Here is a 57671-nt window from a genome sequence, read left to right as displayed (position 1 = left end):
GGTCGGCCGCGGCCATGATGGGGCCGGTGCGCATGCCGAACGTGCCGGCGGCAAGGCCCGGCATGTTGTGCATGCCGTAGACCTGGGTGATGCCGAACCGTTCCAGCAGGCCGTCCTTCACCATCTCGTTCGCGCCGCCGCCGCCCTCCTCGGCCGGCTGGAAGATCACCGCGACGCTTCCGGCAAAGCGCCGTGTGGCGGCGAGGTATTTCGCGGCACCGAGCAGCATCGCCGTGTGCCCGTCATGGCCGCAGGCATGCATCAGGCCGGCGGTCTGCGAGGCATAGCTGCAGCCGGTCTCCTCCATGATCGGCAGCGCGTCCATGTCGGCCCGAAGGCCGATCACGGGTCCGCCGGCGCCGGCCGAGCCATGGATGAGACCGACGACACCCGTGCGTCCGATGCCGCTCACCACCTGGTCGCAGCCGAATTCGGCCAGCTTCTCGGCGACGATACCGGCCGTGCGGTGCACCTCGAACTGCAATTCCGGATGCTTATGGAAATCATGCCGCCACGCCACGATTTCCTCGAGCATCGGGGCGATGTCCTTGTTGAGCGGCATGGGCATAATCTCCGGATTTTTGGCTTGGGATCAGAAGCTGATCGTCTTGTGCTCGATGTAGTGGTTGATGCCCTCGGCGCCGAACTCGCGGCCGATGCCGCTCTGCTTGAAGCCGCCGAAGGGCGCCATCAGGTCGGCGGCCGCGCCATTGATCGACAGGCCGCCGGTGCGCACCTTGCGGGCGATGTCGAGCGCCGCCGGCACGTCGCGGGTCCAGACGGAACCGGCGAGGCCGTATTCGGAATCGCCGGCGATCTCCACCGCCTCGTCGATATCCCGGTAGCGGATGACGCTGACGACCGGGCCGAAGATTTCCTCGCGCGCGATCCGCATGGTGTTCCTCACGCCGGTAAAGACGGTCGGCCGGATGAAGGCGCCGTGGTTGATGCCGTCAGGCATGCCATGGCCGCCGATCGCAACCGAAGCGCCCTCCTCCATGCCGAGCGCGATATAGTCGTCCACCCGCTTGCGCTGGCGCTCGGAGACGAGCGGGCCGATGAAGGTCTCCTCCTCCGACGGATTGCCGACGACCATCTTGGACACCTCGTCCACCAAAGCATCGACGAAGCTGTCATGCTGACCTTCGGACACAAGGATGCGCGTCTGGGCGACGCAGACCTGGCCATTGTTGGGGAAGGAGCGGTAGCGCAGCGCGCTGATGGTGCTTTCGATATCGGCATCCGGCAGCACGATCGCCGCCGACTTGCCGCCGAGCTCCAGGCTGAAACGGGCGAGCCGGTCGCTGGCGATATGCGCGATGCGCTTGCCGACGGCGCTCGACCCGGTAAAGCCGATCTTGTCGACGCCCGGATGGCTGACGAGATGTTCGCTGACTTCGCGGTCCGCCACGAGGATGCTGACCACGCCCTCCGGCACGCCGGCTTCGGCAAAGAGTTCGCCGAGGAACTGGCCGCTGAGCGCGGTTTCCGGCGCGAGCTTCAGGATGACCGTGCAGCCGGCGAGCAGCGCCGGATAGAGCTTGACGAGCGCCACCTGGTGCGGCGCGTTCCACGGAATGACGGCAGCAACGACGCCGACCGGCGCGCGCATCCAGAGGGTCTTCGCTTCGGGAAAGCCATCCCGCGTCGCCTCCCAGGGATATTCTTCCGCCGCCTTGAAATAGGCGAGGCTCTGGTCGCGGATCAGCGTCTGGATGGCCCGCGTATACCAGAGCGGTGCGCCCATCTCGCGTGAGACGAACTGCGCGAATTCCTCCGCTTTCGCCTCGTAGAGATCGAAGAAGCGGCGCAGCACCGCGATGCGCTCGGCCGGCGTCAGGCGGGGCCAGGCACCCTTGTCGAAGGCGTCGCGCGCCGTGGCCACCGCAAGGTCCACATCCGCCCGCGAGGCCAGCGGCGCCGAGCCGACGAGCGCGCCGTCATAGGGCGAGCGGACCTCGATGCGCTCCGCGCCCAGTGGTTCCTGTCGACGGCCGCCAATGAAGTTTCCAGTGAAATGTACCATGTCGCGCTCAGCCTGTTCGAAGTTATAGGAAGGGTGTCTCGCCCACGCGCAGGCGCGGGCAAGGTGGAGAATTTCGATGTCCGGACCGGTGGCCGGACTGTGGTGGGGTCAGATTGTCAGGGTTCTATAAGGTCTGAGGCCCTCTCACCGATCATGATCGATGTGGCATTGGTGTTGCCCGCGATGTGGCGCGGGAAGATCGAGGCATCGGCGACCCAGAGGTTGTCGGCGCCGCGGACCTTGAGGTCCGGCGTCAGCACCGCGCGCGCGTCGATGCCCATGCGGCAGGTGCCCACCGGATGCAGGAAGGGCACGGTCGATTTGCGGATATAGGCCTCGTCGGCCGCCGCACCCGCGCGCGGGTCCGGCACGTCGATCAGGTTCGTCACCTGCGAACCGAAGGGCGCCGTCGAGGCGATCTTGCGCACCCAGGCAAGGCCGCGCTTCACGCCGTCGAAATCGTCCGGGTGGTCGAGCAGGCGCGGATAGATGGCGACCGGGGCCAGCGGGTCCTTCGAGCGAAGCTCCAGATGGCCCATGCTCTTGGGGTGGTTGATGTTGACCAGGATGGTGGTGAGCTTGCGGTTCGGAACCGTGTAGCGGCCCTTCTTCTTCACCCAGCCGAAGGGGAAGAGGTGGAATTGCAGGTCCGGCTCCTCGAAGGACGGATCGGATTTCAGGAAGGCGAGCACCTGCGCCGTCGGCACGCTCATGAAGCCCTTGCGCCGGAAAACCCATTCGGCGAGCGTCTTCACGCCGTTGATCGGCGTCGCGAGACTGTTGGCCGTCGTCACGTTCATCTCGGCCAGCACATAGAGGCCGGGATGTTCCATGAGGTTGCGCCCGACATCCGGGCTCTCGACGATCGGCTCGATGCCGTGCCGCTTCAGCTGCGCCGGATCGCCGATGCCGGACAGCATCAGGATCTGCGGCGAGTTGATGGAGCCGGCCGACAGCACGACGCCCTTGCGCGCCTTGAAGGTGACGCGCGTTCCGTCCTTGATCGCCCTTATACCGACGGCGCGACGGCCTTCGAAGAGGATGGTCTCGACGATCGTGCCGTCGATGAAGGTGAGGTCCGGGTTGCCGAGCTTCGGCTTGATGAAGGCCTCCCAGGCCGAGTGCCGCTTGCCCTCGCGCGTCGAGCCCTGGTTCCAGGCGACGCCCTCATGGGAGGCGCCGTTGAGGTCTAGGTTGAGCGGCACGCCGGCATTGACGAAACTGTCGAGGAAGGCTTCGGAGACCGGGTGTTTCCAGCGCAGGGCCGAGACGCGCTGGGGGCCGAGGCCGCCGCGCAGTGCATTGTCCTTGTCGTTGTCGGCGGTCTCCATCTTGCGGAAATAGGGCAGCACCGAATTCCAGCCCCAGCCCTTGTTGCCCATGGCTTCCCAGGCGTCGTAGTCCTTCGCCGCGCCGCGAATGAAGATCATGCCGTTGATGGCCGACGAGCCGCCGGGCACGCGGCCGCGCGGCCACTTCTCCACGAGGTTGTCGCGGGTCGGGTCCGGCTCGGTCTGGAAATCCCAGTCGTAGCGCTTGTTGCCGATCGTGTGCACGAGCGCTGCGGGAATATGGGTGAGGTTCAGCCGTTCCTTCTTGCCGGCCTCCACCAGCAGCACGGAATTTTTCTTTTCGAGAAGCCGGGCGGTCAGAGGGCAACCGGCGCTGCCCGATCCCACCACGATATAATCAAATTCTTTCAAGGCACTCATTTGCTGTAGACCTCTGGCGCTGTAGACCTCTGGATTTTCCGTCACGCCGCTTCGACGATTTTCGCCAGGTGACAGGCGGCGAAGGCTTCCCCGGCCCGCGGTGTCAGCACCGGATCGATGGTTGCGCATTTCTCGATCGCGAAGGGACAGCGCGTCCGGAAACTGCATCCCGGCGGGATGTTGATCGGGTTCGGCGGCTCGCCTTCGAGAAGGTATTTTTCCGGGTCGTAGGGACGCGCCTCGATCGACGGCACGGCGCTGAGGAGCGCCCGCGTATAGGGATGGCCGGGATTGAAGAAGGTCGTCTGGTTGTCGGAAAGCTCGACGACGCGGCCGAGATACATCACCGCGACGCGATTGCAGACCCGCCGCACCATGCCGAGATCGTGCGAAATGTAGAGGAGCGTGATGCCGCGCTCGCGCTGCAATTTCTCGAAGAGCGCCAGAAGCTTCGTCTGCTCCACCTGGTCGAGCGCCGACAGCGTCTCGTCGAGGATCAGCAGTTCCGGATCGAGCACCATGGCGCGCGCGATGTTCACGCGCTGGCGCTGGCCGGCGCTGAGCCCCACCGGCAGCTTGTCGTGAAGATCGAGCGACAGGCCGATTTCCTGCATGACCTGCTCGACCTTCGGGCGGATCGCGCTGCCCGCCATGCCGTGGATCCTCAGCGGCTCGGCGATCGTGCGGCCGATGGTGAAATGCGGCGGGATGGCGTTGAACGGGTCCTGCAGCAGAAGCTGGAACCGCTTGCGCAGGTCGAGCTGGCCCTTGGCATTGAGGCGGGCGATATCCTTGCCCTTGAACAGGATCTGCCCGGTATTGGGCAATTCGAGCAGGCTGAGCAGCCGCGAGAGCGAGGACTTGCCGCAGCCGGATTCGCCGACGATGCCGAGGCTGTCGCCCTTGTGCACATCGAAGGACACGCCGCGCACGGCATGCACATGCTGCTTGCCGAAGAGTTTCGTCGGGTCCTTGGTGCTGTAGACGCGGCTGATGTCGCGCACGGACAGCACCACCTCGCTGTCGGAAATCTTGTCGGCTATCGAGGCGCCGGTGTTGCGCGTGTCGGCCTCCCAGATTTTCGGCAGGTCCGAGATGAGGTTCGCCGTATAGGGATGTTTTGGCGCGCTGAGCAGGTCCTCGAAAGGCTGGTGCTCGACCACCTGGCCGGCGGACAGGACCAGCACCTCGTCGGCGATGTCGTGCAGGGTGCCGAGCGAGGACGAGACGAAGAGGATCGCCGTGTTGAAATCGCGCTGGAGATCCTTCAGCAGGCGCAGGATCTGCGCCGCCACCGTCACGTCGAGCGGCTGGGTGATGTTGTCGGCCACCAGTAGGTCCGGCTGGGTGACGAGCGCATCGACGATCATCACGCGCTGCATCATGCCGCCCGAGAACTGGAACGGGAATTCCTGGAAGCGCTGCGCCGCCGAGGGGATCCGCACCGCATCGAGCGTGCGCACGACCCGGCGCGCGGCGTCGGCCGTGCTGATGCCGGGCTCGACGGCTTTCAGCTTCTCCACGATCTGGTGGCCGATCGGGATGGTCGGGTCGAGCGCGCTGCCGGGATCGGAGCCGATATAGGCGATCTTGCGGCCGCGCAGCGCCTGCATCTGCCGCTGCGGCAGCGTGACGAGATCTTCGCCGCGATAGAGGATCTTGCCGCCGGTGATCTCCAGCGGCCTGGCGACCCAGTTGATCAGCGCGCGCGACAGCACGGTCTTGCCGGAGCCGCTTTCGCCGATGATGCCGAGCACGCGGTTTTCCTCGATGCTGAGGGAAACGTCCCGGAGCACCGGCCGCCTTGCGCCGGAGCCCAGAAGCAGATCGACGGAAAGGCCCTGGACATCCAGGATTTTCGAGGACGTGTTCATTCGACCCCCTGCAGAATCTTGTTGCGCGAACGTTCCAGTGCACCACCCATGAAGTTGATGCCGCACAGCGAGAGGGCCAGCAGCAGGCCGGGCACGGTGGTGATCCACCAGGCGTTCATGAGGTATTTCGTGCCGTCGGCGATGATAGTGCCGAAGGTGGGCGTCGGCGGCTGCACACCGATGCCGATGAAGCCGAGCGCCGCCTCGAAGATCATCATCTTCGCCACATCCAGCACGGCGACGAAGGCGATCGGCGGCAGGATGTTCGGCGCGATGTGCACGAGCAGGATCCGGAGGTCCGATGCCCCGAGGATCTTGGCCGCCCGCACATATTCCCGCCGCCGCTCGGACAGCGTGACGCTGCGGGCGACACGGGCATAGGCCGGCCAGCCGGCGAGGATGAAGACGAGGATGATCGTCAGCGGCGTCGGCCGCGTGACGCCGAGGATGGTGATCGCCAGGATGACCACGGGGATGGACATCTGCGCATCGGTAAGCCGCATCAGCACCAGCCCGACCCATCCGCCGACATAACCGGCGATCATGCCGATCGCCGAGCCGACGATGAACATGCCGATGACGCTGACGACGCCGATGAACAGTGCGTTGCGCAAGCCGATCAGCGAGCGCGAGAACAGGTCGCGCCCGAGCTGGTCCGTGCCGAAGAGGTAGGGCATGTTCGCGCTGTCGAGAAGCCCGGGTTCGAGGAACTTCTTGCTGACGTTGAACTGCGTCGGCGACAGGTTGAGGAGATAGGGGCCGATCACCGACAGGATGAGCAGCCCGAGCACGATGGCGAAGCCGATCTTGAAATCGGCGGTGCGCCATGCCTTTGCGAAGAGGCTGGTGCCGGGGCCGTGCTTTCTTGCGACAGCCGTTCCGGCGGGATCGATATCCGTTCCGATAGCCATCAGTACTGCAGCCTTCTGTCAATGGTGGTGGCGGCGAAGTCGACGAGGATGTTGACGACGACGAGAACCACGCAGGCGAGGATGGAGATCGCCTGGATGATCGGGAAATCGCGCTGGAACACCGCGTTGATCATCAGGAGGCCCACGCCGGGGAAGTTGAACACGTATTCGATGAGGAACAGGCTGCCGAGCAGCACGCCGACGGCCTGGATGCCGAGCGTGTTGAGAAGCGGGATCAGCGAATTGCGGAAGACGTGGAAGACGATCATGCGCGATCGTGACAACCCGCGGATCTGCCCGACCGAGACATAGGCCTCCATCAGGTTGCCGCTGACCGACACCGCGATCGAGCGGATGAAGACCGGCGCCAGTTCGACCGCCAGCACGATCGCCGGCAATATGGCGTAGCTGAAACCCTTGTAGCCGATCGCCGGCAGCCAGCCTGCCTTCGCCGAGACGAGGAAGATCAGCACCAACGCCAGCCAGATATTGGGCAGCGAGACGAAGATCGAACTCAGGTAGAGCGCGAAGCGATCCGGCCACTTGCCCGACCGCAGCCCCGCATAGATGCCGATCGGCACCGCCAGCGCCAGCGCGAAGACGAAGGCGAGGCCGGCGAGCAGCAGGCTGTAGGGCACTGCCGTCGCGATGAGCCCGATGACCGACGCGCGGTTGGCGGCATTGAACGTATCGGCGGCGCGGGTGCCGCCGGTGCTGGCGCCCTGGGCGCTGCGCACGAACGAACGCCCGAAATCGCCCTGGGCGATCTGCCCGACATAGCGGCCGAACTGCACGAGCACCGGGTCGCGCAGCCCCATTTCCTTGGCCGTCTGTTCTGCGACCGATGGCGACACCATCGGCCCCAGCATGATGCGCACGGGGTCTCCCGGCACCACCCTCAACAAGGTGAAGATGAGCAGTGCCACGAGGAGAACGATGATGAGACCCTGCGCTATTCTTCGCATGAAGAAATCGAGAGCAAAGAGCATGTAGGGTACCCCGCGATGCCGTTACAGTCTGCCGGCGGACCTTTTGTTTCTGCCGCATTATCCGACGCCGAAGCGATGCCGCTTCGGCTGGAAATGCTTTAGACTAGGTCCGCCTTGCTGAGATCGATCGGACCGTTCGGGAAGTAGTAGGCACCCTGAAGGCCCTTTGCCGCGCCGTGGAAGTTGACGGCGGAAAACAGCGAGAAGCTCGGCGATTTCTGCGCCATCAGCGGGAAGACCTTTTCCTGAAGGATCTTGAGGCGCTCTTCCGGCGTCGCGGCACCCCGCTCCTCGTCGAGCACGGCGTCGATTTCCGGATCGTTGACGCCGGTGATGAGCGCCGCCTTCGAATGCCAGTTCGGGCGCAGCACCAGGTCAGGCTCCGGCGAGCCGGTCATCCAGCCCACGTCGCACATATGGCCCTGGCCCTGGCCATCGGCGGCGCGGTAGATCGCCTGTTCCCAGGCGGCGGGTTCCAGCACGGTCAGCTGCACGTTGAAGCCCTGCTCGGCCATCATCGCGGTGATGATCTCGCCATATTCCTTGGTCTTCGGGTAGAAGCCGATCGAGGTAATGTATTCGAGCGGCGGCAGGCCCTCGCCGTTCGGGAAGCCGGCTTCCGCCAAAAGGCGCTGGCATTCTTCCGGGTCGTATTTCGGATAGGTCTCGATATCCTTGAAGCCGAACTTCATCGGCGAGACGAAGCAGCTCGTCGCCGATGCGGCGTCGCCCATCAGCATGAGGATCTGCTCGCGGTCGATCGCATGGCAGGCGGCAAGCCGGATGCGCGGATCGTCGAACGGCGCCTTGTTGCAGCGGAAATGCAGGTACTTGTTCTCGGTGGAGAGGCCGCGATGCCCGACGACAGTGGCGTTGCCGGCGAGCGAGGCATATTGCTCCGGCTCCAGGCGCTCGGCGATCTGATATTCGCCGTTCATCAGGCCGAGCAGGCGGGTATTGGCATCCGGCACATAGGCATAGACGATCTCGTCGATCTTCGGTCGGCCGCCGTAATAGGCGTCATTGGCCGACAGCGTGCTGCGATCGCCGACCGTCTCGACATATTTGAAGGCATTGGTGCCGTTCGGACGCTTCTGCAGGGTCGCGGGATCGGCAACGTCCTTGGCCGACAGGATAGGCAGGAAGCTGGAGATGAACCAGAAGGCGGACGCGGGATAGCCATGTTTGGCGGTGCTGAGGCGCACGGTCAGGCGGTCCACGACCTCGACGTCGACACGGCCCGGATAGAAGGAGGCGGCCGGCCGTTCCGGGTTGGAGGCATATTCCATCGTCGCCTTGACGTCCTCGGCGCCGAAATCCTTGCCGTCATGGAACTTCACGCCGTCGCGCAGCTTGAACTCCAGCGTGTTGGCGTCGATGAGCTGCCAGCTCACCGCGAGGTCCGGCTCCAGCTCGGGGACCTTGCCCTCTTCCATCTGGCAGCGGGTCAGATGGCTGAACACGAACTTTTCGAAATTGGACTGGCCAAGCGTGGTGTGCGATGTCGGGTCCCAGTTCCCGGTCACCGGCCCCATCGAGGCGAGGACCACGGTCTTCTTCGCCTGCGCTGCGGCAGGCCCCGCAATCGAGGCCAAGCTCGCAGCTGCAACGACAGCACCTGTACTCGCAAGCAATTCGCGACGTGTAATCATGGATAGGTTCCCTTTATCGTTGATCTGCCGGAGGAGAACAGCGGCTTTCCCGACCACCGTCCCCTTCCAATTGCAGCAACGTTAGCAGCAGCACGGCCCTCTCGGCTTGACACCGCGTACGTCTTTTTTGTCGCAACGGCAGGATTGTAGCAACGGGCCGGCGCGCATGAACAATCTATCCGTGCATCCAGCGAGCGCACTACAATTGTCTCGCCGCCTTTTGTCACCGCACTCGGCAAAAGGCCTTGCGATTTGGCCGGGCACCGGCAATCATGATGAAAACATGACGAACAGGCCGCGCGAGGCGCCCGACGTCAAATCTCCCGAACTGCCAATGCGTCGAAGGGTTACGAATGGAACGCGTTATCGATCTGTCATCGCGTATCGACTATGAGATGCTTTTCGATCGGAAAACGGCGCAAACCTACTATGGCGTCGAGCCCGAGCCGGCCGGACGCTATTATGACGACGATCGCGGGATGGTGGTGCGTACCCATGTCGACGGCGGCCCGTTCCGCCAGGACCTGATCCAGTTCGAGCCGGACGTGCTCGCCTTTGCCGGCTTCGGCAGCCCGTTTCCGCTGCCCAATGTGCGCCATCATGTGCAGACCGTCGGCGACGAGGACTTGATTCACTTCACCCTCTGTCTGGATTCCGCGATCTGCGAAAACGTGCTCGGTCAGGAAGTGGTCGAGCAGGAGCGCTACGAATGCACGATCATACGCTATCCGGCCAAATCGGTGATCGACCGCATGTCGCGGCTCGACGGGCAATACAAGATCGCCTGTCTCTGGTTCAAACCGAACGCCCTCTTGAGAATGCTCGAAACGACGGAATCGCGCATTCCTGATGAGCTGTTCTGGTTGAAGGCAGGCCGGGTGGACCGCGTCCATCATGCATCGATACCGCTGACGACGCAGATGTATCACGCCGTTAACGACGTCCTGACGTGCAACTTTTCCGGCGGCGTGCGCCGGGCGTTCGTGCGCTCCAAATATCTGGAGCTGCTGTCAACGATCTATCAGTCGCTGGTCGACCAGGCCAATCAGAAACGATCGTTCTGCGGCGATGGCGACCATCGCAAGGTCGAGGCGGTGGCGAGCTACCTCACGTCGAACCCCGCCTCGAAGGATTCGCTTGCCGATATCGCGCGGCGCGTCGGCATGAACCGCACCAAGCTCGTCACCACCTTCAAGGAGGTCTACGGCACCTCCGTCGAGGCCTATTGGCGCGACTGGCGCCTGCAGAAGGCGCGCGACCTGCTCGTCAACCGGCAGATGTCGGTGAGCGAGGTCGCCCAGCAGGTCGGCTATTCCGAAATCTCCGCCTTCACCCGCGCCTTCAGCAAACAGTTCGGCATCGCGCCGAAGAAATACCAGATGAAGTGAGCTTTCCGGGCGCGATGCCTTCGGCAAGGCCGGCGACCGACGATGATACAAGCGGTCGCCGAACCATATAGGTTCCCAGCGAATGCAGACCTCCTCCTTCCGCTGGGCGTCCCCGTCCTTGTGCTATGCCAGCGCCGGCAGGAGCTGATCGATGCTCTTCTTGGCGTCACCGTAGAACATACGGGTGTTGTCCTTGAAGAACAGCGGATTCTCGATGCCGGAATAGCCCGTGCCCTGGCCGCGCTTGGACACGAACACCTGCTTGGCCTTCCAGACCTCGAGGACCGGCATGCCCGATATCGGCGAGTTGGGATCCTCCTGCGCGGCCGGGTTGACGATGTCGTTGGAGCCAATGACGATCACGACATCCGTGTCCGGGAAGTCCTCGTTGATCTCGTCCATTTCCAGAACGATGTCGTAGGGCACCTTGGCTTCGGCAAGCAGCACGTTCATGTGGCCTGGCAGACGGCCGGCAACGGGATGGATGGCAAAGCGTACGGTCTTGCCGGCGGCTCGCAGCTTGCGCGTCAGTTCCGAGACCGACTGCTGGGCCTGCGCCACCGCCATGCCGTAGCCCGGCACGATAACGATGCTGTCAGCCTCGTTGAGCGCAGCGACCACGCCCTCGGCATCGATGGCGATCTGCTCGCCGGTGATCTCCATCGCCGGACCCGTCGCCGCACCGAAGCCGCCGAGGATGACGGAGACGAAGGAGCGGTTCATCGCCTTGCACATGATGTAGGAGAGGATCGCACCCGACGAGCCGACCAACGCGCCGGTGACGATCAAGAGATCGTTGCCGAGCGTGAAGCCGATGGCGGCGGCGGCCCAGCCGGAATAGCTGTTCAGCATGGAAACGACCACCGGCATGTCGGCGCCGCCGATGCCCATGATCAGATGGTAACCGATGAAGAAGGCGGCGAGCGTCATCACGATGAGTGTCCACGCATCGGCACCTTGGACATAGAGCACGAGCAGGACGAGCGAGAGCAGCGCGGCACCAGCGTTGAGCACATGGCCGCCCGGCAGTTTCCTGGCCTTGCCATCCACCTTTCCGGCCAGCTTGCCGAAGGCGACGACCGAGCCGGTGAAGGTGACCGCACCGATGAAGACACCGAGGAACACCTCGGCCTTCATGATCGACAGCTCAACGGGTTCCTTGTGGGCGAGGATGGCTGCAAAACCCGTCAGTGCGGAGCGTCCGGCCTCGTCAAGGCTCGCGACATGCGCCGCCTCCAGATGCGCGTTGAAACCGATGAAGACGGCAGCGAGACCGACGAAAGAGTGCAGCGCCGCAACGAGCTGCGGCATTTCCGTCATCTGCACGCGGGAGGCGACGAAGGCGCCGAGCACCGCGCCGCCTGATATCATCAGCACGATGACGAACCAGTTGCCGACATCGGGTCCGAAGACCGTGGCGATGACGGCAAGGCCCATGCCCACAATGCCGTACCAGACGGCGCGCTTGGCGCTTTCCTGGCCGGAGAGCCCGCCGAGGGAGAGGATGAAGAGAATGGCTGCCGCAATATACGCGGCCGAAACGATACCGATCGTCATGATGAGGACCCTTGCGCGATCAGGATTTCTGGAACATGGCGAGCATGCGCCGGGTGACGAGGAAGCCGCCGACAATGTTGATCGTGGCGATCAGTACGGACAATGCCGAAAGCACCACCACCAGCAGGCTGCCGGAGCCGATCTGCAGCAGCGCGCCAAGGATAATGATGCCCGAGACCGCGTTGGTAACGGCCATCAGCGGCGTGTGCAGTGAATGTGAGACGTTCCAGATGACCTGGAAGCCCACGAAGCAGGCGAGCACGAAGACGATGAAGTGGCTCATGAAAGCCGATGGTGCGAAGGCCCCGACGATTAGCAGCAGCGTCGTGCCGGCGACGAGCAGCGCAAGCTGGCTCTTCGTCTCGGCCTTGAAGGCGGCGGTTTCGGCCGCGCGCTTTTCCTCCGGCGTCAGTTCCTTGACTTTTTCCTTCGGCTTCTGCGCAGCGATCGCCGCGATCTTCGGCGGCGGCGGCGGGAAGGTGATCGTACCCTCGAAGGCAACGGTCGCCCCGCGGATGACATCGTCTTCCATGTTGTGGACGATCCTGCCGTCCTTGCCCGGCGTCAGGTCGGCCAGCATGTGGCGGATGTTGGTGGCATAGAGCGCCGAGGACTGCGCTGCCATGCGGCTCGGAAAGTCCGTGTAGCCGATGACGGTGACACCGTTGTCCGAGACGATCTTCTGGTCAGCGACCGTCAGGTCGCAATTGCCGCCACGCTCGGCCGCAAGATCGACGACCACGGAGCCCGGCTTCATCGCAGCAACCATGTCGGCCAACCACAGTTTCGGCGCATCGCGGCCGGGGATCAGCGCCGTCGTGATGACGATGTCCACCTTCGGGGCTAGCTCACGGAACTTGGCAAGCTGCTTCTCGCGGAACTCCGGCGAGGACGGGGCGGCATAACCGCCGGTCGCCGCGCCGTCCTGCGCACCACCATCGAAGTCGAGATAGACGAATTCCGCGCCCATACTCTCGATCTGTTCGGCCACTTCCGGGCGCACGTCGAAGGCATAGGTCTGCGCGCCAAGCGAGGTCGCAACACCGATCGCCGCAAGGCCCGCGACGCCCGCGCCGATGACAAGAACCTTGGCCGGCGGAACCTTGCCGGCTGCCGTGATCTGGCCGGTGAAGAAACGCCCGAAATTGTTGCCGGCCTCGATCACCGCGCGGTAGCCGGCGATGTTGGCCATCGACGACAGCGCGTCCATCTTCTGGGCGCGCGAGATGCGTGGCACCATGTCCATGGCGATGACGTTTGCACCCTTCGCCCGTGCCTGCTCCAGCAGTTCGCCGTTCTGGCCAGGATAGAAGAACGAGATCAGCGTCTGGCCTACGGACAGAAGCTCGATCTCTCCGTTCAAAGGCGGACGGACCTTGACGATGACATCGCACGCCGCGACCAGCGCCGCCGCACTGTCGACCACCGTCACGCCCGCGGCGCGGTAGGCATCGTCCGATAGACCTGCCCCAAGCCCCGCACCCGCTTCGACAAAACACGTATGCCCCAGCTTTGCCAGTTGAACCGCGCTGTCGGGCGTCAGCGCAACGCGCAGCTCTCCAATGGCCAGCTCCTTGAGAGCTCCAACCTTCTGTCCCATTTCACTTTCCGGCAGAGCCGGCCCTCTGATGTACGCGTGTATTTCGAAAAATCGCCGAGAGGTGAACGCGCAGTGGAGACGTTCTCCCGCGATACGGCGTTCGGATCGGTGGAGCCAATCCAGATGTTCAGCTGCGATGCCCGCTAGCATCTTGCCTATGAAACGGCGTTCACCGGCGATGCTGCGACCCTGTGCGCGCGAAAACGCGGCACACAAGGTCACCGAGACTTGCTCCTACCGGCGCGCCCTAGTGGGCGACCAGAATGCCCTTGGCCTCGAAGATATCGCGAATCTTGCGGACATAGCCGTGATAGTCCTTGTTCTCGTGTATCCGGCTCCACTGGCGGGGACGGGGCATATCGATGTTGAGATCAAGATCGACGCGGCCCGGGCGGGGCGACATGACCAAAACGCGATCCGCCAGGAACACCGCCTCGTCGATGCCGTGTGTGATGAAGAGCACCGTGTTGCCGAGCCGCATCCACATCGACTGGAGATCCATGATCATCTGTTCGCGCGTCAGCGCATCGAGCGCGCCGAACGGCTCGTCCATTAGCAGGAGGCCGGGCTCCTGGATCAGCGCACGGCAGATCGCCACGCGCTGGCGCATGCCGCCGGACAGTTCCGAGGGGTATTTGTTGCCGAACCCTTCGAGCCCCACCTGGGCCAGCAGTTCCTCTGCACGGCTGCGGTATCGCGCGACATCGAGCCGTTTGATCTCGATGGGCAGCAGGATGTTTTCAAGTACGGTGCGCCAATAGAGAAGAAGGTCGGACTGGAAGACGACACCGATCTTGGGATGTGGCTTGACGATGGTCTCCCCATCGATGGCGATCGTACCAGTCGATGCGCCCGTCAGGCCAGCCAGCAGCGACAGAAGCGTGCTCTTGCCGCAACCGCTCGGGCCGACCACGGCAACAAAGGTGCCGGGCTCGAATTTGAGGTCGATCTTTTCGAGCGCTACGACATCTTCGTCTTCACGCGTCTTGTAGATTTTCGAGAGCCGGGAGATGTCGACCGCCGCACCCGCCTGGACAATAGCATTCATGGGACTACCTCACTGAATCTTCTTTGCTTCGGACCGCCCAGGGGGTGGCCCTACTTGGTGTCGCGCTTGTAGGTGACGCGGCTTTCGACGAAATCGATGACGAAATAGAGCATCACGCCCAGGCCGGAGATGGCAACGACAGTCGCAAAATTCAGCGTGGTATCGAACAGCGAATTGGCCTGGAGCTGCAGGTAGCCGAGGCCGCGTTCGGCGGCGACGTATTCGCCGATGACCGCCCCGATCACGGCAAGCGACACCGCCACCTTGAAGCCGCCGAAGATGTTCGGCAGTGCCGCCGGCAGACGCACCTTGAAGAAAGTCTGCCATTCGCTGGCGCCCATGGAGCGGACGAGGTTGACGAGGTTTTTGTCCAGCGCCTGGAGCCCCACCACCGTCGAGATGACGATAGGAAAGAAGGAGATCAGAAAGGCGAGCGTGATCTTCGGGGCCCAGCCATAACCCAGATACAGCACCAGCAGTGGCGCCAGCGCCACCTTCGGCACGGTCTGAAGCGCGACCAGGATCGGATAGATGGCACGCTCGAATGCGCGCGAGTAGAAGATCGCGAGCGCCAGAGGAATGCCGACGAGCACGCCCATCGCAAATCCGGCGACGACTTCGAAGAGGGTCACATAGGCATGGCTGGCGAGCAGAGGAAGCTCGTTGACGATACGCGTCGCAATTGCCACCGGCGTCGGCAGGACGAATTCCGAAAGTCCGGAAAGCGGAACCAGAATCTGCCAGGCCGCAAGCAATACGGTTGCGAGAATGATCGCCGAATAGCGTTCAAGCCACGACCCCCGCGATTTTTTCCTGCGCATGACCTTATCCTGTTTTGACTGGGCGCGATCGGCGCCGAATACATTCGTGCTCGCCACCTTAGCCTCACTGCGTCAGAAGTTCGTTGGTAAAGAAGGTCGATGCCGGCTTGGGATCACCGATCTCCTCGGTGCTGCCGACGAGTTTCAGCGCATCGCCGACTGCCTTCTCGTCGACCCAGCCGACGGGCGTGCCGCTCGACGGTGCGTGGATCGATGCCGATGTCGCCTCGATCTGCCGCTGGACGACCTTGTCCGAGGGGCCGGCCTGCCAGACAGCCTTGAGGGCTGCGGTGGCCGCGGCCGGATCGCTCCGCGTCATCTCGATCGCCTTGGCATTGGCTGCAAGGAAGCTCTTCAGCGCTGTCGCCTTTTCGGCAATGCCGGCATCACTCGCCACCACCGCCATGCCGGGAATGGCAAGGCCGTATTCGGCCATGTCAAGCGTGGGGAAAGTCTGGCCGGTCTTGTCTTCGAGCACGGGCAGGTCGTTGGTCTTGTAGACGCTGACCACGTCAACCTGGCCCTGCAGGAACTGTGGGACGCGGGACTGGGAATCCATCTGGACCTTCGAGACCTTGCCGCAATCCACCTGGTTGATTTCACAGAAGGCGTTGAGATAGGACGTGCCGGTCTCACCGACCGCATGCGCGATGGTCTTGCCTTCCAAGTCCTTCGGCGTCTTCACCGCCTTTTCTGCGTGCGAGATGAGCGCAATCGGCGACTCCGGCTGATAGAGTGCGATGATCTTGACCGGCATCCCCTTCTGGATGGCGGAAATGGCAAAGATGCCCGGCAGGATGACGACATCCTCCTGGCCCTGGATCAGCGAACCAAGTGCTGCCTGCGAGCCGGCGCCTTCGCCAAGCTTGAGGGTGACACCAGCATCCTTGTAGATGCCTTTCTGTTCACCGAGATAGAAGAAACCGTACTCGCCCTTCAGCTTCCAGCTGAAGCGGACCTTCACTTCCTCGGCCATTGCACCCTGGCTGGCCACAAGCGTGGCGATAGCGGTCGTCGCGACGAGTGCGGCTCCGCGAATGACACGTCTGACATGCATCATTTCACTCCTCCCTAGCGGACGCCCGCTGGCGCCCTGTTGGCTTCCTGCCTCATTCATTCCCCAAGAACCGAGCCAGGGCCTCCTACCCATTTGCTCAATTCTTGATCTCATAGTGTGATCACACATTGGGATTGTCAAGTAAAGAATCTGCGAGAAATCGCATGATGCTCCCGATGAGGCACGCGCACGGGCGGCAGCCTCGCATATCCTTCAATATACGGAAATCGCTTGGAAATTTTAACCGAACGTCGCCATCACCACCCTCCGTTGCGGGAGTGTGATGCATGTTGCCGGCCTCCGCCAGCGGGACCTCCACGAGGCCATTTTTCACGTCAGGATGTCGAGGCGAAAATGCTCGACAACGCGTTCTCAATGGCCGAACGGCTGAGATCCCTGGCTATGAACACCAGCCATCCGCCCGAAACGCCATCCGGCCAGCGTGGCAGATATTCGGGCGGGTAGACGACGTGCTGGACCCCGTGAATGACCACGGGGCGAGGATCGCCCGCGACGGACAAGAGGCCCTTGACCCGCAGAATGGACTGACCGCGACTGGCGAGCAACAATTCCAGCCAATCGACGAAGGCCGGCCAATCCACGGCAGCCGCGACGTCGACGACGAAGGTCTCGACGCCGGCACTGTGTCGGCCGTAAAGTAGCTGGTCGGAAACGTCGAGATAACGTGGGCGTTCGTCCCCCGCCCTCTCGAAAAGCGCGCCGGCGCCCGGCATCTTCGCCTTGCTGGAAACGAGTTGGCCGACCGTCGGATTGATCGCAGCGATATCATTGCGGAGCGCATCGAGCCGCCAGGGCTCGGCGAGATCGGACTTCGTCACCACGACGCGATCAGCCAGCGCCACCTGCTGAACGGCTTCGGCGAAGCGGGCGATCGTGCCTGCGCCACCGACCCCATCGACCGTAGAAACGATCGTGCCTGCACGGTAGCCACGCCGCAACCGCAGGTCACTCATCACCGCCTGCATGATCGGCGCAGGATCGGCAAGCCCCGTCGTCTCGACGACGACGCGGCGAAATGGCTCCACCTCCCCACGGCGCACCATCTCGAACATATCGGCAAGCGTCGAGACCAGATCGTCCCGTACGGCGCAGCACAGACAGCCCGAGGACAAGAGCACGGCATCTTCCGACACTTCGCGCACCAGGAGGTGATCAAGGCCGACCTCGCCGAACTCATTGATCACGACGGCGGTATCGGCGAAATCCGGTTCGCCCAGCAGATGGCGAAGAAAGGTGGTCTTGCCGCTGCCGAGAAAGCCCGTCAGGACATGCACGGGAATGCGATCATCCTGGGCGGAGGCAGCGGGTTGCATGGTCAGACCACCTCGAAGATCGCGTCGATCTCCACCGGCACATTGCGCGGCAGCGAATAACAGCCGACGGCTGCGCGGGCATGGCGCCCCGCCTCACCGAAAACCGCGACCATCAGATCGGATGCGCCATTGATGACTTTCGGATGGTCCTTGAAATCCGGCTCGGCATTGACGAATCCGCCCAGCCGGATCACGCCGACAACGCGATCAAGATCACCGTCCAGCGCCGCCTTGAGCTGGGCAAGAATGTTCACGGCGCACAGGCGCGCCGCCGCTTGGCCATCCTCGACTGAGAAGTCGGAACCAAGCTTGCCGGTGAACTTGTCCTTGCCGCCCTCGCCCGGCACCTGGCCGGAAATATAGACCTGGCTGCCATGGCGGCGCGCCGGCACATAATTGGCGAGCGGCGCCGTCGTCGCCGGCAGTACGATGCCCAGGCTTGCCAGTTTTTCGTCGATCTTCCCTACCACGATGCGCTCCTCCCGGCAGTGTGTCAGTAGTCGAATTGCAGCTCCGGCCCATGCGCGAAGGGTAGCTCCAGCCCCTGTGGGCCGGCGACGCTGACCAGGGCCTTGCAGGTGGTGCGGATGTCGTGGACAATGCCCTTCTTGGCCGCCGCGGCGTTCTTGTCCTTCAGGGCCGCCAGAATGCTCTGGTGGTCCGATGCATTCCACGGCATCGAAGGGATGAGCAGCGACATGTACATGGTCGGCCCGAACTGCAGCCACAACGACTCAATCAGCGGCATCAGGACCTCGCTGTCCGCCGCGTGGTAGAGCGTGAAGTGGAATTTCTGGTTGGATGAAAGGCAGTTCAGGATGTCGCGTTTTTCGATGGCCACCAGAAGCTGCTTGTTGATCGCTGACAGCTCGTCCGCCAATCCCGCTGGGGCCTTCTTTACGGCAAGCTCTGTCGCCATGCCCTCCAGCATCTCCCGGATCGTGAACAGCTCGGTCAGCTTTTCGGGCCGCAACCTCGGCACGCGGACCGAACCGCCCTTGGTCTCCTCCAGAGCGTTGGCGGCGACGAGACGGCTGAGCACTTCGCGCACCGGCATCGGGCTGGTGCCGAGCCCGACAGCCAGCTTGCGCAGGCTCATCACCTGCCCCGGCAGGAAAGCGCCAACCATGAGGCCGCGGCGCATGTAGCGAAGAACATGTTCATGGACATGGCCGCGCGCCGGCTTTTCGGCAGCGTCGCTGTTGGCCTCGTTTTCCGGCTTCTTGATCGGCATCTTGTCTTCAGACTCCGTCATCTCGTCTAAAATCTGCGATCCGCCCGAAGGCCAACCCCGCCACACCAACCCGTCTCAGGGATTGACAGGTGGAATTTGTGATCTCACATTGTGATCAATAAACGACTTTTCATCAGACGGCAACCGTTAACTGTCCGACCATTCGACAGACGCCGCGGAGGAAAAGTCGTCTGACACTCCAATGGGAGAATGAGACATGGCTGCGACCGTTTCCGACCAATCTGCCCTGCGCGCCCATCTAGACTGTACCGCCAACCTCGGCCGCTATGTGCTGCGCAACGTGAGGCTTCATACGGCGACCACGAGGACGGACGCTGCCACTGCGGCGGGCAATGCATTCTTCCTCGCCGATGTGAATGTAGAGAACGGTAGAATATTAGCAATCACGCCCGCGCAACCTCACATCCTTGCCGCTGGCAACGCAGATCTGCCATCGATCGACGCTGGCGGGCGTGTCGCGCTGCCGACTTTCGTCGATTGCCATACGCATCTCGACAAGAGCCATATCCTGCCGCGCACGCCCGCGGCAGACGGCACGTTCGACGGCGCGCTGGCGGCAACGCGCAGCGACCGCACGGCGCGATGGTCAGCCGACGACCTCGGCAAGCGCATCGACTTCGCCCTCCGCTCCGCCTTTCACTACGGCACATCGGCCATCCGCACGCATCTCGATTCACAGCCACCGCAGGGCAGAATCTCCTGGCCCCTGTTCACGGAACTCCGCCAGCATTGGCACGGGCGGATCGCGTTGCAGGGGTCCTGCCTGTTCCCGATCGACATGGCACGGGACGATACGGTCCTGCGCGATATCGCCGAGCGTGTCGCCAATGCCGGAGGGATCCTCGGTGCCGTCGCCTACCCGGTACCCGATATCGATCATCTGCTCGACCGGATGTTCCACGCCGCCTCACAATACGGCCTCGACCTCGACTTCCATGCCGACGAGACCGCCGATCCGGCCGCCGACGCGCTGCGCCGCATCGCCGAAACGGCCCTGCGTTCGTCCTTCGAAAAGAAGATAACGGTCGGGCACTGCTGCTCTCTGGCCATGCAAGAACCTTCAGTCGTCGACGCGACGCTCGACAAGGTCGCGGCGGCCGGCATCAACGTCGTGGCGCTGCCGACCTGCAACCTCTACCTTCAGGACCGGAGAACCGACGGCACGACGCCGCGCTGGCGTGGCGTCACCCTCCTGCATGAAATGAAGCGGCGCGGGATAGCCGTTGCACTCGCCTCGGACAACACGCGCGACCCGTTCCACGCCTACGGGGATCTGGACATGCTCGAGACGTTCCGCCTCGGAACGCGCGCCCTCCATCTCGATCATCCCCATGGCGACTGGATTCGGACGGTTTGCACGACACCGGCGCAGGTCATGCGCCTCGACGGCCACGGCGTCATTGCAGCGGGGCAACCGGCCGACCTGATCCTTTTCGAGGGGCGCTCCTGGTCGGAAGTCCTCTCCCGGGCGGAGAGCAACCGCATCGTCATCCGAAACGGCTCGCCGATCTCCACTCCCCTTCCCGCCTATACGGAGCTTGATGCACTGGAGGGATTGGCGCCCGGCTGAAGCGCCGGTCCTGCCAAAAGAAAACCCCGCCCGGTCAGGCGAGGTTTCCCAAAACATTCCGATCGCCTTCAAGCAGATCAGGCCGTCGCACCGACCTGATAAAGCTCCACCTTCGTACCATCAGGGTCGGCGATGTAGATCGTCAGACCATATGGGCCGTCGTGAAGGTCGGTAAAGTAGCGGACGCCGGCTCTCCTCAGCTTCGCATCCATGGCGCGCACATCGTTGACCTCGAAGGCGATATGGTCGAGCTGGCGATGGTCGCGCGTCTTGCCGTGGATGAGGGCGATGCCCTGATGGAAGGCGGTGAACGGGCGGCCGTCGGCGAGCGGCTTGGCCGGGCGGATCGTGAAACCGAGCAGGTTCGTGTAGAAATCGACGGATGTGTCGATATCGTCGACCATGATCAACTGGTGGCCGTAGTTCGTCACCCGCGGCTTGACCTGTTCGCCGATCCAGTCGAGCACCTCGGACGAGGGAGCAATCTCGCAGAAATACTGCTTCCAAACCTGCTTGGCCGTCGCCTCCCAATCGGCGTTCACCCCCGAAATGCAGTCATCGACCGCAATGACATCGAGATCGCGCAGATAGGCTTCGCGAATGGAGGTTTCCACGCAGGCATTGGTGGTCGCCCCGGTGACGAAGAGATGCTGGGTGCCCAGCATCTTCAGCATCATCTCGAGACGAGTCTCGTAGAATGCGCCGAAACGATGCTTGCGAATGACGAAGGCCGGATCGAAATCCGCAAGGTCCTTCAGCTCGTCGATGATCTGCTCGTCCCAGGTTCCCGCGAGCGCCGAAACACGCTTGCGGCGTGCGGTATGACCGAGCAGCTTCTTCTTGGCTCGGTTGTGGTCGATCGCAAAATGCTCCTGCATCGTCCAGATGACGGGGATGCCCGTGTCCTGGCAGCGCTTGATGAGCTTGGCCAGCGGCGGCACGATGGAGGAGAGGCGCTTGGTATCGACGCCGGAAACGCCCAGAGTCCCCTGCTCGTGAATGAAGGCATTCTGCAGGTCGATGACCAGAAGCGCCGACTTGCGATAGTCGAGGGTTTCCAGGGTCATCACTTGTGCTCCACCATGTCGATGCCGAGCACGCCGCCGCGCCCCCAGCTATCCTTGGGCGTTTCGTGGATCACCACATGCAGGTGGTCCGGCTTGCAGGCGGCCTCTTCGACCATGGCCTTGGTGATGGCCTTCACGAGGTTGCGCTTCTGCTCGACGGTGCGCCCCTCCCACATTTCGACGACGACGAATGGCATTCTATGTCTCCTCTCTTTCAGCGGGCATGGCGCCGGAGGCCCAGACGGGCACGGCGGACGCAAAGCCCGAAACCAGATCATTGTTGGCCCGGTCGGCGCCGGAAAGCTGCCAGAGCGGGCGGTTCGAATAGTTCACCAGGACCTGCTCTTCCATGCAGGCCCGGTTGGCGGGGTGCGCAGGATCGCGCACGAAGCGGCTCGTCGCCGGCATCAGCCGGATCACGTAAAGCGGCTCTGCATCCGCAAGGCCGCAAAGCGCCGCGGGACCCATCGCCTCCAGCGGGACGGCCCGCGGAACAGGATTTTCTCCGGCGATGGGCACGAGCACCACGGCGCCGGCGAGCGGCGCGACCGGCCAGTACCGGCCTTCCCGGTGCTGATCCAGAAAGGCGCGGTATCGACCCGCCTCGGCGAACAGCTCGCTGTCCCAGAGGATGATGTCGGCGCCAAGTACGCTCCTTGCCGCTTCAACGACACGATCGCTTTCGCACAGTTCGAGGAAGGCCCACGGATCAGTCAGGGCGATGCCGTGACCCCAGGGATTGTGGATCCCCGACAGCCTCTCCTGGCGGATCGACGCCTTTCGGTCGGCGATCCTGGCAACGGCCTCGCGCACCGGCAACCGTGCTGGTGTCAATGAGACACGACCGGCGAGGTCGAGATGGTCGGGGATCGACATGGTCATGCCGGCACGGTCACGCAACGGCCGCGGCCGTAGTGCCGTTCATCGACCGCGCCGTTTTCATAGACGACTTCGCCGCGCGCGACCGTCATCACCGGCCAGCCCTTCAGCGTCCAGCCCTCGTAGATGCAGGTGCCCTTGCCGGTGTGCTGGACCGTGCGTTCCTCGTCGAGATCGACCAGCACGAGGTCCGCGTCGAAGCCGACGTCGATATGGCCCTTGCGCGGCCAGAGGCCGAACCGACGCGCCGGATTGAACGAATTGAGCTCGACCAGGCGGCTCAGCGGCAGCCCGCGCTGGTGCACACCGAAGTGCAGCATCAGCGACAGCTCCCACGGGAAGCTGACGACACCGGGGAACTCCGTCCAGAGGTCCTCGAGCTTCTTGGGCAGGAACGGCACATGGTCGGTGCCAAGGCTGTAGACCGAGCCGTTGAGCATGCCGGCCCACAGGCCTTCCAGTTCGTTGCGGTCGCGCAGCGGTGGCGAGATCTTCGCGCGCATGTCGAGATCGTCGTCGTAGCAGGTACGCGTCAGGTAGTGCGGGCAGGTTTCCACTGTGACATGGATGCCGCGGGCCTGCGCCTCGGCGGCAAGGACCGGCCCCATGCCGACCGACGTGTGCACGAGATGCAGGGAGCAACCGGTCTTCTCGGCGAGGAAGATCATGCGCCGGATCGTTTCGACCTCGCAGAAGGCCGGGCGCGATTCCGTATAGGCGCCGAGGTCCTGGCGTCCGGTCGCAGCGATCTCCTTCTTGATCCACGAGGCGATCTGGGTGTTCTCGCAGTGCACGTTGATCACCGCGCCGGGGATCTTCGACAGGATGCGCATGGCGGCATAGACCCAGCCGTCCGTCGCCGGGACGATGCCGATCGGATTGTCGGGCTCATAGCCGAAATAGCACTTGAAGGATTTTACGCCGGTCTTGGCAACGATTTCGGGGATCTCGGCGATATGCTCCTCGCGCTGGATGCCGAAGTGGAAGCCGAAGTCGATGACCGCATTCTCCTCGCCGAGCGCCTTGCGCTCCTCGTAGAACGGCAGGTAGGATTCCTTGAGATTGCGAATGTAGAGCAGCGCCGTTGTCACGCCGCCGGAGGCGGCGGCGGCCGTCTCGGTCCGCATGTCCTCCGGGAAAGGAAACTTCACGCCGAGATGGCAATGCGGGTCGATCAGGCCCGGCATCAGCACCCGGCCCCCGGCATCGATGGTGCGCGCGGCGTCCGGCAGGACTTCATCGGCACCGGTCAGCACGATCTTGCCGTCCTTGACGGCAACCCCGCCGAAATACTCGCCGTCGTGGCGAACCACGCGCGCGTTCTTGATAACCAGATCCGCCTTCATTGCTTTTGCTCCAATATGCCTTCGATACGCCGGCTGATACCGGTCCACTGGCTGCGTCCGACGGTGATCGGCGCGCGCGCGCCCATGCCCCGCGCCCAGACGGCCTTCAGCCCGAGCTCACCGGCCGCCTCGCGGTCGATCGTGCCGGGCGGGGCCGCCACATCCACCAGAAGCGCATGTTTGGGCAGCAGTTCGAGCTGCTCGCGCTCCATCAGGCGCTTGGGAACGCTGCCGATGACAATGTCCATTCGGGGCAGGTAGTCGGGCAGCTCCTCCAGTGTCAGCGACTGTGCGCCGGCCGCATAGGCGGCAGCCCGCTGCACGGGGTTTCGTGCCGCGACATGGACGTGTGCGCCGAGCGCCACCAGCGTGTTGGTCAGCAGAGAGCCGATGGTGCCCTGCCCCACCAGCATGACGTTCGACTTGTGGATGGTAATCTGCGTGTTCTCGATGATCACCTTGAGCACGCCTTCGACAATCGCGGGGCCGCGCAGCAGCATCAGATCGACGTCCCATTCATATTCGTGCAGGGTGATGCCGAGCGCTTCACAATGCCCCTTCAGATTGGCATCGGCCCAGCCGAGGATGATGTGGCCCGGCTTGTTCATGCCCGCGAGCATGTCGTGCGTCGGAATGATCTTCTCTGGGCACTTCGGGGCAAACAACGCGCCCTCCGCCGTGATGCCGGGGATCGGGAAGAGCGCGATATCGGCCCCCCTCAGCGCATCGGCCGCGTCCCTCGCATGGTAGACGCTCTCGATGCCTTCGTCCGGCCAGGGGAAACCATAGGCACGGACGGTCGCGCCGGCCCGCAGGGCGCAGCGGGCGATTTCCTGTTCGCGGGCATCCCCGGCAACGACCGCGATGACGGTGTTCTTCCAGCTCATTTCGCCCTCACCTTCTCGATCACCTGATCCTTGCTCATCCCTGCAATGCCCATCGCCTCGGCAGTGCGGCCGCCCTCGCGATAATTGGCTCCGACCGCGATCTGCGCCAGGCTGTAGAGGGACTGGGCCACCGGCGTCTCGACGCCGGCGATCCTTGCGAATTCCAGGAACGGCAGGAGGCCGTGGCCGAAATCCTCCTTGTAGTAACGGTATTCCAGCGAGTCCGGGCCCTTGATGCGCTTGTTGGCCTCGCCGCCGGCAATCGCCGTCCGGTAGTCGCTGGTGTCGACCACATCCGCCTCCACCGTGCCGAGAAGCTTCATCTCCTCGATCAGGTTCGGCAGTTCGTGCCCGAAGGCCCTGGCCACCGCCAGCCGTTCCTCGTCGAGCTGCTTCATGACACGGGCGACGCCGGGGGTCATGGCATCCACATAGAAGGTGAAGTTGCCGCCCGTCGCCTCGACCCAGGCGGCTGCCAGCACGGCACCCGGCGGATGCAGGACCATGTTGACGTTGGAGAGGTCAGAGGCGATGACGTCGGCGACGGGATCGAGGCCCGGAAAGAGAGCGCCGGCGATCTCCAGAACCTCCGCCCCGCCTTTCAGAGCGGCCGCCTTGAGCCGCTTGGCCCGGCCCGAAACGGTCACGCCGTCCGGCCGGTACTTGCGCGCCACATAGGTCAGCGTCGAGAACTCGACCACGGCCGGCGCGGCACGCCCGCTGCGCGCGAAAGTCTGCGCGAATTCCAGCGCGCCGCCGGTGTGGCCCGGATTGAGGATGACGGGGCTGGACGAAGGCCAGCCTGCAGCGGCGAGCGCTGCTGCAATCGGCGAATGCGAAAACGTGGGCAAAGCCACCACCGCGACATCAACGCCTGTGATCGCCGCCTTGAGGTCGGTGGTGATCAGCGCCGGCCTGGCGACACCCTCGCCGAGCTTGCCTTCATGGGCAACGCCGCCGAGCCTGATATGCGGCTCCAGCGTTTCCGCCGATCGCGCCCAGAAATGCACGTCGTGCCCCGCCTGGACCAGCTCCGCAACCGAGGCCGCCCCTCCGGCGCCTGCACCTAGTACTGCTACCTTCATTCTCTCCTCCCGGGGGAAGCGGGGAAAACACCCCCGTCCCATGCCTGAAGCGGGCTCGTTTTCCCGCCTCCACTGGTTGCTCCTCAACAATTTTGATCACACTTTATGATCACACATAGAATTGTCAAGCAGAAGAATGTGCTTTCGCATTCTCAAATCGTCGACCGTCGGAAGCCGTTTCCAACATGTGGCGTGCGCCAGGCACTCACCCTTTCCAGACAAATCCTCGACTATCGGCACGGCCGGCATTCGCACGGGATCCGCCTTGGGCCCACGAGCCCCCATACGCCCAACGGCCGCGAGAATCCGCGTTGACGATAACCTTCTAGAATATTGTTTCTACCGTATTATCCAACGGAAGGCGCATTCGGAGCGACACTGTCACACAAGGCCGAGAGAGGCCCAAATTCGGCATCGCGAATGGCAGCGTGCACAGATTTCACAGTGCTCCGACAGCACAAGGTGAGCGATGGAAAAACGCACGCCACGACAGCGCACCGTTTTCACGCAACCGCCTTGCAGCCACCTTTCGACCGCGATATGCCCAGCCGGCGAAGGAAGCCGGCCGGGCAGGTCCGATTCAGTTTCCTTCGTCGTAGAGCGTCGTCGTCGTTTCGACATCGCTGTGGTGGAGCCCGGCGCGGACCACTGCGGCAGCGGCCAGTTCCCGGGCCTTGCTGCGGATCGCCACCTCATCGACGCCCTGCACCTTGCCGTCAGCATAAAGCGCCTTGCCATCCACCCAGGTCTGCGTGATCGACGCGGTCGATGCGGAGAAGACCAGCGCCTGCAGGGGATCGTAGAACGGCGTCCATTCGATGTGGTCGAGATCGAAGAGAATGAAATCCGCCTTCTTGCCCACTTCGAGCGAGCCGATCTCATCGTCCCACATCAGGGCACGCGCGCCCTCGATGGTGGCAGCACGGAGCGCCTCACGCGCGGTGAAGACGTCGGGCTTCAATCGTGCATCCTTGAACATGCCCGCCACGATCAGCATCTGCCGCATGAGGTTCATGTTGCCGGCCGCCGACACACCATCGGTTCCAAGCCCGACCTTGACGCCGGCCTTGACCATCTCGGGATATTTGCCGATGGAGGTCGCACCCTTGCCGAGTTTGAAGGACGAGCACGGGCAGAAGGCAACGCTCGCGCCCCGCTCCGCCAGCAGCTTCACCTCTTCGTCCGATACCGCTGCGCCATGAGCGATGACGAGGTTCTTGCGGATGCCACCGGCCTGGTCGACCCGGGTGATCGGCCAGCAGCCATATTTGCTCTCGCAGACCTTGGCTTCCTCGATTGAGGTCGCCAGATGATAGGTCGTGCCGACGCCCAGCTTTTCGGCAAGCGCAACGGCACCGACATGCAGTTCAAGACTGCACGGCTCCTTGCCCTCGATGTTCACCCAGCAGCGGGCGCGGCCATCGAGCGTGTTGTTGTAGCGTGTGACACATTCCTCCAGCACCTTCAGCGCCGTCTGCGCGTCCGGGAAGAAATGATGCTCGGCCATTTCCTCGGTCCAGCCGTGCGGCAGCTCGGCCGGCCGGTTGTCCGCGGCGTGGCGGCCGGTAATGCCGCGCATACCGGTCTTTTCCATCGCACGGATGACGATCCCGGGATCGTATTGCGACCCCATGTCGAGGAAGCAGGTCGTGCCGCAGCGGAGCATTTCGGTGATGCCGAGCAGCGCACCCCAATATTCATCCTCCTCCGTGATGAAGGCATAAAAGGGCTTTGCCCAGTGGAAGACCCAGGCGCGCGTGTTGAGATTGTCGGGGAAGACCGCGCGCGAAAGCGTTTCCGAGAGATGAACGTGGCTGTCGACAAAGCCCGGGCACATGCCCAGCATCCTGCCGTCGATCACCTTGTCGAACCGCTCGCCCTGGTGGCGCGCCTTGACCTCCTCCGCCGCTCCGATGTCGGCGATGCGGTCGTTCTCGACCACCACGCTGGCATTGCGCAGCACCGTATCGTCCTTGTCGACCGTGAAAGCGAAGTTCAGATTTTCAATCAGCGTACGCATGCGGCTCCACCCAATGCTTCAACAAATTTCCCTCCCGATCGCCCGCCATGCAAAACGGCGGGCGACACTCATGGCCGCGGACAGGAGACCGGCCCGGCCGCGAACTGCACTCTCAGGCGACAGCCTGCGCCTTCAGACCCTGCCTGGCCGTGCCACAGACGATCAGCTTGTCCGTGTTGGTGTAGTCGGACAGGAGTTCTGATCCGCTCGACGTTACAAGCAACATGTCCTTGTTCTGCATGCCGAAGCCGTAGCCGGTGTTGTAGCAGAGCGGTTCGAAGCCGAGCACCATGTTTTCCTCCAGCGGCGCATCGCTGCCGGGCTTGCCGAGCACCGGCGTCAGTCCGAGATAGGGATCCTCGTGAAGATGAAGGCCGATGCCGTGGCCGACAAAGGAGATCGGCGGCAAGTCCAGCTTGGCGAGCTTGGCGATAAACGCATCATAGATCGCACGGCAGCTGGCGCCGGGCTTCACCTTCTCCATGATCTCGTATTTGCACTCGACCAGATGGGCCCAGATCTTGTCGGCCATGGGCGGCGCTTCACCGACGATGGCGGTCCGACAGACACCGGCCTGGTAGCCGTCGATGACCGAGAAAATCTCGACGCGGCAGACATCCCCGCGCTTGAGGATGCGGTCGGACGGACCGACATTGGGCAGTACGCTACGCTCGCCGGTGGCGACGATGAGGAGCTTGAAATGCTCCGCGCCGAGCGAATAAACGTTGCGGGTCAGGTGGCCGGCAATGTCCATTTCGCTGTCGCCCGCATCGACCTCCGCCAGCGCGTCGGCAATGGCCTGGTCGGCGATGCGCGACAGTCTGCTGAGCAGCGCAATCTCCTCGGCTGTCTTGATCTGGCGCAGTCGCGCAAGGATCGGTTCCGCGTGCTCGAACCGGGCACCGGGCATCGCCGCGATCAGGCGGGCGAAATCGCCTGCCGGCAGATAGTCCATTTCAATGCCGATGCGCGCCTTGGCGAGGCTGAGCCCCGAGAGCTGGTCCGCCAGCACCAGCATCGGGTCGTCGGAAAACTCCGCCCAGATGCGCGACGGCACGTCCGGTAGCCGCCGCTTGATCGTCGATGCTTCCATGTCGACGCCGAAGATGGCGCTGCGCCCGTCGGCGGTGACGATCGTCATCGCGTGGCGATGGCGGATCAGCGGCTGCGACGGAACGACGAAGCCCGCCGTATAGGCAAAGTTCTCAGGCGAGGAGCAAATGATGGCGTCGAGCCCATGCTCCGCCATAGCCTTGACCTGTTTTGCAACGATTTCTGCCCGCATGTTCTTTCCTCTCTCCTTGCGTTTGCTGGCGGACGCTCAGTCGCGAACGCGATATTTTTCGACCTTGGCCAGGTCGACATCGATGCCCATGCCGGGTCCTGTCGGCACGACGATCGCGCCGTCGACGAACTGCATCGGCTCGACCAGAAGGTCGTCCTTGTAGTAGATGCCGCCGACCTGGCCGTGCTGCGCCTCGGCTGGCGTCGATACGGGAATGACGCAGGACAGTGTCACGGCGGGCGATGCCGCTGCGAGCTGGACATTGGCGAGATTGCCGATGCCGGTCTCGATCGATCCGTTGACGTTGCAAAGGATGCCGGCCGCGCGGCAGACCGCCCCCACCTCCATCGCCTTGTACAGACCGCCGGCCTTGGTCGTGTAGATCGAGACGATCTGGATGCCGCCGTTCTGGACAATCTGGATGGAATCATGCGCATTCCAGGCCGATTCATCGGCCATGACAGGCGCGTCGATCCGGCGTCCGACCTCGGCGATCCGCTCGATGCCCATGACCGGCTGCTCGACATATTTGAGCCCGTTCTTCTCCATCTTGCGCACGGTCTGCACCGCCTCGCCGGGCGTCTTGTAGCCCTCGTTGGCATCGACGCAGATCTCCATCGCCTCGCCTGCGACCTCGCGCACGGCGTCGACCATGGCGACGTCCCGCGCCGGATCGACGCCGATCTTCACCTTGATCGTCCTGACGCCTTCCTCGACCAGCTTGGCGACCTCGGCCCGCGCCTCTTCGATGGAGATCAGGCCGATGGAGTGGGTGACCGGCACCCGCCCGCGCGCCTTGCCGCCGAGCAGGGTGTGCACGGGAACGTTCAGCCAGCGACCGGCCAGATCATAGGCCGCAAACTCGACCGCCGCCTTCGAATAGGGATAACCGCGGATGATCGCATCCATCCGGGCATGCAGCTCTGCGAAATTGCCGAGTTCCAGCCCGATGACGACCGGCGCGAGATAGGTGTCGATGACCGCGCGGGTGATCATGGCGGATTCGCCGAAGTAGCGGCCGAATTCCCCGCCCCAATCCTTGAGCGCCGGCGCCTCGCCCCACCCGACCCGGCCATCGCTGTCGGTCATCTTGACCATGACGTAGCGGCCGATGACCTCGGTGAGGCCCGCCCATTTATGCTCTCGCCGCGTGGGCAATTGGACAATCAATGTTTCGATGGACTTGATCGTTGGCACTGGTTCCACCTTCTCCTTGTCGTCGCAGTCATCTCGTTGTAGAATGCGATCATTCATTGTGATCACACTTTATGATCATGATTTTGAATGTCAAGGACGGCCGGATCGATTTTTTCGCCGGCAGATGGGAGGGAAACCATGATCGTCGAAGCGACCAACTACTTTGCCAGGGAAGGCTTGGCCGACACGGTGCTCGATCAGCGCCGCAAGGCAAGCGAGATCCGGCACAGCCTGGGGCTCAAGCCGGGGCTGATCCTCGTCAAGCTGGAGGGCGACGGCCCGGATGTTCGATGGGAGTGCAGGTTTGCATCCAGAGACGCTTACGACGCGGACCGGGCCGCGAGGGCCGCTTCCCCGGACTTCGAGGAAGCGCGCAAAGCCATGCACCGCCTATTGGTGAAGTTCGAACGGCATGTCAGCGTAGAGACCGATGGGGGCTAAAGCCGCGGGCAGGAGCAACGACCAACTCCGGGACGCTCACGTCAATCGCCGCCACAAATCGCCTCAGGCTTCGCCGTGTCACTGCACGTCGCGGTCATCAAAACGGGCGATGATCCACTTCATCGACGACGCGTCACATCGCGATCGACGTCAGGGTCGCCAAGTGCTCCATCAGCCCGGTCACCTTCAATCGGGTGAATGTACGTTTCGCGGGTCCAAATGCCGAGGCCGAGACCTGGGCCGCCATCGCCTTGCTCGTCGACATGGCGCGGCTGCTATCTGAAAGATGTGATATCCAGGATCGTCAACCAGCAGCACCCCAAACAATCAGATCGACGAGCCGCCGCCCTGTGCCGATGCCAAGGTTTCAGTCCCATCACCGACGCTCAGGCCGCTATACCCGGTCGAAGTGGCTGCCCCGTGATTTCAGGGAACTGGAGGTGCTGTCTGGAATGCAAAGCATGCCCACGCGGAATTTCCTCCGGATCCGGACTGCCTTGTCTGGCAAAAGAACTGGATTTCCATTGGAGTGATCGGCTTTACTTTCGGATCAGATGGAGAGTTTCACGCGGCTATAGGTCTCCCTTGTGCAGAGCGCCAGAGCGGGACCGTACACCCTGGCTGAAACTCTTCGCATAGACCGACGGGGTCTTGCCGACATAGCCGAAGAAGGCGCTGGAAAACGCGGAGCTGGAGGAAAAACCCACTTCGAAGGCGGTCTCGGTGATCGAGCGGCCCTCCTTGCGCAAAAGCTCCATTGCCCTATTCATGCGCATCTCGCGGATGAACTCGCGCCAGCTCTGGCCGAGCTCCGCCTGGAGATGCCGGCGCAACGTGCGCTCCGACATGCCAGCATGATCGGCAACCTCAGGCAAGGTGACACCCGGCCCGCGGCGGCTCGCGAAATCGATCACCTTCTGGATCGAGGAGTTTTCTGCATAGGGCGTCCACAGGATGCGCTCGTGGCGAAACCAGTCCGGCAGCATCTCGCCGAGCGTGACGAAGAAGCAGCGTGCTTTCTTGTCGCTCGAGGCGGCTTCAGCGCTCCAGCGCAGGGCATAGTCCGTCATGCCGCCGGCAAAATCGCTCACGGCGCCAACCCAGCAGCCATTGTGTAGCCACGCCACTTCCTTGGCGCAGAATTTCGCGACAACGCCGGATGACGGGATTCTGGCGCGCAGGCGAAACATGCGGGACGGCGGGATATAGACCATATGATCCGCCGGAATGACCCATTCGCCGGCATGGCCGAAAAGCTCAAGCTCCCCTGCCGTGCAGCGCACGAGCTGGCCGCCCGCTTCACCTTCGCTGGCAAAATCGAACCGCCCCGGACCAAAGGCGCGCGCATGGCTCGCCATGCCGGCCGAGACCTCGAAATACCGTTCGCCGCTTCCCTTGCCCGCCATGCCGAGCCCTCTCCGTCCGATTGGCCGATTTTCTGATAAAAATGGCCGATTATCGAATGAAGGACAAGTCCGATTTCGGCATTTTACCATCATAACGTCGAAAAACGGACAAAGCGTATGCGGCGTTGCGAGGGAGGAGGACCATCGCCATGGCACTTACCGACGCATGGGCGGCGGACGACGCCGCCTTGTCGATCGACGGGCTGAGCAAGCGTTTCGGCGGCACGCAGGCCGTCAACGGTGTCGGCTTTTCCGTCAGGACCGGGGAGATCCTGGCGCTGCTCGGCGAGAACGGCGCCGGCAAATCGACGCTGATCAAGATACTCGCCGGGGTCTATGCCGCGGATGCCGGCACATTCCGCGTCCGCGGCGCGCGTTTCGATCCGCGCGAAGGCCATCCCGGCATCGCCTTCATCCATCAGGACCTCGGCCTCATCGAATGGATGACGGTCGCGGAAAACATGTGCCTGATGCACGGCCGCTATCCGCGCCGGTTCGGCTTCATCGACTGGCGGAGTGCGCGACGCCGGGCGGCCGCGGCTCTCGCGCTCGTCTCTGAGGAGATCGATCCGGGCGCCCGGGTCCAGGACCTGACGCGCACGGAAAAATCCCTTGTCGCCATCGCCCGGGCGCTGGCGCGCGACGCACAACTTCTCGTGCTCGACGAGCCAACGGCGAGCCTGCCGCAGTCGGATGTCGATATGCTGCATGGCGTGCTGATGCGGCTTCGCGCCCGTGGCGTTGCCATCATCTATGTCTCGCACCGGCTGGACGAGGTCTTCGCCATCGCCGATCGCGTCGTCGTGCTGCGCGACGGCTATCTCGTCGCCGACGAGCCGATTGGCCGGCTCGACGGCACCCGCCTGATCGAGTTGATCATCGGCGGCCGGATGAAGGATGTCTTCGTGCGCCCGCCGGTCGCAGCCGATGCACCTGTCGCACTAACGCTGGACAATCTCGTCGCCGGCGATGTCGGGCCGGTATCGCTCACGCTGCGGTGCGGCGAGGTGCTCGGCCTCGTCGGCCTGCGCGGCGCAGGCCAGGACGCGGTCGGCCAGGCGCTGTTCGGCCGTTGCGCCATCCGTTCGGGAGGAGCCGTGCTTGGCGGCCGCGACGTACTCACAAGCCGCCATCCGCAGGACGCGATCCGCGCGGGCATCGCCCTGGTGGCGGGAGACCGCAACGCGGATTCGGTGGCGCGCGGCCTCTCGGTGCAGGAAAACCTCTTTCTCAATCCAGCGCTTACCGGGCGGCGGCTTGCCGATTTCGCTCATCCGGACACGGAGGCGAAGGCGACCGCCGCCATCGGCCGGACCTTCGACATCCGCCCCAACGATCCCACGGCAGCGATCGAAACGCTTTCCGGCGGCAACCAGCAGAAGGTCGTCATGGCCCGCTGGATGCAGATCGGCGCGAAAGTGCTGATCCTCGAGGATCCGACCGCCGGCGTCGATGTCGGTTCGAAGGCCGACATCTATGCGCTGCTCGCCGAAGCGCTCGCAAGGGGCCTCGCCGTGCTGCTGATCTCGACGGATTTCGAGGAGGTCGCCGGCATCAGCCACCGCGCGCTGGTCTTCCGCGACGGGCGCGTCGCCGCCGAACTCTCGGCCGACGACCTCACGGTCGAGACCCTGCTCAACACCGCATCCCTGGAACCGATTTCAAGGCAGGAGGAGGCCTGATGGAGTCCCTACGTTCAAACGCGCTGGAGCCGACGCGCTCCGAGCTCGCAAACCTTGCGGGCGGTGCCCGCCTCGTGCGCCTGCTGCCGGTCTATGGCCTGCCGCTCCTGACGCTCGCCCTCATCCTGTTCTTTTCGCTGCTGCTGCCGGAGACTTTTCCGACAGTGCTGAACCTTCGGGCCGTGCTCGGCGAGAAGGCGGTCATCGCGCTCCTGTCGCTCGCCGCGATGATCCCGATGATGACTGGCCGCATCGATCTTACCGTCGGCTACGGCATCGTCATCTGGCATGTGCTCGCCATCAGCCTGCAGACGGTCTACGGCCTGCACTGGTCGGTCGCCGTGCTGATCGTGCTTGCCGGCGGCTGTCTGCTCGGTCTCGTCAACGGGCTGCTCGTCGAGGTCGCGCAGATCGACAGCTTCATCGCCACGCTCGGCACCGGCACGCTGATCTACGCCGCCGCGCTCTGGCACACCGAGGGGCGCCAGGTCATCGGCCTCCTGCCGCCCGCCTTCACCGCCCTCTACACGACCCAGCTTTTCGGCCTGCCGATCGCCGCCTTCTATGTGCTCGCCATCGCGGTGGCTTTGTGGCTCGTTTCCGATTACCTGCCGATCGGCCGCTATCTCTATGCCATCGGCGCGAACTCCCGCGCGGCAGAACTGAACGGCATCCGCACCCGCCGCTTCGTCATCGGCGCCTTCGTCGCCTCCGGCCTGATCGGCGCCTTTGCCGGCGTGGTGCTTGCCGCAAAGCTGCGCATCGGTCAAGCGAGCGTCGGCCTCGAATTCCTGCTGCCGGCCCTTGTGGGCGCGTTTTTGGGCTCGACGACCATCAAGCCCGGCCGCGTCAATGTCTGGGGCACGATGATCGGCGTGATCATTCTCGCTGTCGGCATTTCGGGCATCCAGCAGATGGGCGGCGCCTTCTATGTCGAGCCGCTGTTCAACGGCGCGACCCTGCTCGTGGCGATCGGCATCGCCGGCTACGCCCAGCGCCGACGCGGCTCGGTGCGCCATGCCCGCCGCCCCACACCCAAATCATAAAACCGTCTTCAAGGAGGAGAGAAGACATGAAAAGACTGCTTCAGACGACTGCGCTTGCGCTACTGGCCGCCCTTGCCGCCACGACAGCCCGGGCCGATGCCGTGGCCGACGCCAAGGCCTATATCGCCGAGATCACCAAGCCCAATCCCGCCTGGACGGGACCGACGACCGGACCGCTCGCCGAAAAGGGCAAGTCGATCGTCTATGTGGCGGCGGACCTGCGCAATGGCGGCGTGCTCGGCGTTTCCAAGGGTATCGAAGAGGCCGGCGCCGCCATCGGCTGGACTGTCCGGGTGATCGACGGGCAAGGCACGGTCTCCGGCCGCTCCGCCGCCCTGCAACAGGCGATCGCGCTTTCGCCCGATGGCATCGTGCTCGGCTCCGTCGATGCCAACGAGCAGGCCGAGGCGATCAAGCAAGCGGCCGAAGCGGGCATCAAGATCGTCGGCTGGCACGCCACCGCGACCACCGGCCCCTCCGACACCCATGCCGTCTTCACCAACATCACCACCGATCCGCTGGAGATTTCCAAGGCGGCGGCCTCCTTCGTGGTCGCCGAAAGCGACGGCAAGGCCAATGTCGTGATCTTCACCGACAGCGTCTACGACATCGCCATCGCCAAGTCCGATGCCATGGCCGAGGTGATCCGCGCCTGCACCACCTGCAAGCTGCTGACGATCGAGGACACGCCGCTCGCCGAAGCCTCCAACCGCATGCCGCCGCTGACCAACGCCCTTTTGCAGCGGTTCGGCGACGAATGGACCTATTCGCTGACGATCAACGACCTGCCGATCGATTTCATGGCGTCGGCCCTGCAATCCGCCGGCAAGGCCACCGACGGTTTCCCGCGCAACGTCTCGGCCGGCGACGGCTCTGAAGCGGCCTTCCAGCGCATCCAGCAGAACTATTACCAGACGGGCACGGTGGCCGAGCCGCTGTCGCTGCACGGCTGGCAGGCGGTCGACGAACTGAACCGCGCCTTCGCCGGCGAAAAGGATTCCGGCTACGTCGTGCCGGTGCATCTTTTCCTGCCTGAGAACGTCAAGGAGGATGGCGGCGAACGCTTCACCTTCGATCCGAACAACGGCTACCGCGACGCCTACAAGAAGATCTGGGGCGTCAACTGATCCTTCCGGCGGGCGTTCGGTTCGCCTCGCCCGCCCCCTTCCCCATGGAGAGCAAGATGACCAAAACCTTTTGGCCGGACAACATCCGGCTCGTGATTTCCATTTCCATGCAGTTCGAGGCCGGCGGCGAAGCGCCCTACGGTCCGGGCGGCCCCTTCTCCGGCTTCATCGACATGGACCCCTCCTATCCCGATTTCCCGACGAAGAGCTGGTATCGCTACGGCTATGTCGAGGGCATCCAGCGCATGCTCGACCTCTGGGACAAGCATGCCGTCAAGGTGACGTCGCACATGGTCGGCTCGGCCGTCGACCGCAGCCCCGCCGTCGCCCGCGAGATCGTCGAGCGCGGCCACGAGGCCGCAGCCCACGGGCGCGACTGGATCCTCCAGGTCGACCTCCAGGAGCCGGAGGAGCGGAAATTCATCCGCGACAATGTCGAATCGATCCGGCGCGCCACCGGCGTCGCCCCCGTCGGCTATAACGGCGCGGCGATGCGCGGCACGGTCAACACGCTGAAAATCCTGCAGGACGAGGGGTTCCGCTATCACATCGACGATGTCAGCCGGGACGAACCCTTCCTCATCCCCGTGCGCGGCAAGGATTTCGCGGTCGTGCCCTATTCGCTGACCCTCAACGACATCGTGCAGTTCGAGGGCTACAAATTCACCAACACGGAATATGAGCGACAACTCAAGGACGAGTTCGACGTGCTCTACGAGGAGGCCGCCACCCGCCGGCGAATGATGTCGATCTCCACGCACGACCGCGTGCAGGGCCGCCCCTTCCGCGTGCGCTCGCTCGCCCGTTTCCTCGACTACGCGCTGAAACACAAGGGCGTCGTATGCCTGCGCAAGGATGCCATCGCCGACTTCGCCTTTTCCGAGCCGTCCACCCTGCGCGATCCCAATCCGCATGACGAATGGGCTGACTGGGAACGCCGCCACGGCGACCAGAAGATCCGGCCGATTGCCTGAAGCATGGAGAGGCGGGCGGCGGCAACGCCGCCCGAGACAGGGAGACAGTCTTGACCGACATCACGATCATCGGCGGTGGCATCGTCGGCATCGCGACGGCCTATGAACTGCTGCGGCGCTTCCCCGGCATTTCGCTGGAAGTGCTGGAGAAGGAACAAAGCCTCGCCTTGCACCAGACCGGGCGCAACAGCGGCGTCATCCATGCCGGCATCTATTATGCGCCGGGCAGCCTGAAGGCGGAATTCTGCCGGCGCGGCCTTGCCGCCACGCTGCGTTTTTCCGCCGAGCACGGCATCGCGCACGAGCAGCCGGGAAAACTGCTGGTCGCCACGTCGCCAGTCGAGATGGAACGCCTTGCCGCGCTCGAAGCGCGGGCGGCGGCGAACGGCCTCGCCGTCCGGCGCGTCAGCGCCGCGGAGCTGCGGGAGATCGAGCCCAACATCGTCGGGCTCGGCGCGCTGCTGAGCCCTGCGACCGGCATCGCCGACTATGGCGCCATCGTGCGCCGCATGGCCGCGCTCATCGGCGACCTCGGCGGGCAGGTGACCTGCGGGGCGGAGGTGAACCACATCGAGGAGCGGGCGAACGACGTACGCCTCACCCTGGCCGATGGAAGCATCCGTACCACACGCCATCTCGTCGTCTGCGCAGGCCTGATGGCGGACCGGCTCGCCGCCCTGTGCGGTCTCGGCGGCGATTTCGCCATCGTGCCCTTCAAGGGCGAATATTTCCGCCTCGCGCCGCGCCACGACGAGGTCGTGCGCCATCTCATCTATCCCGTACCCGATCCGGCCCTGCCCTTCCTCGGCATCCATCTCACGCGCATGATCGGCGGCTTTGTCACCGTCGGTCCGAACGCCGTACTCTCGCTGGCGCGCGAGGGCTACGGCAAGCTCGCCATCGATTTCGGCGACCTTGGCGACATGGCGCGATTCCCCGGCTTCTGGCGCACGCTGCAGGCCAATCTTTCCTCCGGCCTCAAGGAAGCGGTGAACTCCGCCTTCCGCCGCCGCTACCTGAAAGCCTGCCAACGCTACTGCCCGCCACTGGAGCTCGCCGATCTCCTGCCTCACCCACCCGGGATAAGGGCGCAGGCCGTGATGCGCGACGGAACGCTCGTGCATGATTTTCTGATCCGCCGTTCCGCCCGTACGATCCACATCTGCAATGCACCTTCGCCGGCGGCAACCTCGGCAATCCCGATTGCAGAACACATCAGCGATCTCGCGGAAAAGGTCTTTGCTTTCGACGCACGAAGAGCCGCTACTTAGGCGCCCGCCCTAACATGGGGAAACGAGGCCAATGAATGGCGCAGATACAGTAACTTAGATCACCAGAAAATTCCAAGAAACTGGTCATCTTCAAACAGTGCGGCCTACATCGTCGGGGATCGCGTCGATGCCTGCCATCAGTTTATCGTGGATTTCTTCAGGCGCATCCTCCAGCAGATATGCTCTGGTATGGGTCTCACGCTTCAGGTGCTCGTAGGCATCGGCCCGGAGGATCACGAGCTTCTATTTGCCGTGTTTGGTTAGCCCGACACGCTCGACAAGGGCGGTTTCCAGGACTTCTCCAGAGGCGCGATTCATGTCGGAGAAGGTGAATTGCTTCATCGTCGCCCTCGATTCTGAACATACGGAATATACGTATTTTATGCGAAATATGTAATACGCTACAACGCACTGAACCACGGTCCGTTTCGGCCCACCGAACTCGGCGGTGTTTCAGCGCGGAGAGGGATCTCAATAATAAACCAAACTCTTAGCGCGCAAGACCGCGCAGATCCGGCATTCGATCAGCCACGATCGTTTCCATCGAAAAGAAGCCGGTAACAGTCATGAGATCAAAATCGGTGATAAGCTTTTGATAGAAGGCGTCATAGCCGGACATGCCGCGTGTCACCACCTTGATCAGATAGTCCCAGTCACCGCCGATCCGATAGAAGTCCGTCACTTCCGGCAAGCGCTCCACGTGTTTGCGGAAGCCGTCGGCCCATTCCTTGGAGTGATGACGGGTACGGATCATCACGAACACGGTCAGGTCGAGGCCGAGTGCCGCGACATCGATCGCGGTATGAGTACCGCGAATGAGACCACTGGCGTTCAGCCGCTGCAGGCGGCGCCAGAGGGCATTCTGCGAAAGGCCCACCCGGTCAGCCAAATCGCGTTGCGAGACAGCACCATCCTTTTGCAGGGAAGTCAGTATTCGCAGATCAATTTCGTCAATTTTGCCCATACTATCGTTCATTCGACCCATTTTTCTTGAAAAATCGCATAAGAACGATGAAGTTTCAATGCTTCGGCTTGGTTAGACTCATTATCCGTACCATCCCGGAGGTCTTGATGAGCCGACATTCCCTCGACAACCTGCATGCTGCCGGCCCACTCGCGGATTTTCGCCGGAGCCTTGCCGATGAAAACACCATTGCGGCGTTACGCGCCGGATTGGTGGGCAAAGACGCGACAGTCGAGGGGCCATTCGGGGTCAAACGCCTCCTCTATGCCGACTATGTCGCTTCCGGGCGGGCCCTGATGCAGGTAGAGCGCTTCGTTCTCGAACGGGTCCTGCCCTATTACGCCAACAGCCATACCGAGGCGTCCTATTGCGGCGGCTTCATGACGCGGCTGCGCCGCGAGGCGCGTGCAGCAATCGCCGCCTGTTGTGGGGCTGGGCCGGAGCACGCCGTGATCTTCACGGGTTCCGGGGCAACGGCCGGCCTCAACCGGCTGGTTCATCTGCTGGGTGTAAGCGAGGGGGTCGCCGCGGGAAAGCGCGTACGCATCCTGATCGGCCCCTATGAACATCATTCGAACATCCTGCCTTGGCGAGAGAGTGGCGCCGAGGTGATCGAGATTGCCGAAGGCGCGGACGGCAGCGGCCCAGATCTCACGGAGCTCGAAGCCGCTTTGCGGCAACCTGCCGATCTTGTCGTCTGCGCCTTCTCCGCCGCTTCCAACGTCACCGGCATCGTCACGGATGTCGCGGCCGTCACGCGGCTCGTCAAAGCGGCCGGTGCCAGGATCGTCTGGGATTATGCCGGTGCAGGTCCCTATCTGCCCATCGCCATGTCCCCCGGTGCGGACGCCGATATCGATGCGACGGTGGTGTCACCGCACAAATTCATCGGCGGCCCGGGAGCGTCCGGCGTTCTGATCCTCCGGCGCGATGCGGCGATCGCGGACAAGCCGACGTGGCCCGGTGGCGGCACTGTCAAATTCGTCTCTCCGGCAGGCCATGACTACAGCGACAGCCTGGAAGCGCGCGAGGAAGCCGGCACGCCAAATGTCGTGGGCGACGTGCGCGCCGCGCTCGCCTTCCTGGTCAAAGACGCGATCGGCCATACAGTGATGCAAGCACGCAATGGCATCCTGACCCGTCGCGCCCTTGCCGCCTGGTGCAATGTCAAGCACCTGGAGCTGCTCGGCCCGCCCGATCCAACGCGGCTGCCGATCTTCGCCTTTCGTGTCCGCGACGGCAGGGGCGGATATGTTCACCAGCAACTCGTTACACGCATGCTGAGCGACCGCTACGGCATCCAGGCACGAGGCGGCTGCGCCTGCGCCGGCCCGTATGTTCATCGCCTTCTCGGCATCGACGCCGACCAGTCGCTGCACCTACGAGCCGCTCTTCTGGCCGGGCAGGAGATGCTCAAGCCCGGGTTCATCCGGTTGAACTTCAGCGTCCTTCTGCCCGATGAGGATGTGGCGTTCATTCTCGATGCGGTTGCCGAGCTTGCGACCGATGCATCCCGCTACGAGCCGCACTACGATTTCGATCCGGCGCGCGCCATCTTCTTCCCGCGCACGGCTCTTGCCCTGGGAGCGTGATCATGACGAGACCCGACATCGCTGCCTTCTTCGATCCGCGTACCTGGTCCGTGCAATACGTGATCGCCGATCCCGCGACGAAAGCCTGCGCCATTGTTGACCCGGTGCTGGACTTCGATGAGAAATCCGGCACAACCGCCACGGACAATGCCGACCGGCTGCTCGACTTCGTGCGCGCCGAAGGCCTGGACTTGCAGTGGATCCTGGATACCCATCCCCATGCCGACCATCTTTCCGCCGCCGCCTATCTGAAGGACAAAACCGGGGCGCCCACCGCCATCGGCGCGCACATCATCGACGTCCAGAAGCTCTGGGCCGATATTTACAACTGGCCCACCCTTCGTGCAGACGGCTCACAATGGGACCAGCTGTTCGACCATGGCGACACGTTCCATATTGGCGGGATCAAAACCGGGGTGCTGTTCTCGCCGGGCCACACTCTGGCCTCGATCACCTATGTCGCCGGCGACGCCGCCTTTGTCCATGACACACTCTTCATGCCCGACAGCGGTACGGCGCGGACGGATTTTCCCGGCGGGAGCGCACAGGCGCTCTGGGCGAGCATCCAGGATATCCTGGCATTGCCGGACGACACCCGCGTCTTCGTCGGTCACGACTACCAGCCGGGCGGCCGCGCACCGCGCTGGGAGAGCACGGTTGCCGGGCAGAGAGCGGACAACATTCACCTGACCGCCCATTCTGACGAAAACGCGTTCGTGGCGTTCCGGCAGGCGCGCGACCAGACCTTGCCGATGCCCAAACTCATCCTCCACGCCTTGCAGGTCAACATCAACGGCGGCCGCTTGCCGGAACCGGAGGAGAACGGCCGGCGCTATCTGAAAATTCCCCTGAACGCCCTGCAAGGGGCCGCCTGGAGCTGATCATCCTCTTAAACGGCAGCCCGCTTTGCAATGGGGCGCCATCCACCGCAGTGCAGTAGAGCCACCCATGCCCCTCGACTTTGCACAGTATGTTCTGGCGGCCGCATCCGGCAGCCTGGTGGGATTCAGCCTTTCTTTGTTCGGGGGAGGCGGATCCATTCTGGCCGTCCCTCTGCTCGTGCACGTTGTCGGCCTGAGCAATGTGCATATGGCGATCGGAACCAGCGCCATCGCAGTCGCGGTGAACGCCTTGTCAGGTTTGGCCATGCACGCTCGCCACGGCATCGTGAAATGGCGCTGCGCGGCGGTATATTGTGCCACCGGTATCGCAGGTGCGTGGATTGGCGCTGCACTCGGCAAGGCGCTGGACGGCAAGCGCCTGCTGCTGCTGTTTGCCGCCCTCATGATGGTCGTCAGCCTGACCATGCTGAAACGGCGCGACCGGGCTGGCGACCCCGCATCGACCTGTACGCGCACGAATGCGCCGAAAGTGCTGGCCTTCGGGGCGGGGACAGGCATCATCTCCGGCTTTTTCGGCATCGGTGGCGGCTTCCTGATCGTGCCTGGCCTGATGATCTCGACCGGCATGCCGGCGATCAACGCCATCGCGTCGTCCCTGGTGGCCATCGCTTCTTTCGGTGCGACGACGGGCGTCAGCTATTCCCTATCGGGCCTGGTCGATTGGCCGCTCGCCGGTGCGTTCATCGGCGGCGGCGTGCTGGGCGCGCTGACGGGATATCGCGCGGCTCACGGCCTCAAACGCTATACGAGTATCTTGAACACGCTGTTCGCAGCACTCACCTTCAGCGTCGCCGTAGGGCTGGCTCTCTACGCGGTACAGCCAAATCTCTGAATAGCCCCGGGCTCCACGCCCCCCCGGGTTAGCTGGAGCAATGCTCTGCGGTGGTGGCATGACAGATGCCGGCCTACCGTCTGTGCATAGAGACGCGGCACGCCGGGGCGGTTTCAATTGTCGACGCGGTAGCACAACAGGAAAGGCCGCGCAGCACCACCGGCGCTGCGCGGCAGAAGGCCTTCACAACGGTGTATCAGAAAGCCGGCTCGACAGAATCGACATTGGCCTTGGTGACAACGGTAAGCGGAATCGGCAGGCGTGCACCGACCTCCTTGCCGTCGAGGATCTCGGCCATGGTGTTGATCGCGAGCTTGCCATCCTCGACCGGCGACTGGACGATCGTTGAATACATCTCGCCCGAGCGGATGGAATCGAAGGCATCGCGCTGGCCGTTGATGCCGACGATCGGCGGCGTCGGCTTGCCGGCATTCGCTTCCTTCCAGGCATCGATGAAGCCGCGCGCCATCGTGTCGTCATTGGCGTAGACACCGGTGATCTTGTCGCCGAAACGGGTGATCAGGTCGCGGCTGGCGACGAGCGCCTTCTGCTGGTCGAAGTCGGCATTAACAGTTTCCAGCACCTCGATCTTGCTGCCGGTCTCCTTGAGACGATCGACGAAACCACCGACGCGGCCGATGGTCGTGCCATTGCCGGCCTGACCGGCGATAACGACGACAGCCCCCTCGCCCTTCATCGCCTCGTTCAGCGAGTCGGCAGCAAGCTTGCCTTCTTCATAGACATCAGGACCGGTAAAGGACTTGATGAAGTCATTTGCCTGCTCCGCCATCGGCGAATTGATCAGGATCGCCGGAATGTTCGCCTGCTTGGCGCGGGCGAGCGCCGGGATATAGGCCTGCGGGTCGAGCGGCCAGAGAATGATGCCGTCGGCCTTGCGCGCAATGCAGGTGCTGACCTGCTCGGTACCGGTCTGCACGTCGAAGTTCTGGCTGAGGCTCAGGATCTCGATGCCGAGTTCCTTGGCACGCTCGTTGAGGGCCACGTTTGCCGGGGTCGCATAGGCATGGGAATCGGCGGCCGTGACGTAACAGACCGTCTTGGCGCTGGCGAAAGCCGTCGAAGCGAGCAGGGCGGCGGCAATGGCAGCCGGCAATCTTACAGTCTTACCAATCATGTTTTCCTCCTTCATCGATTGGAAAATATCAGGCGGGGGCAGCGTTCGCGGCAGGCTTGCGCCGGCCGCTGCGAACGGTTCGGTCGAGAACGACGAGCAGGAGCAGGATCAGCCCGGAGGCGACCTGCTGCATGTAGGCGGGGACCGACTGGAACTCCATTGCCGTCGTCAGTGCCGCGATGGTGAGAACACCGCCGAGCGTGCCGAGCGCCGAACCACGCCCGCCTTCCAGCCGCGTCCCCCCGACGACGACCGCCGCGATGACAGCCACGGTCAGTTCCGAACCGTAGACGGGAGAGCCGGTATTGGTGGCAAGGCTCTGCAGCACGCCGGCCACGCCGGCAAGCGTGCTCGCGAAGACGAAAGACAGGACCATGACGCGATCCGCCGAAATTCCGCTCGCCTCCGCCGAATGGGCATTGGAGCCGACGGCAAAGAGGTTGCGGCCGGCGACCGTGCGCGTCAGCCAGACGTGCAGGGCGAGGATGGCGATCAGGAACAGGCCGCTGCGGACGGTGAAGACCTCCAGATAGATCTCGCTCAGCGTGATCGAGAACATGATGTCGGTGCCCGGGATCGGCTGGCTTGCCGTCATCCAGTGCGCGACCGAGCGGAAGACCAGCATAGTGGCCAGCGTCGCGACCAACGAATTGATGCGCAGCACCACGACGAGGAAGCCGTTGACGGCGCCGGCAGCCGCGCCGGCCAGCGCACCGGCAACGGCAGCCCATCCCATCCCGAGCGCCGGCTGGAGCATGATCGCTACGATACCGGAAACCGCGAAGACCGAACCGACGGAAAGGTCGATCTGGCCGGCGATCAGAAGAACCGTGAGACCGATGGCGATGAGACCGATGGTCGAACCGCGATCAAGGCCGAGGCTGAGCGTCGTGAGGCTGACGAAACCGGGCACCAGGAGCGCTGCCACGATGAGCGTGAGACAGAGGATGACGGCGACGCGATAGCGCAGGAGCATGGCCATCAGGCAACCCCCCGCTTGCGCAATGCAATGTCGAGCGCGACGGCGCCGGCAATCAGGAGGCCGAGGACAAAGCCCTGTATCGGCGTGCGCACACCCTGGAGGACCATGACATTGGTGAGCAGTTGCACGAAGACGAGACCGGCCATCGCGCGCGGAATGGAGCCGAAACCACCCATGATCGACACACCGCCTACCACGACGGCGGTAATGGCGCTAAACTCGTAACCCTGGCCGACGAAGGGGCGCGCACTTTGCAAGGTCAGGCCGAGCAGCCCCCCGCTGAACCCTGCGGCAAAGGCGGTGATGACGAAAGCACCGGCGCGAACCGCACGCACCGGCACGGCGCTCGCTTGTGCCGCACTGTAGTTGCCACCCGTCGCAATCGTCCATCGCCCCCAAAAGGAGCGCGACAGCACGAAATTGCCGAGAAAGGCGATCGCGATGAAGATGATGGCAATCATGGGTACGCCGAGAACGCGGCTCTTGACGAAATCCGCCGAACTCGGGTCCGCGCCGTAGACGATGACGCCGCCAACGGCAGCCTGCACGAAGCCGAGAACGATCGTGCCCATGCCGAGTGTCGCGATGATGGGATTGATACCGACATAGCCGACGAGAAGGCCGTTGACGAGGCCGGTGAGCCCCGCCAGCAGGACCGCGACGGCAAAGGCGGGAACGGGTCCGATATAGGGCTGGAGGGCGAGCGACAGGATCGCACCGCAGGCGATGGTCGCAGGCACCGAGAGGTCCGCCATGCCACCAACGACGAGCACGAAGGTCATGCCCACGACCACGATGCCGACGATGGACATGGAAGTCAGCACGTTCACAAAGTTGCCGGCCGTGAAGAAGACGGGATTGGCGATGGTGCCGTAAACAATGACGGCGAGGATGGCGAGCAACAGGCCCCCGCGCGAAAGAAGCCCAACCGCACGGCTACCCTGGCTGAAGCGATCGGCCACCTTCGTTGTCTGTCCCATGGCGGCGACATCCGTCATGCGGCCTCTCCTTCTGCACTTTCCTCACCCGTCGCGAGCGCCATGATGCGCTCCTCGCTCAGGCCCTCGCGGGCGATCGGCATGGATGCCCGCCCGTCACGCATGACGACCACGCGGTCGCATACGCCCATGATTTCCGGCAGCTCGGAGGAGATCATCACGACGGCCATACCGTTTGCGACGAGCTGCCCGATGATGCCGTGGATTTCCGCCTTGGCGCCGACGTCGACACCGCGCGTCGGCTCGTCGAGGATCAGCACCTTCGGATCGGTGGCGAGCCAACGGCTGATGACCGCCTTCTGCTGGTTGCCGCCCGAGAGAAGGCCGATGCGACGCTCGCCATCCGGCGGCACGATGGAGAACTTCTTGACATAGGTGCCGGCAAGTTCGCGCTCGTCGCCACGGCGGACACGACCAAAACCATTGGCAAGACGGCGCAGCACCGGCAGGCTGATATTCTCCCGCACGGTCATGGCCGGCACGATGCCGTCGCCCTTGCGATCTTCAGGCACATAGGCGATGCCGACCCGGGCCGCTGCAGCCGGCGAGCCGATGTTCACCGGCACGCCGTCGATTTCGACCGTGCCCGTGGTGAACGGCGCAAGACCGAAAATGGCCCGCGCGACTTCCGTGCGCCCGGCGCCGACAAGCCCCGTAAGGCCAAGGATTTCGCCGGCGCGCACATCGAAGCTGATGTCATGGAAGCGGTCGCCATCACCGATGCCGCGCACGGCCAGAACAGTTTTGCCGATAGCCGCCGGTGTTTTCGGGAAGACGTTGCTGACCTCCCGGCCGACCATGAGGCGGATCATCTGCGCGGCGGTAATGCCGCTGGCGGGCCGCGTCTCGATCATGCTGCCGTCGCGAAGAACCGTCACCTCATCGGCGATTTCAAGCACTTCCTTGAGGCGGTGGCTGATGTAGATAATGGCAATGCCGTCGTCACGCATCTTGCGCAGGATGCGGAAGAGCGCCGCCGTCTCGTGCTCGCTGAGGCTCGAGGTCGGCTCGTCGAGCACGATAATGCGCGGCGCGGCGGCATGGGCCTTGGCGATTTCCACCAGCTGCTGCTGGCTGATGGTCAGGTCGCCCAGCCGCTGTTGCGGATCGATGGACGCACCGAGCTCACCGAGGACTGCGCCAGCGCGGCGCACCATGCCGCCGCGGTCGAAGAAGCCGAACCGCTTCGGCATACGGCCGAGAAAGATGTTTTCGGCGACCGTAAGATCCGGCACGAGGTTCAATTCCTGGTGCACCATGCGGATACCGAGCTTCTGGGCATCGGCCGGGCGCTTCATCCGCACTTCCACGCCCGCCACTTCGATCGTGCCGGTTGTCGGCGCATAGGCACCGCTCAGGATCTTCATCAGGGTCGATTTGCCGGCCCCGTTCTCGCCGACGACGGCATGAACGGTTCCAAAGCGAACGGCGAGATCAACACCGGAGAGTGCCTTCACGCCCGGGAAGACCTTGCTGATCCCCCTCATGTGCAGTGCGTTTGCGGCCGACGGCATTTCACCCCTCCCCAGCCCGGCTCGCATCGCTCGCGATGCCTCGTTCCTCCAGCCGGCGAAGTTCTATTACACTAATATAACAGTAGTGACAAGCGACCTCGGCCAATCAATATTGTGCATCCATCCGGCATGCCGCCCTAACGACGGCATCCCGCCATGGCGAGGTCAGAGACGGTAGAATTTCACCGCATTGCTACCGAACACCTTGGCCATGCCTTCAGCATCGAGCAGCGGATCAAGGATGCCCCGCGCGGCGTTCAGCACCTCTGCATAGGAGGCGGCAAGAAGGCAGACCGGCCAGTCGCTGCCGAACACCAGCCTGTCCGCACCGAAGGCGTGAAAGACGTGATGGACATAGGGGGCGAGATCCGTCGGCACCCAGTCCGCATGCCGCGCTTCGGTAACGAGGCCGGAGACCTTGCAATGCACGTGGGGATGCACAGCCACCCGCGCGATATCCTCGGCCCACCCCTCCATTCTGCCGCTCGCCACAGGTGGTTTCGACAGGTGATCGATGACGGCTCGCAGGTCAGGCACGGCATCGAGCATGCGTGCGATCCGGGACAGATGACGGGGAAACGTGAGAATATCGAACGCCGCACCCGAGGCTGCCAAATGGCCGATATTGGCCAGAACCGCCGGGCGAAGGATATAATCGTCGTCCGCGTGGTCCTGCAACATGGGCCGCAACCCGACGAATTTCGGACGGCGCATCAGCGCCTCAAGCTTGACGGGAAACGCCGCGTCCTCGAAATCGAGCCAGCCGACCACGCCGGCAACAAAATCCGCATCCGACGCCAAAGAAAGCAGGAAATCCGTCTCGGCCTCGGTCTGCGCGGCCTGGACGAGCACGGTCCGGTCGACACCGGCGCGCCGCAGGACGGGACGGAGGTCGTCCGCGAGATAGTCGCGTGCCAGTACGGGCACATCCGGCGACATCCAGTGATAGTCACCACGATCCGCCCGCCACAGATGATGATGCGCGTCGATGATCAACCTGCTTCCCCTTGCTTCGGGCGCCCATATTGGCTTTTGTGCATAACACTAGTATTATAATGAACACATCCGCAATGCGGATTCGTGCAGACCAACACACAGGACAGGAAGAATTCAGACCACAGGATATGCCTGCACGGAGACTGGCGCCCCTCGCTCGCAAGCTGCTAATCTGAAATATCGCTTCAATCGTTCTCACAAGTCACGGTGGCCATGGACATCGACGCATCCAATCTCAACCGCTCCCTTCCGCTGCGCGACCAGATCTATCACAAGGTCCGCAGCTTGATCGTCAGCGGCCAGATGAAACCAGGGGAATCGATCAACGAGATGGCGATCGCCCAGTCGCTTGGCGTCTCCCGAACACCCGTGCGCGAAGCCGTCAAGCGCATCAGCGACGAGGGCCTCGTCAACGTCTTCGCCCAGACCGGCACCTTCGTCGCGCGCATCAGCATCCGCGACATCGAGGAAGCCTACGTCATTCGCAATGCGCTGGAAATGGAAAGCGCGCGCCGCGCCGCCGAGAAACTGACCCCGGCCCAGGCAGAGGCATTGGAGGACAACATCGCCGCCCACAAGACGGCGATCGCCCGCGGCCGCTTCAGCGATGCCATCCAACTCGATGACATCTTTCATCGCACCATCGCAGAAGTGAACGGCTTTCACATGCTCTGGCGCGCAGTCGACATTTCCAAGGCGCAGATGGATCGTGGCCGCTACCTCGCCATTCCCAAGCCCGGCTACGGCGACCAGACCATTTTGCAGCATCAGGCGATCCTGAAGGCGCTGCAGCGCCATGACAGCGAGGCAGCGGCCACCGCCATGCGCGAGCACCTCAATACGTCCCTGCGCAACACGCTGGAAGTTGCCGCCGCAAACAACGCATTCGGCTGAAGGGTTCAGCCGCCCCGCCCTCACCTCTCTTCAAGGAGTGCAGCATGCAGCGCATGGGCCTGTGCATCGGGCTAAAGCCTGACGTCATCGACGAATACAGGGCGCTGCACGCAGCCGTCTGGCCGGAGGTGCTGGCAGTCATCAGCGCGGCCAACATTCGCAACTATTCGATCTTTCTGCGCGAGCCGGAAAATCTGCTCTTTGCCTACTGGGAATATCACGGCGCCGACTTCAAGGTGGATGCCGCCGAGATGGCACGCTCGCCGGCCATGCAGAAATGGTGGGAGATCTGCGATCCGCTGCAGCAGCCGTTTGCCACCCGCAAGGACGGAGAGTGGTGGGCGGACATGGTCGAAGTCTTCCATCACGACTGACGTCCCGGGAACGTAAATCCCCTCCATCTCGCACCGCGAGGTTTCGATGCAGCTCCCAGGGCATTGCCATGCTTGACCGCATCGCTACTATTATATTAGTATTCAAATATCACAAACTCCATCGCGGAGCGCGCCTGCGTCACCCGCCCGAGCATATCATGGCCCGTTTCATCCAGCTTTCCGCCGCCGACAACATCGTCCTGGTGACCGACCCGTTCAATCCGGGCGACCTTGCGGGGAGCGTGGTGGCAACGACCCGCATCCCCCGCGGTCACAAAATGGCGATGACAGCGATCGGCAAGGATCAGCCGATCATCAAATACGGTCAGGTCATCGGCTTTGCGAAGGATGCGATCGCACCCGGCGACTGGGTTCACGAACACAATGTCTATGTCGATTCCTTTGAGCGGAACTACATGTTCGGCGAAAACCTGAAGGAGACACATGTGCTGCCGGAAGCGGCGCGAGCCACCTTCCTCGGCTATCGCCGCGCCAATGGAAAGGTCGGCACGCGAAACTACGTCGCCGTCCTGACATCCGTGAACTGTTCGGCGAGTGCTGCCCGCTTCATCGCCGAGGAAGTCAACAAATCGGGTGTGCTCAGGAACTATCCGAACATCGATGGCGTCATCTCGCTCGTGCACGGCACGGGCTGTGGCCTGGACGTCAATGGCGAAGCCCATGACATGCTCAAGAAGACTCAATGGGGTTTTGCGACCAATCCGAATGTGGGCGGCGTGCTGATGGTCGGTCTTGGCTGCGAGGTTTTCCAGATTCCGCGCTGGATGAAAACCTTTGGCGTCGAGGAAAACATCACCTTTCGCACCCTGACGATCCAGGAGGCCGGCGGCACGCGCAAGACGGTGGAAGCGGGCGTGCATGCGATCTACGAGATGCTGCCGGCCGTGAACGCGCACAAGCGAACCGCTGCGCCCGCATCGGAATTGGTTCTTGCACTGCAATGCGGCGGATCGGACGGCTATTCGGGCATTACGGCAAACCCGGCGCTCGGCGCGGCCGTCGACCTGCTTGTCGAGCAAGGCGGCACGGCCATCTTGTCGGAAACACCGGAAATCTATGGCGCTGAGCATCTCTTGACCCGGCGCGCAGAAAGCCGCGCAGTCGGCGAGAAACTCGTCGAAAGGATCCATTGGTGGGAGGACTACACTGCCCGCCACAATATGGAAATGAACAACAATCCCTCGCCCGGCAACAAGCTCGGCGGCCTGACGACGATCCTTGAAAAATCACTCGGCGCGGCGGCAAAGGGTGGCTCGACGAACCTGCGCGCCGTGTTCGAATATGCCGATCCTGTCGATACGACCGGCCTCGTCTTCATGGACACGCCGGGCTACGATCCGGTCTCGGCGACCGGGCAGGTGGCGGGCGGGGCCAACATCCTCTGCTTCACCACGGGCCGCGGCTCAGCCTTCGGCTGCAAACCGACGCCGTCGATCAAGCTCGCCTCCAACTCCCACATCTACGAGCAGATGATCGAAGACATGGATATCGACTGCGGCGACGTGTTAAGCGGCGTTTCGCTGGAGGAAAAGGGCCGGCAGATATTCGATCTCATCCTGCGCACGGCATCCGGCGAACTCACGAAATCCGAGCAACTCGGATATGGCGATCTCGAATTCGTGCCCTGGAACATCGGTGCGACGATGTAAGGCACACACGCCCCCTCCAAAAAAGGGCGTAAAGCCTTCCCGATCAGGCAACAAGACCTTCGTGCTGCAGGGCTTTCCAGAGCTCCCCCGGTACATCCTGCTCGAACCAGCCGATGTTTTGTCGGACCTGCTCTGCGTCGCGTGGACCGATCAGCACCGTCGTAACGGCGGGATGGCGCAGCGGATACTGAATGGCCGCCGCCGAGAGCGGCACACCGAAACGCTCGCAGATCTCCGAGAGGGCTTTCACCCGTATCCCCACAGCCTCGGGCACGTCCTGGTAGTTGAACTTTCGATGGCCACCGGGACCGCCGGCAAGAATGCCCGAATTGAAGACGCCGCCGATCATGATGCCCATGCCGACCTCCTGTGCCTTGTCGAGCAGGGTAAGCGCGTTCTGCTCCAGCAGCGTGTGACGGCCGGCCAAGAGCGTGCAGTCGAGCGCAGCCTCGTTCATTGCGTCCAGCACGATATCGGCCTCGTTGACCCCGAGACCGAAGCCACGGATGAGGCCGGCTGCCCGCAGCTCCTCCAGCGCCCGAAAGCCCCCGCCCTTCGTCAGCGCCATCCAGTGGGTGGCCTGCGCCACGCCATGGGTAACGGTGCCGATATCGTGCACGAAAAGGAGGTCCAGCCGCTCAAGCCCCGTGCGCTGGGCGCTGTCATCGAAACTGCGCATGATGGCATCGTAGGAGTAGTCGAAGACCTCTCTGAACGGCAGGCCGTTGTGCCAGCCGGAATCGAGCGGGTTTTTCGGTGGCGCGGGCGGCAGATCGCGGCCCGGCCTTTCACGCGCCATGAGCCGGCCGACCTTGGTGCTGACCGTGAACGTTGCGGCAGCGTCCGTCTTTTCCCGCAGAAAATGGCCGAGCAAATGTTCGGCGCGACCGAGACCATACATCGGTGCACTGTCGAAATGACGGATACCGGCCTGCCAGGCCGCTTTGAGGGCCGCCAGAGACGCATCCGCCGAAACCGGCGCATAGAGCCCTCCCATGGCCGCCGTACCCATGCCGAGAGCCGTCACCTTAAGCCCTGTCCTGCCAACTGTCCTCGCTTCGCCAGCCCGCATGAAACCCTCCTCGCAAGACCGCGCGAAAATCACCGGTCACCCTTGCTTGCGTTGTTACACTAATATAATAGCGGAGATCAAGGCAGCACAACGGTGCCGGAGAAAAGAGCCCGATAGCGGAGGAAAGCCATGAACCGGATCGATTTGTCAGGCCAGCATGCGGTGGTAACAGGCGGCGCGCAGGGCCTTGGCTTTGCCATGGCACGCCGTATCGTTGCATCGGGCGCCACCGTCACGCTCTGGGATGTCGATGAGGCTCTGCTGGCCTCGGCCCGCAAGACCCTCGGCAGCGCCGCCACAACAGTTATCGTCGATATCTCCGACTGGGAGCAGGTCGACGGCGCGCGGGCGCGCACCGAAGAGATCGCAGCCCCCGCCTCGCTTCTCGTCAACTCCGCCGGCATTGCCGGGGCCGCAGCGCCGCTCGATATCTACGACATCGCCATGTGGAAAAAGATAATCGACATCAACGTCAATGGGACCTTCTACGTCAACCGGGCGCTTGTGCCCGGCATGAAGGAACGCAACTACGGCCGTATCGTCAACATCGCCTCGGTTGCCGGCAAGGAAGGCAATCCGAATGCCGCTGCCTACTCGGCTTCGAAGGCTGCCGTGATGGGCCTTACCAAGTCGCTCGGCAAGGAGCTTGCCGGCTACGACATCGCCGTCAATTGCATCACGCCGGCGACCGCCCAGACCCGTATCCTCGAACAGCTGACGCCGGAGTTCATCGAATATATGCGCTCGCGCATACCGCGGGGCCGCTTCCTGGACGTCGACGAGGCGGCCTCCATGGTCGCCTGGCTGCTCTCCAAGGAGAACAGCTTCACAACCGCCGCGACCTTCGATCTCTCCGGCGGAAGGACGACGTATTGACGGTGCCACGCGTCTGGGGGTTAAACACGACCAAACAAAGTTGAGTTAAGATCGTATAGTACCCCCTCGATCTATCCTTGCCGAGGCGATGCAGGCAATCTCTGCAAGCGCAGATCAGGTCCTGTACAGTTGCCGATGGTGCATGCCGCGGCCATCGTCCAGTTCGCCGCTATCAGCCAAAGATCAAGGCGGAATGCCTCTTCTCAATGCAAACGGAAAACCCGGACGGGCCGACCTCGCGAAAAAACCGGCGGATGATTTCGATGAAGAGCCGCACGAACAGAGGCTTCGCGTTTCCATAGAGATCCAGGACGATGACCGATGGCGGCGGGAGTTCGTCGAGGATCGGGCGCCTCACGATGCCCTGGCCGTCCGACGTTGCCCGGCCTATAGGGCGCATGTTGAGGATCGACATACCAAAACCAGACGCAACCGCGGAACGGACCGTTTCATAGGAGCGGGTATGAAAGCGGACATCCGGCCGCTTCGCCAGGATATCGAACAGCGTCAGCAGATATGTCGCCGTCTGGGGCATGTCGAGCAACACGAATGGACGCGTCGCAATCTCCGATAGCCAGACGGCATCCTTGGCCGCCAGCGGGTCATCGACGTGCAGGACGGCGTGGGCCGGAACCTTGCAAATCCGTGTCATCGTCCCTGTCGTGATGGTGCCGATATCGTAGAGAACGGCCAGATCGATCAGCCCCTCGCCCAGCCAAGTTTGCAGCTGCACCTGGTCCCCTTCGAGAAGGTCGATTTCGACATCGCCGACATTGTCGATGTACATGCGCAGCATTTCCGGCATGAACAGGGCACCGAACGGTTCGAAACAGCCGATGCGCAAGACCTTCGGCACACGGTCGGCGAGGTCGCCGATTGCCCTGTCGAACTCCGTCGCAGCCGAAAGCATGATCCGGGCCGCGCTGATGAAGCGCTCGCCGGCCGGCGTGACCTGAACTCCGCGCGCCGGCCGCCGCTCGAAGATGCGTGCTCCCATCTCCCCTTCGGCGAGTGTGATCGCCGCAAGAATGGAGGATTGCGAGATATGCAGGACCTTTGACGCAGCCTGTACACTGCCGAGGCTTGCGACTTCGCAGACATAGCGCAGCTGCCGGATCGTCAGGTTCATCGAACCGAATGCTCCAGAAAATGTATGAAGTTATGCGAAAGAATACATTTTGTGCGTGCGAAGGAAAGGTTCATTCTGCCCTCAACGAACAAACCTGCCGCAAGATGCAGGGATATACGAAATCAAGGGAACGATAGAATGCCTTTTCAAAACCCTCTCGAAGGGGCGGCCGAGCTATGCCGTATGGACGCCGCAGCGCTTGCGGCAGCCTATCGCAATCGCACGCTTTCGCCGGTCGAAGTCGCCAGGGCAACCATAGAACGCGCCGAGAACGTGAACGCCACGCTCAACGCCTTCACATTCATCGATCATGATGGTGCACTTGCAGCCGCCGACGCAGCCGAGAAGCGCTGGGCGAAGGGTGCGCCCCTTTCGGATATCGATGGCATCCCGACAACGCTCAAGGATATCGTGTGGGTCGAAGGCTGGAGTGTGCGCTACGGCAGCACCACGACACCGGCACGCCCCCATGGCGATGACGCGCCGTCCGTGGCCCGTTTGCGCAAGGCCGGCGCGATCTTCATCGCACAGACCACCACGCCGGAATTCGGTTGGAAAGCCATCACGGACAGCGCACTTTTCGGCGTGACGCGCAATCCGTGGAACACGGAAAAAACGCCCGGCGGATCATCCGGTGGCGCAGCCGTAGCCGCTGCCGTCGGGGCGGGGGTTTTTCATCTCGGAACAGACGGCGGCGGCTCGATCCGCATTCCTGCGTCCTTTACCGGTATCGTGGGCCATAAGCCGACCTTCGGCCGGGTTCCGGCCCATCCGGCAAGCGCCTTCGGCACCGTCGCCCATGTGGGGCCAATGACGCGAAGCGCCCTCGACGCGGCAGCCATGCTAAGGGCGATGTCCGGCAGGGACATCCGCGACTGGGCCCAGGGCGTCGGCAAGCTGGCGAGCCTCGAGCCTGGAGAAGCTGCGAGCCTCGCCGGAAAACGCATCGGATACTGGTCGAAACCAGCCAGCGGGACACTCGATCCCGAGGTCGCCGCGGTGGTCGATGCCGCGGTCTCGAGATTGTCCTCCGCGGGGGCTATCGTGGAGCCGATTGCGCTGCCCGCGGAAGGCCTTCTGGACCTCTTCCATCATCATTGGTTCACCGGTGCTGCGGCGCGCCTTTCCTCGATCCCCGAGGCGGAACGTGGGTTGATCGATCCAGGCTTTCTCGAAATCGCTCGTGCCGGCGCGGCGTATAGCTCGACGGAACTGGTTCTCGCACAGGTCCGGCGCGGCGAATACGGCGCAGCGATGGATCGCCTGCTTGCCGAATACCATTTCGTGGTTTCGCCCGGGACGGCATTGCCTGCCTTCGACGCGGGGCTCGAAGTGCCGGCGGGAAGCGCCTTCAGCCGCTGGACGGAATGGGCCGGTTTCAGCTTTCCCATCAACCTGAGCCAGCAACCGGCCTGCGTCATACCGTGCGGCTTCACCTCCGCCGGCCTGCCTGTCGGTTTCCAGATCATCGGAGCACGCGGCGAAGACGCTGCCGTCCTTTCCGCCGCGGCCGGCCTGGAGGTGATGTTTTCCAGGTAAGCACCGACCACGCATGACGAACACAACCAACTATAAAAGGGGTAACCGTTATGATGAATAGACGTGCAATGCTTCAGGGAGCCTTGGGAGCCGGTGCGGCCGGCGGCATGCTCCTTGCCGATATGAACAGGTCCGTCCGGGCGCAGGATACGTCCCCGATTGCAGTGGGCTCGGCGCTGCCGATGTCAGGCATCGCAGCGGCGGACGGCATCGAGTTCAAGAACGGGCTCGACCTTGCCGCCGAGGAGATCAACGCCGCCGGCGGCATTCTGGGCCGGCCCGTCGAGATTCACATCGAAGACACCAAGGAGATGGGCGCCGACCTCGTATCCCAATCCATGCAGCGGCTGGTCGATCGCTTCAACACGCCGGTGATCATCAATGGCTACAACCTCGGCACCAACATGATCGAAATGGACGTCGCAGCCGACAACGACGTCATCATGATGCACTACAACACGCTCATTTCGCACAACGAGAAGTTCAAGACCGATCCCGAGCGGTATTACGGTTCCTTCCAGGGCGACCCTCCGGAATTCTGGTATGGACCGGGCTGCCTGAACTTCCTGAAGACCCTTTCGGAAGGTGGCAAGTGGACGGCGCCGAACAAGAAGATCGCCATCATTCCCTCGGCCAACGAGTATTCCATCGTGATCGCCAATGCGATCCGCGACAAGGCCAAGGACTACGGTTTCGAGGTGAGCCTGTTCGAAACCGTGCCGTTCCCGACCAACCAGTGGGGGCCCACGCTGGCAAAGCTGCGGCAGGACCCGCCGGCCGCCATCATCGTGACGCACTTCCTGCCGCAGGATCTTGCGCAGTTCATGGTGCAGTTCCTTTCCCAGCCCACGAACAGCCTCGTCTACATGCAATACGGCCCGTCGCTTCCCGCCTTTCGCGAGATCGGCGGCGAGAGCATCAACGGCGTCATCTATTCAACGGTCGTCGGCTGCCTTCCGGACGAATTCTCGAAGCCCTTCCGCGAGTCCTATCGCGCGAAGTTCGGCCCGAACTCCGCCTACATCACGGGATCGCAGACCTATGACGGCCTGTGGATGTGGGCGATTGCCGCCGCCATTGCCGGCGGTCCGGGCGAGCCCTTCAACAAGGAGCAAGTGGGCAAGGTGGCGGCCGTCATGCGACGCAATGTCTATCGCGGCGTCAACGGGACCTATCGGGCCGATACCGCCGGACAGTCGGCCTACTGCTACCCGACGCAGACGGCCGATCCTTCGCTGGGCATGCCGCATCAGTTCCTGCAGCATCAGGACCACACGACCGACCCCAAGCTCATCGCGCCGGCGCTCTACGCCACCGATGCGTTCGTCCTGCCACCCTGGATCAAATAGGCTCCTGCAGGTGCAGCGCTGAATCTGTGTATCGGCCGCGAAAGTGGCCGATACCGATGGCGGAAGGAGCGGGATGATGGAAAGCAGCGGGACAATCTTGCTGGAATGCGAAAACGTCGTGAAGCGCTACGGTTCGCTTTCGGCGGTGGATGGTATGTCGCTGACCGTCAGCCGTGGCGAGATCGTCGGCATCGGCGGGCCGAACGGCGCAGGCAAGACCACCTTTTTCGACGTGGTGACAGGCGTAACGCCAGCGACCGAAGGAAGGATGAGAGCGGCGGTGCAAAAGTCGGCCACGGTAGCGGCGGCATAATGCTGCTGCGGGCGGAGTAAAATCCGGCCACCT

The 57671-nt window shown here is 63.2% G+C and carries 52 protein-coding genes (1 of these 52 running past the window's edge); 18 read left to right on the top strand and 34 right to left on the bottom strand.

Annotation, left to right across the window (positions count from 1 at the left end):
• From EXZ48_RS28390 to EXZ48_RS28360, 7 genes are all read right to left on the bottom strand, one after another.
• Positions 1–562, bottom strand: partial view of a M20 aminoacylase family protein gene (locus tag EXZ48_RS28390; protein WP_130520154.1) — the 5' end (the start) only. It extends 611 nt beyond the left edge of the window; only the first 562 of its 1173 coding nucleotides appear in the window; it begins with the start codon at positions 560–562; its stop codon lies off the left edge, out of view.
• Positions 563–592: 30 nt separating this feature from the next.
• Entirely contained in the window at positions 593–2026 is a 1434-nt protein-coding gene (locus EXZ48_RS28385; RefSeq protein ID WP_130520152.1) for an aldehyde dehydrogenase, read from the bottom strand.
• Between the two features lie 116 nt (positions 2027–2142).
• On the bottom strand, positions 2143–3729 hold the full coding sequence (locus tag EXZ48_RS28380; protein ID WP_165909451.1) for a GMC family oxidoreductase: 1587 nt from the start codon (positions 3727–3729) through the stop codon (positions 2143–2145).
• 50 nt (positions 3730–3779) lie between these two features.
• On the bottom strand, positions 3780–5612 hold the full coding sequence (locus EXZ48_RS28375; RefSeq protein WP_130520147.1) for an ABC transporter ATP-binding protein: 1833 nt from the start codon (positions 5610–5612) through the stop codon (positions 3780–3782).
• Positions 5609–6523 carry an ABC transporter permease gene (locus tag EXZ48_RS28370; protein WP_130520145.1) on the bottom strand — a complete coding sequence of 305 codons (915 nt, stop codon included), beginning with the start codon at positions 6521–6523 and terminating at the stop codon, positions 5609–5611. Before EXZ48_RS28370 ends, EXZ48_RS28375 begins: the two co-directional genes overlap by 4 nt.
• Positions 6523–7512: an ABC transporter permease gene (locus tag EXZ48_RS28365; RefSeq protein WP_130520143.1), complete on the bottom strand. Its 990-nt coding sequence runs from the start codon at positions 7510–7512 to the stop codon at positions 6523–6525. The genes EXZ48_RS28370 and EXZ48_RS28365 overlap by 1 nt, the downstream gene beginning before the upstream one ends.
• Positions 7513–7610: 98 nt before the next feature.
• Positions 7611–9164, bottom strand: a complete 1554-nt coding sequence (locus EXZ48_RS28360) for an ABC transporter substrate-binding protein (protein WP_130520142.1) — start codon at positions 9162–9164, stop codon at positions 7611–7613.
• Between the two features lie 353 nt (positions 9165–9517).
• On the opposite strand from EXZ48_RS28360, the gene EXZ48_RS28355 reads away from it, so the two are divergent.
• Positions 9518–10552 carry a helix-turn-helix transcriptional regulator gene (locus tag EXZ48_RS28355; protein WP_130520140.1) on the top strand — a complete coding sequence of 345 codons (1035 nt, stop codon included), beginning with the start codon at positions 9518–9520 and terminating at the stop codon, positions 10550–10552.
• A gap of 123 nt (positions 10553–10675) precedes the next feature.
• On the opposite strand, the gene EXZ48_RS28350 is transcribed toward EXZ48_RS28355, so the two are convergent.
• The 8 genes from EXZ48_RS28350 to EXZ48_RS28315 all read right to left on the bottom strand — a co-directional run bounded on the left by EXZ48_RS28350 (position 10676) and on the right by EXZ48_RS28315 (position 19224).
• On the bottom strand, positions 10676–12109 hold the full coding sequence (locus EXZ48_RS28350) for an NAD(P)(+) transhydrogenase (Re/Si-specific) subunit beta (RefSeq protein WP_130520138.1): 1434 nt from the start codon (positions 12107–12109) through the stop codon (positions 10676–10678).
• A gap of 19 nt (positions 12110–12128) precedes the next feature.
• Entirely contained in the window at positions 12129–13709 is a 1581-nt protein-coding gene (locus EXZ48_RS28345; RefSeq protein ID WP_130520136.1) for a Re/Si-specific NAD(P)(+) transhydrogenase subunit alpha, read from the bottom strand.
• Positions 13710–13956: 247 nt separating this feature from the next.
• Positions 13957–14757: an ABC transporter ATP-binding protein gene (locus EXZ48_RS28340; protein ID WP_024270776.1), complete on the bottom strand. Its 801-nt coding sequence runs from the start codon at positions 14755–14757 to the stop codon at positions 13957–13959.
• Positions 14758–14807: 50 nt separating this feature from the next.
• Positions 14808–15578 carry an ABC transporter permease gene (locus EXZ48_RS28335; protein WP_130520134.1) on the bottom strand — a complete coding sequence of 257 codons (771 nt, stop codon included), beginning with the start codon at positions 15576–15578 and terminating at the stop codon, positions 14808–14810.
• Positions 15579–15642: 64 nt separating this feature from the next.
• Entirely contained in the window at positions 15643–16638 is a 996-nt protein-coding gene (locus tag EXZ48_RS28330; protein WP_130520132.1) for an ABC transporter substrate-binding protein, read from the bottom strand.
• Positions 16639–16970: 332 nt separating this feature from the next.
• Entirely contained in the window at positions 16971–17969 is a 999-nt protein-coding gene (locus EXZ48_RS28325; protein ID WP_050745861.1) for a GTP-binding protein, read from the bottom strand.
• A gap of 2 nt (positions 17970–17971) precedes the next feature.
• On the bottom strand, positions 17972–18439 hold the full coding sequence (locus EXZ48_RS28320) for a RidA family protein (protein ID WP_037407806.1): 468 nt from the start codon (positions 18437–18439) through the stop codon (positions 17972–17974).
• 23 nt (positions 18440–18462) lie between these two features.
• Complete coding sequence (locus EXZ48_RS28315; protein WP_245290396.1) at positions 18463–19224, bottom strand: GntR family transcriptional regulator; 762 nt, start codon at positions 19222–19224, stop codon at positions 18463–18465.
• Positions 19225–19420: 196 nt separating this feature from the next.
• Here EXZ48_RS28315 and EXZ48_RS28310 point away from each other — a divergent pair, with 196 nt between their 5' ends.
• Complete coding sequence (locus EXZ48_RS28310; RefSeq protein ID WP_130520130.1) at positions 19421–20794, top strand: cytosine deaminase; 1374 nt, start codon at positions 19421–19423, stop codon at positions 20792–20794.
• Between the two features lie 77 nt (positions 20795–20871).
• Here EXZ48_RS28310 and EXZ48_RS28305 read toward each other — a convergent pair whose 3' ends face one another.
• The 9 genes from EXZ48_RS28305 to EXZ48_RS28265 form a co-directional block, all read right to left on the bottom strand.
• Positions 20872–21861, bottom strand: coding sequence for an isochorismatase family protein (locus tag EXZ48_RS28305; RefSeq protein WP_130520128.1), 990 nt, complete (start codon positions 21859–21861; stop codon positions 20872–20874).
• A complete protein-coding gene (locus EXZ48_RS28300; protein WP_018431063.1) occupies positions 21861–22058 on the bottom strand; it encodes a 2-hydroxymuconate tautomerase in 198 nt (65 codons plus the stop codon). Before EXZ48_RS28300 ends, EXZ48_RS28305 begins: the two co-directional genes overlap by 1 nt.
• Before the next feature lies 1 nt (position 22059).
• Positions 22060–22743 carry a resolvase gene (locus EXZ48_RS28295; RefSeq protein WP_130520126.1) on the bottom strand — a complete coding sequence of 228 codons (684 nt, stop codon included), beginning with the start codon at positions 22741–22743 and terminating at the stop codon, positions 22060–22062.
• Entirely contained in the window at positions 22740–24086 is a 1347-nt protein-coding gene (locus EXZ48_RS28290) for a dihydroorotase family protein (protein WP_130520124.1), read from the bottom strand. The genes EXZ48_RS28295 and EXZ48_RS28290 overlap by 4 nt, the downstream gene beginning before the upstream one ends.
• Positions 24083–24973, bottom strand: coding sequence for a dipicolinate synthase subunit DpsA (locus EXZ48_RS28285; protein ID WP_130520122.1), 891 nt, complete (start codon positions 24971–24973; stop codon positions 24083–24085). The genes EXZ48_RS28290 and EXZ48_RS28285 overlap by 4 nt, the downstream gene beginning before the upstream one ends.
• Positions 24970–26058: an NAD/NADP octopine/nopaline dehydrogenase family protein gene (locus EXZ48_RS28280; protein WP_130520119.1), complete on the bottom strand. Its 1089-nt coding sequence runs from the start codon at positions 26056–26058 to the stop codon at positions 24970–24972. Before EXZ48_RS28280 ends, EXZ48_RS28285 begins: the two co-directional genes overlap by 4 nt.
• A gap of 580 nt (positions 26059–26638) precedes the next feature.
• Positions 26639–28078: an amidohydrolase family protein gene (locus EXZ48_RS28275; RefSeq protein ID WP_023512517.1), complete on the bottom strand. Its 1440-nt coding sequence runs from the start codon at positions 28076–28078 to the stop codon at positions 26639–26641.
• A gap of 112 nt (positions 28079–28190) precedes the next feature.
• Positions 28191–29363, bottom strand: a complete 1173-nt coding sequence (locus tag EXZ48_RS28270; RefSeq protein WP_130520117.1) for a Xaa-Pro peptidase family protein — start codon at positions 29361–29363, stop codon at positions 28191–28193.
• Positions 29364–29399: 36 nt separating this feature from the next.
• The gene (locus EXZ48_RS28265) at positions 29400–30560 is read right to left on the bottom strand and encodes a mandelate racemase/muconate lactonizing enzyme family protein (protein ID WP_130520115.1); all 1161 of its coding nucleotides are present in this window, start codon (positions 30558–30560) and stop codon (positions 29400–29402) included.
• 138 nt (positions 30561–30698) lie between these two features.
• Between EXZ48_RS28265 and EXZ48_RS28260 the strand changes: the two genes are divergently transcribed.
• Entirely contained in the window at positions 30699–31001 is a 303-nt protein-coding gene (locus EXZ48_RS28260) for a hypothetical protein (RefSeq protein WP_130520112.1), read from the top strand.
• Positions 31002–31134: 133 nt separating this feature from the next.
• Here EXZ48_RS28260 and EXZ48_RS35835 read toward each other — a convergent pair whose 3' ends face one another.
• Complete coding sequence (locus EXZ48_RS35835) at positions 31135–31266, bottom strand: hypothetical protein (RefSeq protein WP_256370930.1); 132 nt, start codon at positions 31264–31266, stop codon at positions 31135–31137.
• Between the two features lie 307 nt (positions 31267–31573).
• Positions 31574–32407: an AraC family transcriptional regulator gene (locus EXZ48_RS28255; RefSeq protein ID WP_165909450.1), complete on the bottom strand. Its 834-nt coding sequence runs from the start codon at positions 32405–32407 to the stop codon at positions 31574–31576.
• A gap of 149 nt (positions 32408–32556) precedes the next feature.
• Here EXZ48_RS28255 and EXZ48_RS28250 point away from each other — a divergent pair, with 149 nt between their 5' ends.
• From EXZ48_RS28250 to lhgO, 5 genes are read left to right on the top strand one after another with little or no spacing between them, the layout of a single operon-like run.
• Positions 32557–34089 (top strand): sugar ABC transporter ATP-binding protein, encoded by a 1533-nt coding sequence (locus tag EXZ48_RS28250; protein WP_130520108.1) that lies wholly within the window; start codon positions 32557–32559, stop codon positions 34087–34089.
• Positions 34089–35135: an ABC transporter permease gene (locus EXZ48_RS28245; protein ID WP_130520106.1), complete on the top strand. Its 1047-nt coding sequence runs from the start codon at positions 34089–34091 to the stop codon at positions 35133–35135. The genes EXZ48_RS28250 and EXZ48_RS28245 overlap by 1 nt, the downstream gene beginning before the upstream one ends.
• A 26-nt stretch (positions 35136–35161) precedes the next feature.
• Positions 35162–36262 carry a substrate-binding domain-containing protein gene (locus EXZ48_RS28240; RefSeq protein WP_130520103.1) on the top strand — a complete coding sequence of 367 codons (1101 nt, stop codon included), beginning with the start codon at positions 35162–35164 and terminating at the stop codon, positions 36260–36262.
• Positions 36263–36318: 56 nt separating this feature from the next.
• Positions 36319–37236 (top strand): polysaccharide deacetylase family protein, encoded by a 918-nt coding sequence (locus tag EXZ48_RS28235; RefSeq protein WP_130520101.1) that lies wholly within the window; start codon positions 36319–36321, stop codon positions 37234–37236.
• 50 nt (positions 37237–37286) lie between these two features.
• Positions 37287–38507 carry an L-2-hydroxyglutarate oxidase gene (gene lhgO / locus EXZ48_RS28230; protein ID WP_130520099.1) on the top strand — a complete coding sequence of 407 codons (1221 nt, stop codon included), beginning with the start codon at positions 37287–37289 and terminating at the stop codon, positions 38505–38507.
• A gap of 490 nt (positions 38508–38997) precedes the next feature.
• Here lhgO and EXZ48_RS28220 read toward each other — a convergent pair whose 3' ends face one another.
• Entirely contained in the window at positions 38998–39483 is a 486-nt protein-coding gene (locus tag EXZ48_RS28220; protein ID WP_130520097.1) for an Lrp/AsnC family transcriptional regulator, read from the bottom strand.
• A gap of 95 nt (positions 39484–39578) precedes the next feature.
• On the opposite strand from EXZ48_RS28220, the gene EXZ48_RS28215 reads away from it, so the two are divergent.
• The 3 genes from EXZ48_RS28215 to EXZ48_RS28205 all read left to right on the top strand — a co-directional run bounded on the left by EXZ48_RS28215 (position 39579) and on the right by EXZ48_RS28205 (position 42797).
• Positions 39579–41063: an aminotransferase class V-fold PLP-dependent enzyme gene (locus tag EXZ48_RS28215; RefSeq protein WP_130520095.1), complete on the top strand. Its 1485-nt coding sequence runs from the start codon at positions 39579–39581 to the stop codon at positions 41061–41063.
• A 2-nt stretch (positions 41064–41065) separates the two neighbouring features.
• Complete coding sequence (locus tag EXZ48_RS28210; protein WP_130520093.1) at positions 41066–41944, top strand: MBL fold metallo-hydrolase; 879 nt, start codon at positions 41066–41068, stop codon at positions 41942–41944.
• A gap of 67 nt (positions 41945–42011) precedes the next feature.
• Positions 42012–42797: a sulfite exporter TauE/SafE family protein gene (locus EXZ48_RS28205; RefSeq protein WP_130520091.1), complete on the top strand. Its 786-nt coding sequence runs from the start codon at positions 42012–42014 to the stop codon at positions 42795–42797.
• A gap of 196 nt (positions 42798–42993) precedes the next feature.
• Here EXZ48_RS28205 and EXZ48_RS28200 read toward each other — a convergent pair whose 3' ends face one another.
• The 5 genes from EXZ48_RS28200 to EXZ48_RS28180 all read right to left on the bottom strand — a co-directional run bounded on the left by EXZ48_RS28200 (position 42994) and on the right by EXZ48_RS28180 (position 48422).
• Positions 42994–43932, bottom strand: a complete 939-nt coding sequence (locus tag EXZ48_RS28200) for a sugar ABC transporter substrate-binding protein (RefSeq protein WP_023511926.1) — start codon at positions 43930–43932, stop codon at positions 42994–42996.
• 28 nt (positions 43933–43960) lie between these two features.
• Positions 43961–44914 (bottom strand): ABC transporter permease, encoded by a 954-nt coding sequence (locus tag EXZ48_RS28195; RefSeq protein ID WP_130520089.1) that lies wholly within the window; start codon positions 44912–44914, stop codon positions 43961–43963.
• Positions 44914–45912: an ABC transporter permease gene (locus tag EXZ48_RS28190; protein ID WP_023511928.1), complete on the bottom strand. Its 999-nt coding sequence runs from the start codon at positions 45910–45912 to the stop codon at positions 44914–44916. Before EXZ48_RS28190 ends, EXZ48_RS28195 begins: the two co-directional genes overlap by 1 nt.
• On the bottom strand, positions 45909–47426 hold the full coding sequence (locus EXZ48_RS28185; RefSeq protein WP_023511929.1) for a sugar ABC transporter ATP-binding protein: 1518 nt from the start codon (positions 47424–47426) through the stop codon (positions 45909–45911). The genes EXZ48_RS28190 and EXZ48_RS28185 overlap by 4 nt, the downstream gene beginning before the upstream one ends.
• Positions 47427–47591: 165 nt before the next feature.
• Positions 47592–48422, bottom strand: a complete 831-nt coding sequence (locus EXZ48_RS28180) for an amidohydrolase (protein ID WP_130520087.1) — start codon at positions 48420–48422, stop codon at positions 47592–47594.
• Positions 48423–48635: 213 nt separating this feature from the next.
• On the opposite strand from EXZ48_RS28180, the gene EXZ48_RS28175 reads away from it, so the two are divergent.
• From EXZ48_RS28175 to EXZ48_RS28165, 3 genes are all read left to right on the top strand, one after another.
• Complete coding sequence (locus EXZ48_RS28175; protein ID WP_130520085.1) at positions 48636–49316, top strand: GntR family transcriptional regulator; 681 nt, start codon at positions 48636–48638, stop codon at positions 49314–49316.
• A 44-nt stretch (positions 49317–49360) separates the two neighbouring features.
• Positions 49361–49690, top strand: a complete 330-nt coding sequence (locus EXZ48_RS28170) for an L-rhamnose mutarotase (protein WP_024270768.1) — start codon at positions 49361–49363, stop codon at positions 49688–49690.
• A gap of 158 nt (positions 49691–49848) precedes the next feature.
• On the top strand, positions 49849–51360 hold the full coding sequence (locus EXZ48_RS28165; RefSeq protein WP_130520083.1) for a UxaA family hydrolase: 1512 nt from the start codon (positions 49849–49851) through the stop codon (positions 51358–51360).
• Between the two features lie 43 nt (positions 51361–51403).
• Here EXZ48_RS28165 and EXZ48_RS28160 read toward each other — a convergent pair whose 3' ends face one another.
• On the bottom strand, positions 51404–52432 hold the full coding sequence (locus tag EXZ48_RS28160; RefSeq protein WP_130520081.1) for an aldo/keto reductase: 1029 nt from the start codon (positions 52430–52432) through the stop codon (positions 51404–51406).
• 129 nt (positions 52433–52561) lie between these two features.
• On the opposite strand from EXZ48_RS28160, the gene EXZ48_RS28155 reads away from it, so the two are divergent.
• Positions 52562–53308, top strand: coding sequence for an SDR family NAD(P)-dependent oxidoreductase (locus tag EXZ48_RS28155; protein ID WP_130520079.1), 747 nt, complete (start codon positions 52562–52564; stop codon positions 53306–53308).
• 172 nt (positions 53309–53480) lie between these two features.
• Here EXZ48_RS28155 and EXZ48_RS28150 read toward each other — a convergent pair whose 3' ends face one another.
• Positions 53481–54437, bottom strand: a complete 957-nt coding sequence (locus EXZ48_RS28150) for a LysR family transcriptional regulator (RefSeq protein WP_024270765.1) — start codon at positions 54435–54437, stop codon at positions 53481–53483.
• A 138-nt stretch (positions 54438–54575) separates the two neighbouring features.
• On the opposite strand from EXZ48_RS28150, the gene EXZ48_RS28145 reads away from it, so the two are divergent.
• From EXZ48_RS28145 to EXZ48_RS28135, 3 genes are all read left to right on the top strand, one after another.
• Positions 54576–55976 carry an amidase gene (locus tag EXZ48_RS28145; RefSeq protein ID WP_130520077.1) on the top strand — a complete coding sequence of 467 codons (1401 nt, stop codon included), beginning with the start codon at positions 54576–54578 and terminating at the stop codon, positions 55974–55976.
• A gap of 50 nt (positions 55977–56026) precedes the next feature.
• Positions 56027–57325, top strand: coding sequence for an ABC transporter substrate-binding protein (locus tag EXZ48_RS28140; protein ID WP_023516454.1), 1299 nt, complete (start codon positions 56027–56029; stop codon positions 57323–57325).
• A gap of 73 nt (positions 57326–57398) precedes the next feature.
• Positions 57399–57638 carry an ATP-binding cassette domain-containing protein gene (locus tag EXZ48_RS28135; RefSeq protein ID WP_207900523.1) on the top strand — a complete coding sequence of 80 codons (240 nt, stop codon included), beginning with the start codon at positions 57399–57401 and terminating at the stop codon, positions 57636–57638.
• The last annotated feature ends 33 nt before the right edge of the window (positions 57639–57671 follow it).

Origin of the sequence: Shinella sp. JR1-6 (assembly GCF_004284735.1) — a bacterium.
Lineage (GTDB): Bacteria > Pseudomonadota > Alphaproteobacteria > Rhizobiales > Rhizobiaceae > Shinella.
The sequence above is the reverse complement of the archived record's forward strand: the minus strand, read 5'-3'. Positions and strand labels throughout refer to the sequence as shown.

Coding starts and splice junctions, on each gene's coding strand:
- EXZ48_RS28195 (WP_130520089.1), bottom strand. CDS start 44,914: ATGGCCATGCTCCTGCGCTATCGCGTCGCCGTCATCCTCTGTCTCACG.
- EXZ48_RS28140 (WP_023516454.1), top strand. CDS start 56,027: ATGATGAATAGACGTGCAATGCTTCAGGGAGCCTTGGGAGCCGGTGCG.
- EXZ48_RS28170 (WP_024270768.1), top strand. CDS start 49,361: ATGCAGCGCATGGGCCTGTGCATCGGGCTAAAGCCTGACGTCATCGAC.
- EXZ48_RS28205 (WP_130520091.1), top strand. CDS start 42,012: ATGCCCCTCGACTTTGCACAGTATGTTCTGGCGGCCGCATCCGGCAGC.
- EXZ48_RS28185 (WP_023511929.1), bottom strand. CDS start 47,426: ATGCCGTCGGCCGCAAACGCACTGCACATGAGGGGGATCAGCAAGGTC.
- EXZ48_RS28360 (WP_130520142.1), bottom strand. CDS start 9,164: ATGATTACACGTCGCGAATTGCTTGCGAGTACAGGTGCTGTCGTTGCA.
- EXZ48_RS35835 (WP_256370930.1), bottom strand. CDS start 31,266: ATGTCGACGAGCAAGGCGATGGCGGCCCAGGTCTCGGCCTCGGCATTT.
- EXZ48_RS28315 (WP_245290396.1), bottom strand. CDS start 19,224: ATGACGGAGTCTGAAGACAAGATGCCGATCAAGAAGCCGGAAAACGAG.
- EXZ48_RS28350 (WP_130520138.1), bottom strand. CDS start 12,109: ATGACGATCGGTATCGTTTCGGCCGCGTATATTGCGGCAGCCATTCTC.
- EXZ48_RS28325 (WP_050745861.1), bottom strand. CDS start 17,969: ATGCAACCCGCTGCCTCCGCCCAGGATGATCGCATTCCCGTGCATGTC.
- EXZ48_RS28285 (WP_130520122.1), bottom strand. CDS start 24,973: ATGAGCTGGAAGAACACCGTCATCGCGGTCGTTGCCGGGGATGCCCGC.
- EXZ48_RS28200 (WP_023511926.1), bottom strand. CDS start 43,932: ATGATTGGTAAGACTGTAAGATTGCCGGCTGCCATTGCCGCCGCCCTG.
- EXZ48_RS28295 (WP_130520126.1), bottom strand. CDS start 22,743: ATGACCATGTCGATCCCCGACCATCTCGACCTCGCCGGTCGTGTCTCA.
- EXZ48_RS28240 (WP_130520103.1), top strand. CDS start 35,162: ATGAAAAGACTGCTTCAGACGACTGCGCTTGCGCTACTGGCCGCCCTT.
- EXZ48_RS28355 (WP_130520140.1), top strand. CDS start 9,518: ATGGAACGCGTTATCGATCTGTCATCGCGTATCGACTATGAGATGCTT.
- EXZ48_RS28270 (WP_130520117.1), bottom strand. CDS start 29,363: ATGCGGGCAGAAATCGTTGCAAAACAGGTCAAGGCTATGGCGGAGCAT.
- EXZ48_RS28290 (WP_130520124.1), bottom strand. CDS start 24,086: ATGAAGGCGGATCTGGTTATCAAGAACGCGCGCGTGGTTCGCCACGAC.
- EXZ48_RS28160 (WP_130520081.1), bottom strand. CDS start 52,432: ATGCGGGCTGGCGAAGCGAGGACAGTTGGCAGGACAGGGCTTAAGGTG.
- EXZ48_RS28250 (WP_130520108.1), top strand. CDS start 32,557: ATGGCACTTACCGACGCATGGGCGGCGGACGACGCCGCCTTGTCGATC.
- EXZ48_RS28175 (WP_130520085.1), top strand. CDS start 48,636: ATGGACATCGACGCATCCAATCTCAACCGCTCCCTTCCGCTGCGCGAC.
- EXZ48_RS28245 (WP_130520106.1), top strand. CDS start 34,089: ATGGAGTCCCTACGTTCAAACGCGCTGGAGCCGACGCGCTCCGAGCTC.
- EXZ48_RS28155 (WP_130520079.1), top strand. CDS start 52,562: ATGAACCGGATCGATTTGTCAGGCCAGCATGCGGTGGTAACAGGCGGC.
- EXZ48_RS28255 (WP_165909450.1), bottom strand. CDS start 32,407: ATGGCGGGCAAGGGAAGCGGCGAACGGTATTTCGAGGTCTCGGCCGGC.
- EXZ48_RS28275 (WP_023512517.1), bottom strand. CDS start 28,078: ATGCGTACGCTGATTGAAAATCTGAACTTCGCTTTCACGGTCGACAAG.
- EXZ48_RS28300 (WP_018431063.1), bottom strand. CDS start 22,058: ATGCCATTCGTCGTCGTCGAAATGTGGGAGGGGCGCACCGTCGAGCAG.
- EXZ48_RS28310 (WP_130520130.1), top strand. CDS start 19,421: ATGGCTGCGACCGTTTCCGACCAATCTGCCCTGCGCGCCCATCTAGAC.
- EXZ48_RS28365 (WP_130520143.1), bottom strand. CDS start 7,512: ATGCTCTTTGCTCTCGATTTCTTCATGCGAAGAATAGCGCAGGGTCTC.
- EXZ48_RS28335 (WP_130520134.1), bottom strand. CDS start 15,578: ATGCGCAGGAAAAAATCGCGGGGGTCGTGGCTTGAACGCTATTCGGCG.
- EXZ48_RS28305 (WP_130520128.1), bottom strand. CDS start 21,861: ATGACCCTGGAAACCCTCGACTATCGCAAGTCGGCGCTTCTGGTCATC.
- EXZ48_RS28340 (WP_024270776.1), bottom strand. CDS start 14,757: ATGAATGCTATTGTCCAGGCGGGTGCGGCGGTCGACATCTCCCGGCTC.
- EXZ48_RS28375 (WP_130520147.1), bottom strand. CDS start 5,612: ATGAACACGTCCTCGAAAATCCTGGATGTCCAGGGCCTTTCCGTCGAT.
- EXZ48_RS28235 (WP_130520101.1), top strand. CDS start 36,319: ATGACCAAAACCTTTTGGCCGGACAACATCCGGCTCGTGATTTCCATT.
- EXZ48_RS28135 (WP_207900523.1), top strand. CDS start 57,399: ATGATGGAAAGCAGCGGGACAATCTTGCTGGAATGCGAAAACGTCGTG.
- EXZ48_RS28165 (WP_130520083.1), top strand. CDS start 49,849: ATGGCCCGTTTCATCCAGCTTTCCGCCGCCGACAACATCGTCCTGGTG.
- EXZ48_RS28190 (WP_023511928.1), bottom strand. CDS start 45,912: ATGACGGATGTCGCCGCCATGGGACAGACAACGAAGGTGGCCGATCGC.
- EXZ48_RS28150 (WP_024270765.1), bottom strand. CDS start 54,437: ATGAACCTGACGATCCGGCAGCTGCGCTATGTCTGCGAAGTCGCAAGC.
- EXZ48_RS28145 (WP_130520077.1), top strand. CDS start 54,576: ATGCCTTTTCAAAACCCTCTCGAAGGGGCGGCCGAGCTATGCCGTATG.
- EXZ48_RS28330 (WP_130520132.1), bottom strand. CDS start 16,638: ATGATGCATGTCAGACGTGTCATTCGCGGAGCCGCACTCGTCGCGACG.
- EXZ48_RS28370 (WP_130520145.1), bottom strand. CDS start 6,523: ATGGCTATCGGAACGGATATCGATCCCGCCGGAACGGCTGTCGCAAGA.
- EXZ48_RS28210 (WP_130520093.1), top strand. CDS start 41,066: ATGACGAGACCCGACATCGCTGCCTTCTTCGATCCGCGTACCTGGTCC.
- EXZ48_RS28260 (WP_130520112.1), top strand. CDS start 30,699: ATGATCGTCGAAGCGACCAACTACTTTGCCAGGGAAGGCTTGGCCGAC.
- EXZ48_RS28215 (WP_130520095.1), top strand. CDS start 39,579: ATGAGCCGACATTCCCTCGACAACCTGCATGCTGCCGGCCCACTCGCG.
- EXZ48_RS28345 (WP_130520136.1), bottom strand. CDS start 13,709: ATGGGACAGAAGGTTGGAGCTCTCAAGGAGCTGGCCATTGGAGAGCTG.
- EXZ48_RS28385 (WP_130520152.1), bottom strand. CDS start 2,026: ATGGTACATTTCACTGGAAACTTCATTGGCGGCCGTCGACAGGAACCA.
- EXZ48_RS28220 (WP_130520097.1), bottom strand. CDS start 39,483: ATGAACGATAGTATGGGCAAAATTGACGAAATTGATCTGCGAATACTG.
- EXZ48_RS28280 (WP_130520119.1), bottom strand. CDS start 26,058: ATGAAGGTAGCAGTACTAGGTGCAGGCGCCGGAGGGGCGGCCTCGGTT.